General features: G+C 68.0%; 53 protein-coding genes (2 of these 53 running past the window's edge). 18 read left to right on the forward strand and 35 right to left on the reverse strand.

Features of this window, described 5'->3' with window-relative positions:
• A protein-coding gene (locus KY501_RS10930) for an ornithine cyclodeaminase family protein (protein ID WP_224362794.1) crosses the window boundary here: on the reverse strand, positions 1-869 show its 5' portion. Its footprint begins 94 nt before the window's first position; only the first 869 of its 963 coding nucleotides appear in the window; it begins with the start codon at positions 867-869; the stop codon falls past the left edge of the window.
• Positions 870-1,134: 265 nt separating this feature from the next.
• Here KY501_RS10930 and KY501_RS10935 point away from each other — a divergent pair, with 265 nt between their 5' ends.
• Positions 1,135-3,192 carry a sensor histidine kinase gene (locus KY501_RS10935; RefSeq protein ID WP_224362795.1) on the forward strand — a complete coding sequence of 686 codons (2,058 nt, stop codon included), beginning with the start codon at positions 1,135-1,137 and terminating at the stop codon, positions 3,190-3,192.
• Positions 3,193-3,210: 18 nt separating this feature from the next.
• Here KY501_RS10935 and KY501_RS10940 read toward each other — a convergent pair whose 3' ends face one another.
• Positions 3,211-4,989 (reverse strand): Sapep family Mn(2+)-dependent dipeptidase, encoded by a 1,779-nt coding sequence (locus KY501_RS10940; protein WP_224362796.1) that lies wholly within the window; start codon positions 4,987-4,989, stop codon positions 3,211-3,213.
• A gap of 118 nt (positions 4,990-5,107) precedes the next feature.
• On the opposite strand from KY501_RS10940, the gene msrA reads away from it, so the two are divergent.
• A complete protein-coding gene (gene msrA / locus KY501_RS10945; protein ID WP_224362797.1) occupies positions 5,108-5,767 on the forward strand; it encodes a peptide-methionine (S)-S-oxide reductase MsrA in 660 nt (219 codons plus the stop codon).
• 13 nt (positions 5,768-5,780) lie between these two features.
• Here the strand turns inward: msrA and KY501_RS10950 are convergent, their stop codons facing one another.
• Positions 5,781-7,385: a hypothetical protein gene (locus tag KY501_RS10950; RefSeq protein WP_224362798.1), complete on the reverse strand. Its 1,605-nt coding sequence runs from the start codon at positions 7,383-7,385 to the stop codon at positions 5,781-5,783.
• 110 nt (positions 7,386-7,495) lie between these two features.
• Positions 7,496-7,870, reverse strand: a complete 375-nt coding sequence (locus KY501_RS10955; protein WP_224362799.1) for an Mpo1-like protein — start codon at positions 7,868-7,870, stop codon at positions 7,496-7,498.
• 19 nt (positions 7,871-7,889) lie between these two features.
• Between KY501_RS10955 and KY501_RS10960 the strand changes: the two genes are divergently transcribed.
• Together KY501_RS10960 and KY501_RS10965 are read left to right on the forward strand one after the other, a co-directional pair.
• On the forward strand, positions 7,890-8,987 hold the full coding sequence (locus KY501_RS10960) for a hypothetical protein (RefSeq protein ID WP_224362800.1): 1,098 nt from the start codon (positions 7,890-7,892) through the stop codon (positions 8,985-8,987).
• A 28-nt stretch (positions 8,988-9,015) separates the two neighbouring features.
• The gene (locus KY501_RS10965; RefSeq protein ID WP_224362801.1) at positions 9,016-9,495 is read left to right on the forward strand and encodes a cupin domain-containing protein; all 480 of its coding nucleotides are present in this window, start codon (positions 9,016-9,018) and stop codon (positions 9,493-9,495) included.
• Between the two features lie 9 nt (positions 9,496-9,504).
• Here the strand turns inward: KY501_RS10965 and KY501_RS10970 are convergent, their stop codons facing one another.
• A complete protein-coding gene (locus KY501_RS10970) occupies positions 9,505-9,969 on the reverse strand; it encodes a hypothetical protein (protein WP_224362802.1) in 465 nt (154 codons plus the stop codon).
• Between the two features lie 37 nt (positions 9,970-10,006).
• A complete protein-coding gene (locus KY501_RS10975; RefSeq protein WP_224362803.1) occupies positions 10,007-11,440 on the reverse strand; it encodes an aminotransferase-like domain-containing protein in 1,434 nt (477 codons plus the stop codon).
• Positions 11,441-11,623: 183 nt separating this feature from the next.
• On the opposite strand from KY501_RS10975, the gene KY501_RS10980 reads away from it, so the two are divergent.
• The gene (locus tag KY501_RS10980) at positions 11,624-12,814 is read left to right on the forward strand and encodes an EamA family transporter (RefSeq protein WP_224362804.1); all 1,191 of its coding nucleotides are present in this window, start codon (positions 11,624-11,626) and stop codon (positions 12,812-12,814) included.
• A gap of 92 nt (positions 12,815-12,906) precedes the next feature.
• Entirely contained in the window at positions 12,907-13,146 is a 240-nt protein-coding gene (locus tag KY501_RS10985; protein ID WP_224362805.1) for a hypothetical protein, read from the forward strand.
• A 20-nt stretch (positions 13,147-13,166) separates the two neighbouring features.
• Here KY501_RS10985 and KY501_RS10990 read toward each other — a convergent pair whose 3' ends face one another.
• Positions 13,167-14,369, reverse strand: a complete 1,203-nt coding sequence (locus tag KY501_RS10990; RefSeq protein WP_224362806.1) for a DUF819 family protein — start codon at positions 14,367-14,369, stop codon at positions 13,167-13,169.
• Positions 14,366-15,391, reverse strand: a complete 1,026-nt coding sequence (locus KY501_RS10995; protein ID WP_224362807.1) for a dipeptide epimerase — start codon at positions 15,389-15,391, stop codon at positions 14,366-14,368. Before KY501_RS10995 ends, KY501_RS10990 begins: the two co-directional genes overlap by 4 nt.
• Positions 15,392-15,517: 126 nt before the next feature.
• Between KY501_RS10995 and KY501_RS11000 the strand changes: the two genes are divergently transcribed.
• The 3 genes from KY501_RS11000 to KY501_RS11010 all read left to right on the forward strand — a co-directional run bounded on the left by KY501_RS11000 (position 15,518) and on the right by KY501_RS11010 (position 19,474).
• Positions 15,518-16,606, forward strand: coding sequence for a YcjF family protein (locus KY501_RS11000; protein WP_224362808.1), 1,089 nt, complete (start codon positions 15,518-15,520; stop codon positions 16,604-16,606).
• Between the two features lie 51 nt (positions 16,607-16,657).
• Complete coding sequence (locus KY501_RS11005; protein ID WP_224362809.1) at positions 16,658-18,064, forward strand: M20/M25/M40 family metallo-hydrolase; 1,407 nt, start codon at positions 16,658-16,660, stop codon at positions 18,062-18,064.
• 273 nt (positions 18,065-18,337) lie between these two features.
• Positions 18,338-19,474, forward strand: a complete 1,137-nt coding sequence (locus KY501_RS11010; RefSeq protein WP_224362810.1) for a C39 family peptidase — start codon at positions 18,338-18,340, stop codon at positions 19,472-19,474.
• A 10-nt stretch (positions 19,475-19,484) separates the two neighbouring features.
• Here the strand turns inward: KY501_RS11010 and map are convergent, their stop codons facing one another.
• From map to KY501_RS11025, 3 genes are all read right to left on the reverse strand, one after another.
• On the reverse strand, positions 19,485-20,480 hold the full coding sequence (gene map, locus KY501_RS11015) for a type I methionyl aminopeptidase (protein WP_224362811.1): 996 nt from the start codon (positions 20,478-20,480) through the stop codon (positions 19,485-19,487).
• A gap of 98 nt (positions 20,481-20,578) precedes the next feature.
• On the reverse strand, positions 20,579-20,854 hold the full coding sequence (locus KY501_RS11020; protein ID WP_224362812.1) for a TraR/DksA family transcriptional regulator: 276 nt from the start codon (positions 20,852-20,854) through the stop codon (positions 20,579-20,581).
• 175 nt (positions 20,855-21,029) lie between these two features.
• A complete protein-coding gene (locus KY501_RS11025; RefSeq protein ID WP_224362813.1) occupies positions 21,030-21,698 on the reverse strand; it encodes an START domain-containing protein in 669 nt (222 codons plus the stop codon).
• A 200-nt stretch (positions 21,699-21,898) separates the two neighbouring features.
• Between KY501_RS11025 and KY501_RS11030 the strand changes: the two genes are divergently transcribed.
• The 3 genes from KY501_RS11030 to KY501_RS11040 all read left to right on the forward strand — a co-directional run bounded on the left by KY501_RS11030 (position 21,899) and on the right by KY501_RS11040 (position 24,508).
• Complete coding sequence (locus KY501_RS11030; RefSeq protein WP_224362814.1) at positions 21,899-23,392, forward strand: HAD-IG family 5'-nucleotidase; 1,494 nt, start codon at positions 21,899-21,901, stop codon at positions 23,390-23,392.
• A 212-nt stretch (positions 23,393-23,604) separates the two neighbouring features.
• Positions 23,605-24,099 (forward strand): hypothetical protein, encoded by a 495-nt coding sequence (locus KY501_RS11035; RefSeq protein WP_224362815.1) that lies wholly within the window; start codon positions 23,605-23,607, stop codon positions 24,097-24,099.
• A 112-nt stretch (positions 24,100-24,211) separates the two neighbouring features.
• Complete coding sequence (locus KY501_RS11040; RefSeq protein ID WP_224362816.1) at positions 24,212-24,508, forward strand: hypothetical protein; 297 nt, start codon at positions 24,212-24,214, stop codon at positions 24,506-24,508.
• 89 nt (positions 24,509-24,597) lie between these two features.
• Here the strand turns inward: KY501_RS11040 and KY501_RS11045 are convergent, their stop codons facing one another.
• The gene (locus tag KY501_RS11045) at positions 24,598-25,266 is read right to left on the reverse strand and encodes a DUF1361 domain-containing protein (protein WP_224362817.1); all 669 of its coding nucleotides are present in this window, start codon (positions 25,264-25,266) and stop codon (positions 24,598-24,600) included.
• A gap of 203 nt (positions 25,267-25,469) precedes the next feature.
• Between KY501_RS11045 and KY501_RS11050 the strand changes: the two genes are divergently transcribed.
• The gene (locus tag KY501_RS11050; protein WP_224362818.1) at positions 25,470-26,654 is read left to right on the forward strand and encodes a winged helix-turn-helix domain-containing protein; all 1,185 of its coding nucleotides are present in this window, start codon (positions 25,470-25,472) and stop codon (positions 26,652-26,654) included.
• A gap of 5 nt (positions 26,655-26,659) precedes the next feature.
• Here KY501_RS11050 and KY501_RS11055 read toward each other — a convergent pair whose 3' ends face one another.
• Positions 26,660-27,286, reverse strand: a complete 627-nt coding sequence (locus KY501_RS11055; RefSeq protein WP_224362819.1) for a DUF3575 domain-containing protein — start codon at positions 27,284-27,286, stop codon at positions 26,660-26,662.
• 298 nt (positions 27,287-27,584) lie between these two features.
• Between KY501_RS11055 and KY501_RS11060 the strand changes: the two genes are divergently transcribed.
• Positions 27,585-27,974, forward strand: a complete 390-nt coding sequence (locus KY501_RS11060; RefSeq protein WP_224362820.1) for a hypothetical protein — start codon at positions 27,585-27,587, stop codon at positions 27,972-27,974.
• Here KY501_RS11060 and KY501_RS11065 read toward each other — a convergent pair.
• The 9 genes from KY501_RS11065 to KY501_RS11105 form a co-directional block, all read right to left on the reverse strand.
• Positions 27,925-29,073, reverse strand: coding sequence for a S1 family peptidase (locus KY501_RS11065; RefSeq protein WP_224362821.1), 1,149 nt, complete (start codon positions 29,071-29,073; stop codon positions 27,925-27,927). The genes KY501_RS11060 and KY501_RS11065 overlap by 50 nt on opposite strands.
• Before the next feature lie 404 nt (positions 29,074-29,477).
• Positions 29,478-30,056, reverse strand: a complete 579-nt coding sequence (locus KY501_RS11070) for a hypothetical protein (protein ID WP_224362822.1) — start codon at positions 30,054-30,056, stop codon at positions 29,478-29,480.
• A 30-nt stretch (positions 30,057-30,086) separates the two neighbouring features.
• Complete coding sequence (locus KY501_RS11075; protein ID WP_224362823.1) at positions 30,087-30,452, reverse strand: hypothetical protein; 366 nt, start codon at positions 30,450-30,452, stop codon at positions 30,087-30,089.
• A gap of 41 nt (positions 30,453-30,493) precedes the next feature.
• Complete coding sequence (locus tag KY501_RS11080; protein ID WP_224362824.1) at positions 30,494-31,408, reverse strand: hypothetical protein; 915 nt, start codon at positions 31,406-31,408, stop codon at positions 30,494-30,496.
• A 228-nt stretch (positions 31,409-31,636) separates the two neighbouring features.
• Positions 31,637-32,065 (reverse strand): hypothetical protein, encoded by a 429-nt coding sequence (locus tag KY501_RS11085; RefSeq protein ID WP_224362825.1) that lies wholly within the window; start codon positions 32,063-32,065, stop codon positions 31,637-31,639.
• A 1-nt stretch (position 32,066) separates the two neighbouring features.
• Positions 32,067-32,690, reverse strand: a complete 624-nt coding sequence (locus KY501_RS11090; protein ID WP_224362826.1) for a hypothetical protein — start codon at positions 32,688-32,690, stop codon at positions 32,067-32,069.
• Positions 32,691-32,931: 241 nt separating this feature from the next.
• Positions 32,932-33,756: a CheR family methyltransferase gene (locus KY501_RS11095; protein WP_224362827.1), complete on the reverse strand. Its 825-nt coding sequence runs from the start codon at positions 33,754-33,756 to the stop codon at positions 32,932-32,934.
• Between the two features lie 33 nt (positions 33,757-33,789).
• Positions 33,790-35,313, reverse strand: a complete 1,524-nt coding sequence (locus KY501_RS11100; protein WP_224362828.1) for a glycosyltransferase 87 family protein — start codon at positions 35,311-35,313, stop codon at positions 33,790-33,792.
• Positions 35,314-35,358: 45 nt separating this feature from the next.
• Entirely contained in the window at positions 35,359-36,939 is a 1,581-nt protein-coding gene (locus tag KY501_RS11105; protein WP_224362829.1) for a R3H domain-containing nucleic acid-binding protein, read from the reverse strand.
• 311 nt (positions 36,940-37,250) lie between these two features.
• On the opposite strand from KY501_RS11105, the gene KY501_RS11110 reads away from it, so the two are divergent.
• From KY501_RS11110 to KY501_RS11120, 3 genes are all read left to right on the forward strand, one after another.
• Positions 37,251-38,279, forward strand: a complete 1,029-nt coding sequence (locus KY501_RS11110) for a helix-turn-helix domain-containing protein (protein ID WP_224362830.1) — start codon at positions 37,251-37,253, stop codon at positions 38,277-38,279.
• The gene (locus tag KY501_RS11115) at positions 38,269-39,123 is read left to right on the forward strand and encodes a hypothetical protein (protein ID WP_224362831.1); all 855 of its coding nucleotides are present in this window, start codon (positions 38,269-38,271) and stop codon (positions 39,121-39,123) included. The genes KY501_RS11110 and KY501_RS11115 overlap by 11 nt, the downstream gene beginning before the upstream one ends.
• Before the next feature lie 65 nt (positions 39,124-39,188).
• Complete coding sequence (locus KY501_RS11120) at positions 39,189-39,812, forward strand: CAP domain-containing protein (RefSeq protein ID WP_224362832.1); 624 nt, start codon at positions 39,189-39,191, stop codon at positions 39,810-39,812.
• 16 nt (positions 39,813-39,828) lie between these two features.
• Here KY501_RS11120 and KY501_RS11125 read toward each other — a convergent pair whose 3' ends face one another.
• On the reverse strand, positions 39,829-41,217 hold the full coding sequence (locus KY501_RS11125; protein ID WP_224362833.1) for a CapA family protein: 1,389 nt from the start codon (positions 41,215-41,217) through the stop codon (positions 39,829-39,831).
• Positions 41,214-43,982, reverse strand: a complete 2,769-nt coding sequence (locus tag KY501_RS11130; RefSeq protein WP_224362834.1) for a DUF3160 domain-containing protein — start codon at positions 43,980-43,982, stop codon at positions 41,214-41,216. Before KY501_RS11130 ends, KY501_RS11125 begins: the two co-directional genes overlap by 4 nt.
• A 222-nt stretch (positions 43,983-44,204) precedes the next feature.
• On the opposite strand from KY501_RS11130, the gene KY501_RS11135 reads away from it, so the two are divergent.
• Positions 44,205-47,690 carry a serine/threonine-protein kinase gene (locus tag KY501_RS11135; RefSeq protein ID WP_224362835.1) on the forward strand — a complete coding sequence of 1,162 codons (3,486 nt, stop codon included), beginning with the start codon at positions 44,205-44,207 and terminating at the stop codon, positions 47,688-47,690.
• A gap of 102 nt (positions 47,691-47,792) precedes the next feature.
• Here the strand turns inward: KY501_RS11135 and KY501_RS11140 are convergent, their stop codons facing one another.
• The 11 genes from KY501_RS11140 to KY501_RS11190 all read right to left on the reverse strand — a co-directional run.
• The gene (locus KY501_RS11140) at positions 47,793-48,341 is read right to left on the reverse strand and encodes a DUF4123 domain-containing protein (protein ID WP_224362836.1); all 549 of its coding nucleotides are present in this window, start codon (positions 48,339-48,341) and stop codon (positions 47,793-47,795) included.
• A gap of 15 nt (positions 48,342-48,356) precedes the next feature.
• Positions 48,357-48,782, reverse strand: coding sequence for a hypothetical protein (locus KY501_RS11145; protein ID WP_224362837.1), 426 nt, complete (start codon positions 48,780-48,782; stop codon positions 48,357-48,359).
• A gap of 76 nt (positions 48,783-48,858) precedes the next feature.
• On the reverse strand, positions 48,859-49,458 hold the full coding sequence (locus tag KY501_RS11150) for a DUF7691 family protein (RefSeq protein ID WP_224362838.1): 600 nt from the start codon (positions 49,456-49,458) through the stop codon (positions 48,859-48,861).
• 4 nt (positions 49,459-49,462) lie between these two features.
• Positions 49,463-50,236 (reverse strand): Imm49 family immunity protein, encoded by a 774-nt coding sequence (locus KY501_RS11155; RefSeq protein WP_224362839.1) that lies wholly within the window; start codon positions 50,234-50,236, stop codon positions 49,463-49,465.
• A gap of 17 nt (positions 50,237-50,253) precedes the next feature.
• Positions 50,254-50,961 carry a hypothetical protein gene (locus KY501_RS11160; protein ID WP_224362840.1) on the reverse strand — a complete coding sequence of 236 codons (708 nt, stop codon included), beginning with the start codon at positions 50,959-50,961 and terminating at the stop codon, positions 50,254-50,256.
• Entirely contained in the window at positions 50,958-51,320 is a 363-nt protein-coding gene (locus KY501_RS11165) for a hypothetical protein (RefSeq protein ID WP_224362841.1), read from the reverse strand. The genes KY501_RS11160 and KY501_RS11165 overlap by 4 nt, the downstream gene beginning before the upstream one ends.
• 200 nt (positions 51,321-51,520) lie before the next feature.
• Positions 51,521-51,985, reverse strand: coding sequence for a hypothetical protein (locus KY501_RS11170; protein ID WP_224362842.1), 465 nt, complete (start codon positions 51,983-51,985; stop codon positions 51,521-51,523).
• A gap of 196 nt (positions 51,986-52,181) precedes the next feature.
• Positions 52,182-53,027 (reverse strand): FKBP-type peptidyl-prolyl cis-trans isomerase, encoded by an 846-nt coding sequence (locus KY501_RS11175; protein ID WP_224362843.1) that lies wholly within the window; start codon positions 53,025-53,027, stop codon positions 52,182-52,184.
• Between the two features lie 142 nt (positions 53,028-53,169).
• Complete coding sequence (locus tag KY501_RS11180) at positions 53,170-53,424, reverse strand: GlsB/YeaQ/YmgE family stress response membrane protein (protein ID WP_224362844.1); 255 nt, start codon at positions 53,422-53,424, stop codon at positions 53,170-53,172.
• Between the two features lie 178 nt (positions 53,425-53,602).
• Positions 53,603-55,579: a CARDB domain-containing protein gene (locus KY501_RS11185; protein ID WP_224362845.1), complete on the reverse strand. Its 1,977-nt coding sequence runs from the start codon at positions 55,577-55,579 to the stop codon at positions 53,603-53,605.
• 195 nt (positions 55,580-55,774) lie between these two features.
• On the reverse strand, positions 55,775-56,618 hold the 3' portion of the coding sequence (locus KY501_RS11190; protein WP_224362846.1) for a kinesin. 1,433 nt of this gene lie beyond the right edge of the window; the window shows 844 of its 2,277 coding nt (coding positions 1,434-2,277); the start codon falls outside the window, past its right edge; it ends in the stop codon at positions 55,775-55,777.

Consider the following 56,618-nt stretch of genomic DNA (forward strand, 5'->3'; position numbering starts at 1 on the left):
ACCGGACAGAACACCGTGAGCTGCTCGGGCGAGGTCCGTCCCGGCTTCAGCCCGGCGATGATCTCTCCCAGCTCCGCGTGAATGGAGGCCTCAGTCAATCCGGGGCTCACCACCGCTCCGCCAGACAGCGCCAGCCCCCGGTGATCACACACGAAGGTGGCGCGCGCGAGCAGCTCCGGCGCCAGCTGCACCCGCTCCAGCTCATCCGTCCCCAACGCGGTGATGTGCATGCCCGGACGCACCAGCTCCGCAGTCAGCGATGCCGGCCCGCCCTCCCCCGTGGTCACGACGATATCGGCCTCCTCCACCGCCTCCGCCACCGAGCTCACGGCCTGCACTGGCAACGAGAGTTCCTGGTACATGCGCCGGGCCAGGGCCACCGCGCGCGCGGAGTCCGTGTCGTACACGAAGGCCTGGGACAGCGAGCGCACCAGCCGCAGTGACTTGAGCTGGAGCACGGCTCGGTTGCTTGCGCCCAGCAGGGCCACGCGGCTCGCGTCCGGGCGGGCCAGCACGTCCGTGCCCAGCGCGCCCACCACTCCCGTGCGCACCACCGTCAACTGCGCCGCGTCCATCACCGCCAGCAGCTCCCCGGTGGCCAGATCATGCAACTGCAGCACGCCCTGCAGAGGGGGGTTGGCCGCGGGAAAGCGCGCGCTCACCTTGACCGAGTAGGCGGGCACTCCCGGCAAGCTGCCCGGAAAGAGCACCATGGCCGTACCTTCAGTGTGCAGGGGTACACGCGTCCGCTGAGGTGCCACGGTCCGCGCGAGCGCATCCGCCCGGAACGCCTCGCGCATGTCCGCCAGCAAGGTGAGGGCCTGCAGGTTTCGCGACACATCCGAGCGGGTGAGGAGAAGTGTGCTCATCTTCGAAGCAACCTAGCCGAGCACGAGGGCGTTCGCCGAACATCGTCACATCCATCCTGGGGACGCTCGGTTGTTCACACACAACGCGGCACCTGTCCCCGGGGTGCGGGCGGGCAGGCATGGGAGGCATCCCACCGAGGGTCTCGGGGGTCCCAGCCACTCCGGCCCCGGTCTGCTCGCCATGGAAATCCCGGTACGGGCACGGTTGTCCCATCATGCCCAGAGTGAGGTTGGGCGTGAGCCAGAGGTCGTCCCGGAGGTCTCGATGCTGGAGCAGGAACCACGTCCCCAGGCTTTGGAGCCCACCCGCGATCCCGAGGAGCCTCACCGGCTGGCGTCCTTCCTGCGCGTGCACCGCCAGGACATCATCGCGGACTGGCAACTGTCCACCCACGCGCTGCATTCGCGCCGAGGGGCGGATTTGCCGCTGGTGGATCACATCCCCGCCCTGCTGGACGGCATCACCGAAGCACTGGCTCACGAGACGCATGGGATTCCCCTCCAGCTCCCGGGCGTCCTCTCCGACGTGCACGCCCTGGCCCGGTTGAACCAGGGCTTCGGCATTCATGAGCTCACCTATGAGTATGGGCTGCTGCGCACCAGCATCCTCCGGAGGCTGGAGGCATCGGCCGTCCACCCCGCGCCCGGCACCCTGGCCCTGTTGGACGAGCTGATTGATCAGGCGGTGACACGCTCGGTGCTGAGCTACTCGCGCCTGCGGGAGCGCACTCTGAACGCGCTGGATCGAATGATGCAAGCGGCGCTGGAGAGCCCAGACGAAGACACCCTGCTGCAGCGCCTGCTCGCCCTGCTGATGGAGTCCGCCTTGCAAGTGGACTCGGCCACCATCCTGCTGCGCGAGGATGGGACGCTGCGGGTGCGGGCCGCCACGGGCCTGGAGGCGGAGAAGACCGTGGGCCAACGGGTGCGCGTGGGCGAGGGCTTCGCGGGCCGCGTCGCCGCCGAGCGCCGGCCGCTGGCGGTGCGCTCGGCTTCAACGGATCCGCTGCTGAAGGAGGAGGCGCTGGGGCAGTTGGGCCTGCACGCGCTGTATGGCGTGCCGCTGCTGGAGGGAGACCACCTGGTCGGCGTGGCGTACATGGGCTCTCGCACCGCCTATGCCTTCTCCGAGGCGGACACCCTGCTGTTCCGCATCACGGTCAGCCGGGCCACGGCGTTGATCATCCAGGCCCAACTGCGCGCCCGGGAGCAGGCCGCGCGCGAGGAGGCTGAGCGCTCGCTGGCCATGGTCGACACGCTGCTGGCCAGCTCGCCCGTGGGCATCGCGTTCATGGATCGCGAGCTGCGCCACCTGCGCGTCAACGAGACGCTGGCCTCCATCAACCTGATGCCCGTGGAGGCGCACCTGGGCCGCACCCTGCGCGAGGTGGTGCGCCCCCCGCTGGTCGATCAGTTGGAGCCCGTCCTGCGCCGCGTCCTGGAGACAGGCGAGCCCTCGGGCCCCTTCGAGTTCACCACCGAGCCCGAGCCCAGCCGTCCCGAGGCTCGCACATGGGTGGGCAGCTACTACCCGGTTCGCACCCAGTCCGGTGAGCTGATGGGCATCGGGTGCATCCTGCTGGACATCACCTCGCACAAACAGGCGGAGCAGGCCCTCGAGCAGGCCCTCACCTTCCGCGAGCAGTTGCTGGCGGTGCTCGGGCACGATCTGCGCAACCCGCTGGGCGCCATCACCGCCTCCGCCTTCCTGCTCTCGCGCACCGAGGGCCTGGGCGAGAAGGATAGACAGGCCGTGGAGCGCATCCGCCGCAGCGGCGCGAGGATGGCCCGGCTGATCGACGACATCCTCGACTTCGCGCGCAGCCGGTTGGGCGGCGGCATCCCCGTCACGCGCCAGCGCATGAACATGGCGGAGGTGTGCCGGGTGGCGCTCGAGGAGTTACAGGTGACGTTCCCCGAGCGCCAGCTCCTCTTCGACGTCCAGGGAGACACCTGGGGCGAGTGGGATCCAGATCGGGTGGCCCAGGTGCTGAGCAACCTGGTGTTCAACGCCCTGCAGCACGGGCGCGAGGACACGCCCATCCGCACCACGCTGCGCGACGGAGGGGACCACGTGATGCTGGAGGTCTCCAACCTGGGCGATCCCATCCCGGACGAGCTGATGCCGCGCCTGTTCGATCCGTTCAAGCGCCGCCCGGAGGATCAGCGCCCCCACGAGGGCAAGAGCGGCGCGCGGAGCCTGGGCCTGGGGCTGCACATCGTCCGGCAGATCGCCCTGGCGCATGAGGGAGACGTGCAGGTGCGCTCCAACCTCCAGGAGGGCACGCGCTTCACCGTCCGCTGGCCTCGCACCACGGAGTAGGCATCCCACGCCCGGGACTCACCTCCCGAGGGGCGAGAGTGCCAGGGTGTGGATGGCCTCCGAGAGCATCTGGGTGCTGAGGCCCAGGTGCTCCAGAGAGATGGATTCGTCGGGCGCGTGGCCTGTGTACGCGCCCATCTCCTTCAGGTCCGGCCCGAAGTCCACGGCGTTGGGAAAGAGCCGGGCATAGGTGCCCCCCCGGATGGAGATGGGGGAGACCTGCTCGCGGATGTTGCGGTGACGTTTGTAGATGTCCAACAGCGTGGTGACGAGCGGCCCCGAGCTGTCCGCCACGTGCGCATCTCCCACGTAGCGGCCCGGGCCCTCGACGACTCGCCCATCCGACTCCTGGTTGATGAGGGCCACGGCATGGTCGAGCGCGGCGTGAAAGTCCTCATTGCTCTCCTCGGAGCGCGGGCGGCGCAGGTTGATGCCGAGCGACACCTTCCCGTCCTTCACGCGCAGCAGGGTGGCCGCGGAGATCACCGTCCCCATCAGCGGATCCTTCTCGGTGAACCCCAGGCGCTCGCCGCGATGGTCCCCGTCGAAGCGGCGCGCCACCGTGCGCAGCATGGCCGCGAGCCCGTTCTCCGCCAGCGGGAGCTTGTCGGCGATGGCGGCCAGGTCCCAGAGCGCGTTGCGCCCCTCCTCGGGAATGGAGGAGTGGATGGCCTTGCCCTGGGTGGCGAGGACGATCTGCGTGGAGCCCCGGGTCCCCTTGCCCGCGCCGGGCACGGGCGCCGTCTTCACCTCGGCCTTGAGCCCGGGCCGCTCCTTGCGCACAGCCTCCACGGCGGCCTTCACCGCGGCCAGCCCCTCCTCCACCGACTTGCCGGCGTACGGCAGGAGGCTCAGCGAGGCGCTGCCAGGAACCTGCGTGAGGAACTCGCCAGCGGTGGCGTCCACGGGCAGCAGGATCGCAGAGCCGCTCGTGTCCGGCGTGTCCACCGCCGCCTCCAACGACAGGGAGACGAAGCCGGACTGCGCCACCACCACCGGGTACGCGGAGTCCACGGAGATGGTGTACGTGGGCACCACCTCGGTGCGGGCGTACTCCTGCATGCCGGCCCAGGTGCCCTCCTCATCGTTGCCGATGATGACGAGCACCTTGCCCTTCTGCGGCTCAAGCCCAAGCTCCTTGGCCATCGCCAAGGAGACGAGCGCCGTGGCCAGCGGGCCCTTGTCATCCACCACGCCGCGCCCATAGAGGCGGCCATTGAGCACCTTCGGCTCGAAGGGCTTGCGCTTCCACTCCTGGGGCGGCGCGGGGACGACGTCACCGTGGAACACGAGCCCCAAGCGAGGCGAGCCCTGGCCCCAGGAGATCTCGAACACGTCATTGCGGCCCGCCACGCGAAAGCCGAAGCCACGCGCCTTCGCCCAATGCTGGAGGAACTGGCCCATGGCGAGGATGGCCGGGTTCTTCGCAGCGGGCTTGTCGTCGCCCACCGTCTTGAAGCGCACGAGCCGCTGCGTCAGGTCCACCACGTCCTCGAGCCCGCAGGCGCCGACGTACAGCGCATAGCGATCGCTGGAGGAGATGCCGGGCAGCGCCTCTTCGGAGAACTGGGCGGCGCGCTTGCTGCCCGTGAGCTTGCAGTTGGCGGGCTTGGGCTCCGCCTCCTTGCCCTTCTTCTCCTTGGCACGCTCGCCGCGCTGCTTCGCCTTTTCGGACAGGAGGCGAGCCTGGCGCTCCTGCTCGCGGAGCTGCGCGGGCGTGAGCCTCTGCGCGGTCTGGGCGAGCGCCAGCACGGGGGCGAGGACACACAGGGCAAGAGTGTAAGAACGCGAACACATGGCGCCCGAACCCTACCCTACCCGGGACAGCCCGGCACCGGCCGCCCGGAGACCAACCGGGGCCCGCTCCGCCTCAGGGGGAGATGAAAACCGGCGGCCAGGTGGCTAAACAGCAGGCATGTTCCTTCTCTCTCCGAAGAAGCTGAAGATCCCCACGCCGGACGAGGCACTCAAGGGCCGCCCGGAGCCCATGCCCGTCCCGGACAAGCACTTCGTGCTGGGCACTCCGCTGAAGGGGCCCTACCCCGCTGGCTTGCAGCAGGCCGTATTCGGCTTGGGCTGCTTCTGGGGTGCGGAGAAGAAGTTCTGGCAGGTACCCGGTGTGTACAGCACCCAGGTGGGCTACGCGGCGGGCCTGACGCCCAACCCCACCTACCGCGAGGTATGCTCGGGAATGACGGGGCACAACGAAGTGGTCCGCGTCATCTTCGATCCCGCCAAGTTGAGCTACGACGCGCTGCTGCGCGTCTTCTGGGAGAACCACGACCCGACGCAGGGCATGCGCCAGGGCAATGACGTGGGCACCCAGTACCGCTCCGGCATCTACTACTTCGACGAGGCCCAGAAGCGCGCGGCCGAGCAGAGCCGGGACTCCTACCAGAAGGCGCTCGGCACGTCCGGCTACGGCTCCATCACCACGGAGATCCTCCCGGCGCCCGAGTTCTACTTCGCCGAGGACTACCACCAGCAGTACCTGGCCAAGAATCCGGACGGGTACTGCGGGTTGGGCGGCACCGGCGTCAGCTGCCCGGTGGGCGTGGGAGTGTCCAGCCGCTAGGCTGGCGGGCGGCTCAGCGGCACTGCGGCTGGGCTGAGGCTCCGCCGCTGCTGGCCAGCAGGCTGAGGAACTCGGTCACCTGGGGCTCCTGGCCTCGCTCCCAGAGCGAGGCTTCGGCCCAACACTGCACCCAACTCACGCCCCAGTCCTCAGGCAGCGCGCTGCACTGAGCCCGGCGCGCGGAGCCTCGGGCGACGCTCTCCTTCTGCACCGCCGTGAACACCGAGGGCGCCACCTGCCGGATGAAGAGGTCCGCGTAGGCCACCGTGGGCGGAACCTCCAGCGGATCCGGCATGAGCCCGCCGGGGCTGAAGCCCACGTGCTCCTGGTCCTCGAAGCTCAGCTCTCCGGCCTGCTCCGGCGTGGGGGCAGAGCCCGGCGAGCTCGACTGCAGCGAGAAGCGGTAGGGCGACGACCAGCGGTGGGTGAGCACGGAGTACCGGAAGTCGTCGTACACCTCCTCGGTCAGCGTCTCGGGGATGCTGCCCAGGTACTGGCGGGCGTCGTCGCGCTCGCGGAGGCGGGCGTCGCGCCTGTCGGACAGCTCCCGCGCCTCATCACAGGGAGACTTCTTGTCGGTGCAGCCGGCGCAGGAGGCTTCGTGCGAGCGCTTGGACTGCTCGCAGGCCTGCTCCCTGTCTCGCCTCGCCGCCTCGACATCCCGGAGGTTGTGCTCGGCGATATCGAGGCGCTCCCGTGCCGCCCTGAACTCGGGGTTGTGGACCTGCCGCGTGCCGCTGACGTAGCGCAGGCTGCGCACGTCCTCGGTGATGCGCTCCACGGTGCGCTGGATGAGCGCGCTCACGCGAATCTCGAGCGGATCCGGCTGGCCGGGGGCGATACCCCCTTCCGCGCACCGCGCCGCGGGGGCCAGGTTTCCAGCCACGCTCTGGCACATGCGGGTGAGCTGATCGGCAATGGAGGGCGGCATCTTCCCGTCGACGCGCACGCCCACGGGAATGGCGCTCTGGCTCAGGAAGCCCTGGCGGGCCTGATCCGCGCGCGAACCCGCATCCGAGGAGGGCGCAAGGCACTGCGCCGCGGACAACAGCACGCTGGCGGCCCCCGCGGAGCCCGGCCCCTGCGCGGTGGCAGCGAGCTGCCCGAAGCGGGAGGAGAGCTGGTTGGCGCGGTCTGCGACGAGCGACTGGAAGCTGGGAACGGGGAGCTGCGCGCTTCGGGACTGGAGGCAAGCGAGTCCGGCCGACGCCGTGGTGAGCGAGCCATCCGCCTTCCACTTGGAGCAATACTCAATGTGGACTTGGCTGCCCTTCGCCAGCATCGAGTTGACCTCGGGGTGGTCCGGGATGAGCTCGCGGGCCGCCAGGAGCGGCGGGAGGCACTGGTCCAGGTCGCCTGCATCGCAGGCCGGGCGCGCGGTCACGATGGCCTGGTCCGTCGCCTTCTGCGCGAAGATGGGGGCTCGGCTACAGGCCTTCTCATCATCGGGAGAAGCGGCACAGGCGGAGCGGTAGGCATGGGCCGCGGCCATGAAGTCACCGCGGATGGCGGCGTCCTCGGCGCGGGACATGGCCTCGCGGTAGGCGGTGTTGCAGCCGGTCAACGCGAGCAGTGAGAGCAGCGGGGAGAGACGCGAGAGCTGGAATCGGGAGCGCATTCGGGCAATGGAGCGGGAGCGAGAGGGTCGGGGCAGGGACGAGCAAGCAGGCAGCTTATTCACCCCTGAGACCCAGGGACGCCGGGCATCCTATCGCCATCGCGCCTGGATCAGCGAGAGGGGGCCGGCTGCGCCGTGCCGCCACCCTCTGCCGGGCGAGCCGCCTGCGCCCGCTCCAGGTGGGGACCGAGCTGGCCCACGGCCATGAGCCCCAGCATCCGGAAGTCGGAGATCAAGGACCACAGTGGGTACTTGAAGGTAGCGGGCCGGTTCTTCTCGATGCCGAAGTGGCCGATCCACGCCAGGCCATAGGCGACGACGGGGAAGCCGAACACCCACAGCCCCCGGCCCAGGACGATGGCGGTGATGGCAATCCCCAGCCCTACAGTGGTGCCCACGAAGTGCAGCCAGCGCGTCGCGGGCCGCGAGTGTTCGCGGAGATAGAACGGCCAGAACTCGGCATAGGTGCGGATGCGCTCGGACATGGAGTAGGTATCATCGCAAATGGCAGACTGGACCCCCAAGCCCAACCTGTCGGTGGACCTCAAGCGCCTGACACTCAGCGCGGAGGAGGGGTTCGTTCTCTCGCGGCTGGATGGACATACCTCCATCCGCCAACTGCCCGCACTCACAGGGATTCCTCCTGAACGCCTGCAGGGCATCCTCTCCCGGCTCGTGGAGCAGGGCGCCCTGCAACCCTCCCCTGAGGCTCCGAGAGCTCCGGCCCGCGCCGCGCCTCCCGCGCCCCGAGCCCCCGTCCCGGAAGTCTCCGAGCCCCCCACGCTGGAGGCGCTCCCGGAGGAGCCCCAAGCCGGAGATGCCCCCTCCGAGTCTTCCGCATCCGAGGCCTCGGACTCCGAGAAGTCCGGATCCGCCGAGGAGGATGAGCCCGCCGAGGCGCTGGGCAACTATCGGCAGATCTTCGAGACGCGACTGCACCCGCTCACCGAGGACGAGCGCGCCGCTCGGGCCCACGGCGCGGCGGATCCGGAGCTGTCCGCCTTCTGTTTCGATCCGGTGCCCGCCGTCATCAAGGCCGTGATGGAGAACCCTCGCACGGGCCTGGCACACGCGCGGCTCATCGTCCGCCACCACCGCAACCCGACGGGGCTCGAGGCGGTATGCGCGCACGCGGCCTTCGCGGCGGACGGAGGCGTGCGCCGCTGGTTGGTGCGCAATCCGCAGCTGCCCTCGGGGCTGTTCCGCCGCCTGTGGAGCAGCCGCCGGCTGATGGAGCTGCACAAGCTATCGATCGATCGAGACATCCCAGAAGGCACGCGGCGCACGGCCCGAGAGCTGCTGCGCCAGCGCTTCGGCTCCGGCCCGGCAGAGGAGAAAGCGGAGCTGATCCTCAACACGGAGGGCCGCTCGCTGGTGGCGCTGTCAGGGCTGCCGGTGGATGGGAAGACGGCGTCGATCCTCTGTGGCCGCACCTACCGCTCCCCGCTGCTCATCCAGAACATCGCCCGTTGGAGCGCGGCACCACCCGCCCTGGTGGCCCACCTGCTCAAGCAGGAGGCGGTGCGGCGGCAGCCCCAGCTCCGGATGCTGCTGCAGCGCCACCCCAACGCCCCCGCGGACGCGCGCCGCGGGGAGCACTGAGGCACATCGGCGTGCTAAAGCCTGGGGCATGACGCGAACCCGGAAGATGCTGCCCCTGTTGAGCGCCGCGGTGCTGGGCATCGCCGCGCTGTCCTGGGCGGGAGAGCCCGCTGCCGCCCCTCGCTACCGAGTGCCAACGAAGGAGGCCCCGCGCTACCAGATTGCCAATGGCAAGGGCTCGGCCACGCTGCTGCTCAATGCCTCCACGGGCGCCTCGGCGGCCTCCATGACGCTGCTGGAGCTGAACCAGGGTGCCGCCGTCCCCGAGCACGTGCACGAGTCGAGCGCGGAGATCCTCTATGTCGAGGAAGGCGCCGCGGAGATGACGGTGGACGGCAAGAAGCTCCGGGTGGAGAAAGGGGACGCGGTGTACATCCCCGCGGGAGCGAAGCACTCGGCACAGGTGGTCTCCCAGGAGTCGTTCCGCGCGGTGCAGGTCTACGCGGGACCCGGGCCCGAGCAGCGCTTCAGCCAGGGTCCACGCCTGGACAAGAAGGACGGGAAGTAGGCGTCCGCCTCAGTCCCAATCGAGGGGCGCGAAGCACTCGCCACACTGGCGCTGGGCAAGATCCACCCACTCCAGCGCCTCATGCAGCACGGCGTCCGTGGGGCCACCGTGGATATCCAGCACGGCGTAGAGCAGACCGAAACGGTTGGCGACGGCCAGCCGGGCGCCGCCCGGATCCGCTCCGAACGCCTGGGCCAACTCCTGGGAGACACGGCCCTCCGAGTCGCCGAGCGCTCCAGGAGGGAGCGCCTCGCCTGGCCGGCCCGGACGCACCACGGAGTAGACCTCGATCTCCTCCCGCTGCCAGCCCGGAGCGCGGGCCTGCAAAGAGCGGTGGAGCGCATGGCAGATGTCACAGCCCGGGTGAAGCAGGGCCACCAGCATGTCGCGCCGCTGCCAGGCATCCAGGGTGCCGCGCGACGGCCCGCCCGGCACCGGGAGCTGGAACAAGGGAACCTCGGTTCGCTCCTGCATCCTCGTACCTCCTGGACTGAGGAGATAACACGCGAGTTCAGGCGAAGCTGCGAGCAAGGCTGCCCAGCGTGGACATGGCGGCCTCGATGCGAGGAGACCATGGGTGGCCGCAGTTCAGGCGGATGAAGTGGGAATAGTGCTGCCCTTGCGCGGAGAAGATGGGTCCGGGCGCGATGCTGATCCCCACCTCCAGCGCCCGCGTCTGGAGCGTCAGCGCGTCCACCTGGGAGGGCAGCTCCACCCAGAGCAGCAGGCCTCCGGTCGGACGCGTCACACGAGTGCCTTCGGGGAAGTGCTCGACGATGGCCTCGGTCATTCGCGCCACCTGCGTGGCGACCCGGCGCCGCAGCGCGCGGAGGTGCCGGTCATACCCGCCGCCCTGGAGGAAGCGCGCGATGGCGAGCTGGGGCAGTGTGGTCGTGGCACACGTTTGAGCGAACTTGAGCAGCTCCACGCGCTCGCGGTAGCGGCCAGGCGCCACCCACCCCACGCGATAGCCCGGCGCCAGGCTCTTGGAGAAGGAGCCGCACAGCAACACGTTCCCCTCGGTGTCGAACGCCTTGCACGGCCGCGGGCGCTCCTCGCCGAAGTAGAGGTCGCCGTAGATGTCATCCTCGATGAGGGCGATGTCTCGCTCGGCCAACATGCGCACGAGGCGCTGGCGGTTCTCCTCGGGCATGCAGCTGCCGAGCGGGTTGCTGAAGCTGGGCACCACCAGCACGGCGGCCACGCGCCGCTTGTTGAGCACCGCCTCCAGTGCCTCGAGCTCCATGCCATGCCGTGGGTGGCTGGGAATCTCCACGGCTTTCAGCCCCAGCGCCTCGATGGCTCGCAAGGTGCCGTAGTAGGCGGGGGACTCGACGGCGATGGTGTCCCCGGTCCGTGCCACGGCCACGAGACACAGGTGGATGGCCTCCGAGCCGCCAATGGTGGTGATGAAGTCTTCAGCGCCCAGCGCGCACCCCCACTCCAAGGCGCGGCGAGCCAGCTGCCTGCGCAGCTCCGGGCTGCCGGGAGGCATGTCGTAGGCCATCCCCTTGGCTCCCTCCTTGCGAGCCAGTGCCGCCAGCTCGCGGTTGAGGCGCTGGATGGGCAGCAGCTCCAGTGAGGGTGCCGCCGTGCCGAGCTGGACCATGCGCGGATCATTCGCGGCGCGGTACATGCGCGCCACCATGGCGCTGACGCTCACGGGGCTGGCGGTCGTCACGAGGCGGGACATCTGCGGCTCGGCGGGCAGGGGCCGCTCGCGCCGCCGCACGTAGTGGCCGGACTGAGGCCGCGTCTCGACGAGCCCCATGGACTCCAGGTGGAGGTATGCCTGGAGCACCGTCGAGATGCTCACCCGCTCGCGCGTGCTGAGCTCTCGGACGGAGGGCAGCCGCTCACCCGGCCGGAGCGTCCCCGCTGAGATGGCGTCGCCGAGCCGCTCGGCTACCTGTTCGTACAGCTTCGCCCTGTGCGCTGTGTCCATCGTGCGTGCCTTCCCCTGGGCCCTTGTGAATAGCGATGGGCGCTCACGCTGCCCAGGTACAGCCGGTCTCCAACTCGACCAGCACAGTTTCCACTCTAACAACTGTATTGGTCACAATTCCAATCAGCTGAATCTGTTCTTGTTTTCGAGCAGAGCGCATCGTTGGCCGGACTGGAGGTAACGATGATGGGGCTTCTGCTCGACTCGGGATGGCTCCGCGGCGCGGCGGCGAAGTGGCTGCCAGCGCAGTGCGTGGATGTGCATGGCGCGGTATCGCTGGCGCCCGGCTCGCTCTGGAAACACCGGGCTCACGCGGGTGAGCATGTCCTCACCTGCCACGCGGGCCAGGTGTGGCTCACGCGGGAAGGGGATGCCACGGATCACATCCTGCGGGCGGGCGAATCGCTGCGCATGGAGAAACCGGGGCTGGTGGTGGTGCAGGCGCTGCGGCCAGCGCACTTCGAGCTGTCGCGAGACACCGAGCCCGGGCCTCGGCTGGGAGAGGGACTTCTGCTGGGATTGATCGCCGTGACGGCGTTCAGCCTCACGCTTCCGGCAACCCGGGTGGCAGTGCCGGAACTGGGGGCCACGCTGGTCGGGTTGGGACGGGCTTTGGTGGCGGCCCTGCTGGCGGGAGTGCTGCTCGCCGTGCGGGGTGAACGGCTCCCGGAGCGTCGCTATTGGCCGCGCCTGGCGCTGGTGGCGGGAGGAGTGGTGGTGGGCTTTCCGCTGTTCTCGGCGTTGGCGATGCGCGCCATGCCAGCGGCGCACGGTGCTGTGCTGGTAGGCATCATGCCGGGTGCCACGGCGGTGGCGGCCGTGCTGCGCGCGCGGGAACGGCCCTCCGGAGCCTTCTGGCTCGCCTCAGCTCTGGGAGTGGTGTGCGTGCTGGCCTTCGCAACCACCCGAGGAGCGGGACGGCTGACAGCGGGAGATGGGCTGGTGCTGCTCGCGGTGGCGGCGGGAGCGCTGGGTTATGCGGAGGGCGGAGCGCTGGCGCGAGAGCTGGGCAGTTGGCGAGTCATCTGCTGGGCGCTGGTCATGGCGGCTCCCGTGCTTGCCCCGGTGGTGGCGATCTCGGTGGGAGGGCACGTACCCGAGGCCAGTGCTCGGGCGTGGTTAGGTTTCGGCTATGTCTCGCTGGTGAGCATGTTCCTGGGTTTCCTGGCCTGGTACCGGGCCATGGCGCTCGGAGGTGTCGCGCGGGTGAGCCAGCTCCAGTTGCTCCAGCCGCTCCTCACACTGCTCTGGTCCGTGCTGCTGCTCGGGGAAACGGTGGGCCGGGGAACAATCGGCGCCGCGCTGCTCGTGGTGCTGTGCGTACTCGCGGGGGTGCGAAGCCGCGTGCGCCTGATGCCTGTTCGCGGCAAGTGACGTGTCAGGGTGGGCTGGCAAGTCCCAACCTCTGTGGTAGGATGCACTCGCTCGTGAGCAAGTGAGTGGTACCAACACGGAGGAAGGGAAAGATGGCAGCGACGATGAGTGGGGATTTGGTGCTGCAGCTGCTCCAGGAATTCCGGGAGCACCAGCAAGACTACAAGCACTTCAAGTCCCAGCTGCTGGAGTTCAGACAGGACTTCGTGACGTCCCAGCAGATCCTGAGAGCGCGCATGGACGTCATGCAGCACACCCACATGGAGATCCTTGCGACCTCCAAGAATATCCTGAGGGCGCTCCAGAAGACGACGAGGGAAGAGGAGAATTAGCCGCCGACACGGGCCGCTCCTCAGTGGAGGAGCTGGTACACCTGCTCGAGCATCGCAGCGCTGAGCAACCCGCCATAGGTGCCCAGCACGTAACCCAGCACCGCCAGCAGCACACCCACCGGCGCCAGCGCGGGATGGAAGGCCGCCGCCACCACGGAGGCGGAGGCCGTCCCGCCCACGTTCGCCTGAGAGCCCACCGCCGCGAAGAAGATGGGCGCTCTCAACAGCCGCCGTACGCCCAGCGTCACCGCTGCGTGGAAGGCCATCCACAGCATGCCCACAGCCACCAACGCGGGGGCATCGAGCAAGCGACGGAACTCGGCCTGCGCTCCAATCGTGGCCACCAATAGATAGAGGAACACCGAGCCCAGGCGACTGGCTCCCGCGCCTTCGAGCCTCCGCGCCGGGGTGAACGAGAGCACCACGCCCACCGTCGTCACCAACAGCACCACCCACGTGAAGCCCGTCACCATGCTGCCCAGGTTCGGCAGCTTCGATGCGAGCACCGTGCACCCCACCGTCGTCCCCAGGGCGATGGCCAGCATCCACAGCAGATCCGCCAGGCTGGTGGTCCGTGCCGTCTCGGCCTGCAAGCGCTCCACTTCGCCTCGCACGGCATCCAACGTGCGCCGGTCCGCTCCCAGCTTTGCGTCCATCTGATGCTCCCGGTTCGCGAAGGACAGCAGGACCGCCGTCCAGATGTTGGAGACGCCCACGTCCACCACCACCATCATGCTCAGGGTGCTGTTGTGGGCTCCCACGCTCTGGCCAATGGCCACGAAGTTCGCGCTGCCGCCAATCCACGAGCCGCTCAGCGCCGCCAGTCCCTTCCAGGCCTGGTCTCCCAATTCCGGCGGCACCAGCCAGCCCAGCGCGAGGTACGCCAGCGGTCCTCCCAGGACGATGCCCACCGCCCCCGCCAGGAAGAGCACCACCGCGTTGCGCCCGAGCCGCGCAATCGTCGGCAGATCCACCGACAGCACCAACAGCACCAAGCTGGACGGCAACAGGTACACCCGGACGAAACGATACAGCTCGGACTCGAGAGGGATGATGCCCACGTTCGAGAGCAGCGTGGGCACGAAGTAGATGAAGACGAGCAGCGGCACCACGCGGAAGAACCGCTGCAACACCGGGTGCCGGTCGGCGAGGAACAGCAACCCCACCACGCCCAGCAACACGGCCAATACCGACATCGGATCCTGGATGAGTGCCGGACTCACGCGCCCGTCACCGGCTCCACGCCGAGCCCCGGCCCCTCCCCGAGCTGGATCCGCCCCTGCACCACGGGGTGTCCCCGGTACGGATCCGCGGAGATGAGCAGGTTGCCGTCCAGATCCAACCAGTCCGCCAGCGGCCCCAGGTGCGCCGCCGCCGCGATGCCCACCGACGTCTCCACCATGCAGCCGATCATCACCTTGAGCCCACAGGCCCGGGCCACGTCGATGATGCGCAGCGTCTCGTGGATGCCCCCAGCCTTCTGCAGCTTCACGTTGATGCCGTGGAAGCCTTCGGCCAGACGCGGCACGTCCGAGGCGCGAATCAGCGACTCGTCCGCCACCAGCGGCAGCGGCGAGCGGGCTCGCAACCACTTCGCGCCCTCCACGTCCGCCGCGGGCAGGGGCTGCTCCACCAACTCCACCCCCTGCGTGGCCAGCCACTCGATGTGCTGGAGCGCCTCCTCGGGACGCCAGGCCTCGTTGGCGTCCACCCGGATGACCTTGGGAGTCACGGCCCGCACCGCACCAAAGACTTCGCGCACGCGATCGGCGCCGAGCTTCACCTTGAGCACGGGGTACGGCTCGGCCTCGCGCACCTTGCGCGCGAGCGTCTCGGGTTCGTCGATTCCAATGGAGAAGGAGGTGATGGGCATGCGCGCCGGGTCGATCCCGAACAGCCGGTGCAGCGGCGCTCCGAGCGCCTTGCCCGCAAGGTCATGCACCGCGATGTCCAGCGCCGCCTTCGCCGCGCCGTTGCCCGGAAGGGCCTCCTGCACCGCCTCCGAGGCATCCCGATACCACCGCAGATCGCCGCTGAGCGCTGATTCCAACGTCCGCAGGGCCTCCAGCACCGTCTCCGCGGACTCCTGGTAGCGCACGTTGGGCGCGGCCTCTCCGAGCCCCACATGTTCACCGGAGCGCAGTTCGACGATGACGTTGCGCTTCGAGGTGCTGGTGCCTCGAGCGATGGTCCAGGCGTGGCGCAGGGGCAGCTCGACGACGCGAGAAGTCAGGGAAGGGGGCATGGGTGGCAGGGCTCTCCGGGTCGCCTGGCCCTCTAGCACGACTTTCCCTCGCTACGGACACGGCCCCGCCAATTCGGGATACTCCCCACCCTGTCCGTACCCCAGGACTCAGAGGAGAATCCGCGCATGGACTTCCATTTCGCCGACGAGGTGAGACGCCAACTGGAGGAGGCCCTCCAGAAGCGGGGCCGCGTCAACATCGTCGTCGCCGGCCGCAGCGGTGTGGGCAAGAGCACGCTCGTCAACGCCGTCTTCCAGGGAGACCTCGCCGAGACGGGCCAGGGCCGCCCCGTCACCCAGAGTGCACGCGAGTATTCGAAGGAGGGGCTGCCGCTCACCATCCTCGACACGCGGGGCCTGGAGATGGAGCAGTACGCCGAGACCACCCGCCAGCTCGAGAACGAGGTCCGCGCGCGCTCGATGGATCCCGATGCGAAACGGCACCTGCACGTAGCCTGGGTGTGCATCTCCGAGGACTCGCGCCGCGTCGAGCAGGGCGAGTCCGCCATCGCGGAGATGCTCTCGCGCTACATGCCGGTCGTCGTCGTCATCACCAAGTCCCGCTCGGACCGAGGCTTTCGCGAGGAGGTCCTCCGGCTCATCCCCTCGGCCCGCAACGCCATGCGCGTCCGGGCACTGCGCGAGGAGGATGACGAGGGCCATGTCCTCGAGCCGCGGGGGCTCAAGGAGCTCGTCGACGTAACGATGGAGCTCGTCCCGGAGGCGCAGCGAAACGCCTTCGCCGCGGCACAAAAGGTGAGCGTCGAACAGAAGAAGAACCGAGCGCACTTAGCGGTAGGGAGCGCCGCCACACTGGCCGCCGCCGTCGGCGCATCCCCTATCCCCTTCTCCGATGCGGCGCTCATCGTCCCTGTCCAGATCGGCATGCTGGCGACCATCAGCACCATCTTCGGCCTTCCGCTGAGCCAGGCGTTCCTCACCACCTTGATCAGCTCGGCGGGCGGAGGGCTCGCGGCGACGCTCGCGGGGCAGACCATCGTGTCCGGCCTGCTCAAGATGCTCCCGGGAGTGGGCACCGTCGCGGGAGCAGCCATCTCCGCCACCACTGCGGCCACCATCACCACGATCTTCGGCGAGGGCTACATCACCGTGCTCTCGAAGCTCTTCATGCGCAACCCAGGCGTCCTCCCCTCCGAGGAGGAGATCGCCAGCGCCTTCCGAGAGGAACTGCACGGACGGAAGTCGGCCGCCTGAGCCCGCTCGTGGTCAGGATAATCCAGGCTCCCTTTCTCTCCCGCTCGGCCTATGCGCTCCCTGCCTCTCTGCCTCACCTTGATTGCACTGGGTTGCAGCCACGCCGCTGGCACGGCTGCCACCGCCCGCCCCCGCAACAACGAGGAGCTGCGCACACTGCTCGCCGAACTGGTCGCGGTGGACACCTCCAATCCTCCTGGCAACGAGACGGCTGCTGCACAGGTGGCCGCTCGGTGGCTCCGAGAGGCTGGCATCGACGCGGAGATCCTCGAGCCTGCTCCCGGGCGCGGGAACCTGCTGGCCCGATTGAAGGGCTCCGGCAGCGGGCGGCCGCTCCTCGTCCTGGCGCACCTGGACACCGTCCCCGTGAAGCGCGAGGAGTGGACCACCGATCCGTGGAAGCTCACCGAGCGCGATGGCTTCCTCTATGGACGCGGCGTGCAGGACAACAAGGGCATGGCGGCTGCCAGTGTCCTGGCGCTGCGGCGACTCCAGCGTGAAGGCCACAAGCTCTCGCGCGACATCGTCCTGTACCTCGGCGCGGATGAAGAGGTGGGTTCCGGCTTCGGGCTGGAGTGGATGCTGGAGAACCGTCCGGAGCTTCGCGAGGCCGAATTCGCTCTCAACGAGGGAGGCCTCACCGAGCTGTCCGCGGACAGGAGCCGTGTGCAATTCGTAGCGCTCCAGGCCGCCGAGCGCGTCTCTCGGAATGTCGTGCTCAAGGCCACCGGCCCTGGAGGCCACTCGTCCGCGCCCCCTGCGGACCCCAACCCGCTGGTACGAGTGTCCGCGGCGGTGGCTCGCATCGGAGCGCTCACGTTCCCGGCCCGGCTGACTCCCGCCGCCCGCCTGCACATCCAGGGCCGAGCGCCGAGGACTCCCGGTGAGCTGGGCACAGCTCTCCAACGCATCGCCGCGTCACCCGATGCTCCCCCACAGGATGCCGTGGACACCGTGGCCCGGCTCGATCCGGCACTGGCCGCCGTCATGCGCTCCACGTGCGTGCCCACTGTCTTCCAGGCAGGCACTCGCCCCAACGTCATTCCCGCCACCGCCGAGGCCACCATCAACTGCCGGTTGCTCCCGGACGAGGACGCCCAGGCGCTCCATGCCCGGCTCGTCGCCGCGGTGGCGGACCCGTCCATCGAGGTCCAAATGAACACGAACCCGCCGGACTCACCCATGTCGCCCGTGGGAGACAACGCGATGTTCCGAGCCGCCAAGACCGCCGCCACCAAGATCTGGCCGGGCGTCCCCGTCATCCCCCGCCAGTCCACCGGCACCACCGAGTCCGCCATGCTGCGCCGGGCCGGCATCCACGCCTACGGAATCGATCTCTTCGCTCTCACCCCCGAGGATGCACGCACCGCGCACGCCCCCAACGAGCGCGTCCCGGTCGCCTCGCTCCAGCCTGGCGCCGAGTTCGTCTACCTGCTGCTCCGGGAGCTGGCGCGTTAGCCCCCTCCGGGCCCGGCCTCAGCCAACCTGTATGCTTGTCAGACAGGTTCGGTTCACGTCCGCCGCCCGCAGGGCACTTCCTTCAGACCCGGCCTCTCCGTCCGGGGCCGCCGCCGCTCGCAGGCGCACTGCACCCACGAGGCTTTCATGCTTTCCTCCACCCCCGTGAACGTTCGCTCGTTGCTTCTCCCCATGCTCCTCGTAGCCTCGGCTCTGGTGGCCTGCGCGGGGACTCGATCTTCTCAAGGTCCGGATTCTGCCGAGGAGGAACCCGTGGCACGGCTGTGGCGGCTCAGCGCGGAAACCCATGACTTCGAGCCCTTCTCCCGCGAGGGCACCCAGCTCGCAGGGGATGGCGCACTCGAACTGGACCCCGTGGCTCTAACCAGCACCGAGCCCTTCCCCGCCGGCAAGGAGGGAGGCCCCGCTCCCGTCACCAGCTACCGCTTCGGCAAGGCCGTCCTTGCCGAGCATTCCCTCCCCGCCGGCTTCGACAGCGCCGTGCCCTCATTGGAGGCGCTCACGCCTCCAGGAACCTGGGTCCGGGCGACGCTCGCCGCGCGCGTGGAGGGCACGTGGACCCAGGACTATGACTTCGGCCCCTGGGCCAGCGACACGAGCACCGTGTCCCGGCGCAGCGTGAATGGCCAGGCGGATGCGCTGGGTGACGTCTCCACCGACACGCTCGTCCTCAAGAAGCGCGCGGACTCCGTGCGCGTGACGGTGTGGCTCTACTCCGCCCAATCCGGCGTCACCCCTCGCGTACGGGCCCTCTCCCTGGCCCTGAGCGACGGCACACGCACTCCCGCGGACGGGCCATCGGAGCGGCTCGCCTGGGGCACCGTGCTGGACGTGCCCGGCCGCTCACAGATGATCTACCCGGGAGGTGGACCCGTGTGGTGCTCGCCCACGTCCACCACCATGCTGCTCGGCTACTGGGCCCAGAAGCTGGGCCGCCCGGAGCTCGTGGAGGCCGTGCCCACCGCCGCCGCCAACACCTACGACGAAGTCTACGCAGGCACCGGCAACTGGAGCTTCAACGTCGCCTACGCTGCCTCCCAGGGCGGTGGTGCCCTCCATGGTCTGGTGGCGCGGCTCGACTCCTTCAACCAGGTGGAGCGCCTCATCGCCGCTGGCATCCCCGTCAGCATCAGCATCGCCTATCAGGAGGGAGAGCTCTCCGGAGGCGCCTCCCGCAGATCGGACGGGCACCTCATCGTCGTGAAAGGCTTCTCGCCCCAGGGAGATGTGGTGGTCAACGACCCCGCCTTCTCCGCGGATGACAAGGTCGAGACCACCTACAAGCGCGACGAACTCTGGCGAGCCTGGCGCCACTCCGCGGGCGCCGTGTACCTGCTCTGGCCCACGGGCACCTCGCTGCCCGAGGGCGCCGTGAACACCGTGCCCTGAGGCCCGGCCGTCAGGTCACCGTGAGGATCTCCGCGCCCTGCTCGGTGACGACCAGGGTGTGCTCGAACTGGGCGCTGCGGCTGCCGTCCGCCGTGACGGCCGTCCACCCATCGTCCCACGAGCGGTGCTGCCAGTGCCCCAGGTTGATCATCGGCTCGACGGTGAACGTCATCCCCGGCTTCATGATCGTGTTGGCGTCCGCCTCGTAGTAGTGGGGGATCTGCAGCGAGGTGTGGAACCGCTCGCCAATCCCGTGGCCGCAGTAGGCCCGCACCACGCTCATTCCATTCTTCGCGGCGTGCTGCTCGATGGCCCGGCCGATGTCGCTGATGGGCCGGCCCGGCTTCACCGCCGCGATGCCCAACTCCAGGCACTCCCTCGTCACCCGCACCAGCCGCTCGGACTCCGGATCCACCTTGCCCACGAAGAACGTCGCCGAGCAGTCCCCGTGCACGCCCTCCAGGAAGATGGTGATGTCCAGGTTGACGATGTCTCCGTCCTCCAGCGCGCGGCTGTCCGGGATGCCATGGCAGATGACCTCGTTGACCGAGGTGCACAGCGACTTGGGGTAGCCGTGGTAGTTCAGCGTGCTCGGGTAGCCGCCCAGCTGGATGTAAGCCTCGTGGGCAATCACATCCAGTTCATCCGTGGTGATTCCCGGCCGTACGGCGGCACCTGTGATTTCCAACACCTTCGCGGCGGCCTTGCCCGCGCGGCGCATCCGCTCGATGACCTCCGCGCTCTGCACATCCGGCAGCGTCGGCGAGCGGGTCGGCCGCCCGGTCTCAGCGTAGTCGGGACGACGGATGTGCGCGGGGACGCTCCGGCGAGGGCTGACGATGCCGGGGCGGACGCCTCGCCGTTGGGTCTCCGGGCCCTTCTTGCGGGCCTCGACGGCGTCCGCGCCGCGGTGGCACTTCTTGTACTTGGAGCCGCTGCCGCACCAGCAGGGATCATTGGGCCCTGGGAGCACTGCGGGAGCCTGGCGCGCAAATTGGGTCGTCATCGCACCCGTCTATAACCCGTAGACGCACCGCAGCGCACGGCTCTTGCTCGGGGAGCGTACTGGAACACAGAAGCCCCCCTGCTCGCTCCCCCGCTGGCTCAGCGAACCACCAGCCCGCTGCACGTCAGACAGTACCGCGTCTCGGGGACGGCTCGCAGGCGGTGGCGCCCGATGGCTCCTCCACACCGCGCACACCTGCCGAAGTCGCCTCCCTGGATCCGCGCCAGCGCATCGTCGATGTCGCGCAGCTCCCGGTGGTCGCCCTCCGACAGTGCAAACACCGGCTCCTGCGAGGGGCCCTGTGCACCTCGTGCCCACAGACGGCTCCGCCGTTGCATCAGCGCTTCTCGCGCCTCCTGCTCCCAGACATCCATGCTGACCTCCGCGTTGCCCCGAACCCCTCCACCCTGCTCTCGGAAGGCCCTTTCAGGAAACGTGCCTCCCCCCTGAACCGGGGAGAGGCACGGGAGGTGGACCGCGGCGACGCAGGCTTTGCGCGCCTTTTGCCGCTCGCTGCACCGGGTGCGCAGAAGCCCGTGGCCTCCCGCGTCAAGGCGCCTTGGGCGCCTCCGGCTTCGCCTTCTTGCGCTCCTCGGCCAGCTTCTGGGCCCGCTCCTGCACCGCGTTGAGCGTGTCCAACACCCCGTCCTTCTGACCGAAACTCGCCAGCCATCCCGGGAGCGAGCCCGCCGGATCCACGCTGAACTTGTAGACGATGTGCGTGGAGCCCTCGCCCTTCGGGGAGATCTCCCAGGTGCCCTCGTTGTGTTTGATCCGGACGATGTCCTTGCGCTCGGGCAGCGCTCCCTCCACCGCCTTCCAGCGCTGCACGTACTCCCCCGTGCCGTCCTCGGCGAGCTTCTTCTCGTCCGTCACCAGGATGGTGTAGTCCCGATCATCCACCACCGGCAGCTTCAACCGCGCGTACGCCACGCGCGAGCCGTCCGGGTTGGTGGACACAATTCGGGACTCCTTCACGTACGGCATCCACAGCCGGAACGAGCCCGAGTCCATCAGCGCCGTCTGCACATCGATGGCGCTGGCCGCCACGTCCTTCTCCGCCCAGATCTCCTTGCCCTGGCCTCCGGCGCGGGGACGGACCTTGATGACGGCCTTCTTGCTCTCGACCGTCTCCCACTCCTCGGCGGCCTGCGCCATGCCCGCCGCCATCAGCAGGGCCACGGCTCCGCACCACCACACCCGCTTCACCTCGAACATGCTCGTCTCCTTCGAATCAGGGGCACGCCACGTTCTCCCTGCCCGGCCAGCCGGAGTGTGCGCACGCCAACGGAGCTTAACCGCAAGGCCGGACACGGCGGCAGGACTCGCCGCCGGGAGTGATGGCCGGTGGAGGATTGGCTCGCGAGAGACAGTCTCGTCGCTCGACATTTGAGCAGGGGCAGGGCAGGAAGCGGCCCATGAGTGGCTACCTCGCAGCCCCCCCGCCCGAGCGCGGCATCTTCTGCAATCGCACCCTCAACATGCGGGCCATCAAGGCCATCGGGTACGACATGGACTACACCCTGGTCCACTACCAGGTGGAGGCCTGGGAGCGTCGTGCCTACGAGCACATCCGTGAGCGGCTGGTGGAGCAGGGCTGGCCCGTGGGTCACCTCTCGTTCGATCCGGTGCTGGCCATCCGCGGCCTCATCATCGACACCGAGAAGGGCAACCTGCTCAAGGCCAACCGCTTCGGCTTCGTGAAGAAGGCGCTGCACGGCACGCGCCCCATGGACTTCGAGGCCCAGCGCACCGAGTACACCCGCACCATCGTCGACCTGGCCGAGAAGCGGTGGATGTTCCTCAACACGCTCTTCTCGCTCTCGGAGGCGTGCATCTACGCGCAGTTGGTGGACCTGTTGGATGCGGGCGAGCTGCCCGGCCCCATGGGCTACGTGGACCTGTACGCCGTGGTCCGCCGCACCCTGGATGCCGCGCACATGGCCGGCAAGCTCAAGGCGGAGATCATCGCCAATCCCGAGCGCTACCTGCTGCCGGACCCCGAGACGGCCCTGGCGCTGCTGGATCAACGCAGCGCCGGCAAGAAGCTGCTGCTCATCACCAACAGCGAGTGGGCCTACACCCTGCCCATCATGCACGCGGCGTTTGACCCCTACCTGCCCAAGGGCATGACGTGGCGGCAGCTGTTCGACGTGGTCATCGTCAGCGCGCGCAAGCCCGAGTTCTTCACCACGCGTTCGCCCCTGTTCGAGGTGGTGGAGACCCAGAGCGAGGCCCTGCTCCGGCCCCATGCGGGAGGGCCGCTCAAGGCAGGCATGCCCTACTTCGGAGGCAGCGCGCTGGAGCTGGAGCGCCACCTGGGCATGAGCGGAGATGAGATCCTCTATGTGGGCGACCACATGTTCGGCGACGTGCACGTGACGAAGAACGTGCTGCGCTGGCGCACCGCGCTCATCCTCCGCGAGCTGGAGGACGAGGTCCGCGCCATTGCCTCCTTCCGCTCCACCGAAGCGCGGCTGGCCGAGAAGATGGTCCTCAAGGAGCGCCTGGAGGCCGAGTCCTGTCATGTGCGGCTGGAGCTGCAACGGCGCCGGCTCCAGTACGGCCCCCGCTCGGAGGTGCCGGAGGACCAGTTGCTGGCGCGGGGAATCGCCCTGCGCGCGGAGCTGGAGGCGCTGGACGCGGAGCTGGGGCCCATGGCTCGCGCGGCCAGTGAGCTGTCCAACCCCCACTGGGGGCTGCTCACGCGCGCCGGCAACGACAAGAGCCACCTGGCACGGCAGGTGGAGCGCTACGCGGACATCTATACGTCACGCGTCTCCAACTTCCTGTTCGTCACGCCCTTCGTGTACCTGCGCAGCCCTCGCGGCAGCCTGCCGCACGATCCGAACGTCCCAGGCGGCACGCCGGTGTTCCCCTCCACGGACGCCACCAGCGGCTCCAATCCGTGAGGCCGGGGGGGGCGGTGAGCGCCCATTTGGCTCGGGTGCCCCCTCCCCCTCCAACCAGGCGTTCTCGCTTGGCTTACATCCGCCCACCTATACAAGCATTCAGAATCCTTCGAAGATCTCCCAGGTAGGGCGGTAGGGCGAGCCACCGGGCTGGGGCTGATCCGGGTGGCTGATCCAGGCGATGTCAGACGTCCCCAGTATGAGTTGTTCCCGTGAGCCACTCGAACACAGAGAGCGCGACGCAGGTCCTCGAGCAGCGCAACCTCCTGGGCGGAACCGACCTGGTTCCCATCCTCGGCGGTGGCAAGCGCAAGCGCGCCCGGAAGTTCCATGTCGCCTCGGACAAGCCCATCGGCTTCGCCAAGGCGCTGGCGCTCGTGGTGGAGCACGGCCGACAGAAGGCCAAGGAGCACGGCGTCACGAAGATGAGCCGCTGCCCCCGCTGCGACCACGTCGGCCCCACGGCGAAGGACTTCGGCTTCCGCGTCATCCGCGGTGAGCGCCGTCCCCAGTCCTGGTGCCGGGGTTGCCGCTCGCAGAACCTGCCGCCCGCCAACCCCTCGGCTCCGCTCAAGTGGTCCAAGGGCGCCGAGCCCGTGCCCGCTTCCACGGCTCACGGGACGGAGGACTCGGCCGACGGCTGGCTCTTCCCGCCCGAGTCGCTGCGCGCCCGCCCCCGGAACAAGGGCGGTAAGGGCTCGCGCTGAAGCTGCTCTCTCGTCTGCCCACCACGGGCCCGTACCGGGGCCCTTGGCTCGTTCCCCGCAGGGGGTTGGAAAAGCCGTGGCGTCGTCCCTACCTCTATCGAAGGAGGGCACCATGGCCGTGCGGACGAAACTGGCAGGAATCAAGAACAGACGACGGGTGGACGCGCGCTCGGCGCAGCCCAGCCAGCAGGCCAGCAAGGGGCGCAAGACGTTGCCCCGAGACGAGGCTGCGGCGCTGCGCAGGGAGAAGGCGCTCGACCGCGTGACGCTGGGTCCCGCCGCCGAGATCCACGAGCCCAAGAGTCATCGCCGCAAGACGGGGCTCCAGGGCCGCAAGAAGGCGCCCAGCCAGATGCGCGTGAAGCGCGCGGGGGGCCCGGCCAAGAGGCTGCCCATCCACGGAGGCTAGAGAGGTCTGCTGTCCCCCAGCGCTCGAGGCTGGTGTCATGCGCTCGCGAAGCTTGCGGCGCATGGCTCCGGCCTCGAGTCTTTGCGGGCTCACGCGAGGCGCCAGCGGCGCAGGTGCTCGAAGATGTAATACGAGAGCAGCACCAGTCCGGTGAAGGCCGCGGTGATGGCGAGCAGTTCCGGGTGGTCCCCCGGCCCGCGCAGGTGCGCGAGGATGGACGCGAAGAGGGGCCGGGGCTCCGTCAGCACGTCCCAGCTGTTCCACCGCTCCACCCGGCCCAGGTAGATGCCGTAGCCGCTCAGCACGGACACCAGCGCCACGCCGGCCCAGGAGCCCGCGCGCCCCACGTGCTCCTCCAGCAACTGCTTCCACACCTCCAACGAGAGCAGCCCCAGCAGCCACGCCGTGGCGGCGAAGACGGCCAGCAGCGCCACGTCGTACCAGAGCGGAATGCCCTGCCGGGGCCGCAGGTGGATGAAGTCCGTCAGCAAGTAGGGCGCGTTGGGGAAGACGAGCAGCCATGCCCCGGCCAGCGGTGCCAGGAGCCACCACCGGGCGCCTCGGGAATGGAGGAGGCTCGCCAGCAGCGCCAGGCCATAGGGCACGCACGCGAGGAAGAGGTTCCACAGCAGCCAGCGGTAGAGGGACTGCTGGCTCCAGTCGAGCCGGACCTTGAGCATGCCCACGCACACGGCGGTGCTCAGCAGCGCGGGGAGGAGTGCGTGGCAGCGCAAGAGGCGGAAGAAGGAAGAGTGCATGGCGGAGGCGTGGTTGCAGACCCGCACGCCGTGGCCAGACAGCCACGATGCTTGGGCCCTGGTGGAAAGTCTTCACGGGCTTGTGGCTTCAGAGCCCGCACCCTTCGCAAGGAGCAAGTCCGAGGCCAGCGCCGCCCACTGTCACCAGGGTTCGTACGAGACATGACGATTCCCCTGAACGCTGGCGTATGGTGCGCCCGGGCATGCCTCGCTCCGCGCTTCCCCCTGCTCAAACCCTGGACCCCGACGTGGCGCGCGAGTGGCTCGTCAGCCACCTGGGACTGGCCTCGAACCGGCTGCCTCCTGGCGCCAAGGGGACTCGCCAGCTGCTGAAGGAGCTGCGTTGCATCCAGCTGGATCCATTGGATGTCATCGGCACCAACGCGGACCTCGTGGCGCTGGCGCGCGTGGATGGGCTGGCGCGGGGAGACGTGTACCGGCACCTGATGCCGGGCCACGCCTTCGAGCACTGGGCCAAGGAGCGCTGCATCCTCCCCGCGTACGCCTTCCCGTACTACCGCGAGCACACCCGCGAAGCGCCGTGGTGGCACCTGGCCACGCGCCTGGAGCGACTGTCCGAGCGCATCTTGGATGCCGTGCTGGAGGAGGTGGCCACGCGAGGCCCCATCTCCGCCGCCGAGCTGACGGACCATGGCGCGGTGAAGCCCCTGGACTGGAGCGGATGGAAGGGCACCGGCAAGGCGACCTCCATGGCGCTCGAGGTGCTGTGGACACGGTGTCAGGTGGTCATCTGCGGCCGGGAACAAAGGGGCAAGCGCTACGACGTGCCTGAGCGCGCACTGCCAGAGATGGCTCGGGCGAAGCTCGCCAGCGGGCCGGAGGTCTTCGACCGATGGGCCGTTCTGGAGCGCGTGGAGGCTGCGGGGCTGCTCTCGCGCGCGGCGGGCCCTCACTGGTCCATGCTCTCCCGGGTGCGCACCACGGAGTTGCCGGACACGCTGGTGCGCGAGGGACTGCTGGAAGAGATGGTGCTGCCCGGCTCGCCCCGGCGCTACCTGGCTCCCGCCGGGTTCCGCGAGCGACCCCTCACCGCGCCGGACGAGCGCATGCGCATCCTCGGTCCGCTGGATCCGCTGCTGTGGGATCGCGGGTTGGTGAAGCAGGTGTTTGGCTTCGAGTACGTGTGGGAAGTGTACAAGCCCGCGCCCCAGCGCCGGTGGGGCTGGTACGTCTGTCCGCTGCTGCACCGGGGCCAGTTGGTGGGCCGGCTGGAGGCGCGCGTGGAGGACGGCGTGCTGCGTGTGGACAAGCTGTGGCGCGAGAAGGGCGTGAAGCTGGACGATGCGGCGCTGGATGAGGCGCTCGCCCGTCACGCGAAGGCGTGTGGCGCGACGCGGGTCCGCCGGCCTCGGGCCCGCGTGGGCTGAGGGGCTCAGAAGGCCCAGCCCACCACCAGCGTCGCGCGCTCGTCGATGGTCCAGACCTCCGTATCGAAGCGAGCCTCCAGGACGTTGTTCGGATTCGAGTCGTCCCGCACCGTCATCCGCCCTGATCCATAGGACGCGCCGAATCCCAGCCCGGCTTGCACCGTCAACCCTCGGGAGACGACCATGCTGTAGCCCGCGAGTGCCGCCACTCCCAGGTTCCAGTCGCGGTTGTGGGTCGTCGAGCCCGCGTTCCCCTGGGAGGGCTCATGCTCGAGCCACAGGTGTGACAGTTCGAGGTTGCTTCCGAGCCAGACCCCATCCAATGCGGTGCCCGTCAGGTAGTAGCGGAGGCCCGGCTCGAAGCCCACCTGGAAGTACCTGCTGTCGATGCCTGCAATGTCTCCGCGGGTGGCGCCCAGGCCGGCGCCGAGCCTCACGCCCAGCCGTGCCGAGAGCCTTGGGCCCAGCACCTGCTCTCCATCGAGGCCCAGCAGGCCCTGTCCCAGGGACACCGGGGCCAGTCCGACGAAGGTCCGAGGTGCTTCGCTCTCCTGAGCCTGCTCCTGCTCTGCTGCACTGGCTGCACTGGCGACCACCGCGAGCACCACTCCACACATCATTCCGCTGCGCATTGTTGAGTCCCCCTCTCAGACCCGACCGTCTGGATGCTGGAGGCGTTTGCAACCCGCGTGCACAGCCTCCGCACGCGGGGAGAAGCCCTGCGCGCCGAGGGACGGAATGGGCTCGCGCGGCTCCCAGCGTGACTTCGTGTCAACGATAGGGAATGCCGCCGTGGTCAATGTGTCAGCACTGCCGAGGCCGCGCGGCGGGATTCCGCCTGGAGCCAGACATGAATTCCGGGGCCTGCTCGGTCCGCTGCCCACTGGCACCTCCTCCGAGCCATCCCTAACTGAGTCACTGGGAGGCTCCATGCCAGAAAAGACACACGCGCTTCGCGCGAAAACCGCCAAGAAGCAGGGAACGACGCTGGCGCTCAAGGGCTCGGACATTCACGCCACCGAGGGCTTGAGTACGCACCGCGCCAAGAAGATCGGAGGCCGCGAGTTCGGGGACGTGGGGTTCGTGGACCGCAGTGTGAGCCCGCGCAGGCCACCTGGGAAAGGTCTGACGGCCAAGAGCCGCAAGCTGCCCCTGCCCGAGCTGGGTAGCAGCACCTCGCGCCGCAAGACGCTGCCGGCCGAGGCCGCCGCGGGCTATCGGAAGGAAGGGATTCGCAAGAAGACCACGGGCCGTGGGGATGTGACGCCGCTCAAGGCCGGCAAGAAGCTCGCGAAGCCGGGCCGGAAGAATCCGCGGTAGCTGCCGAGCGGCGCTGGGCTCGCGTCAGCAGGAGCACCCATGCGAGCAGCCCGAACAGGGCCGCTCCAGGTGTGCTCATGCAGCCTCCCTCGCCGGACAGAGGTGTCGAGTCACAAGGGGTGAAGCAGCGGCACGCGTCATCGCCCGCGGGCTCGAGCCGTGCGCACAGCCCCGAGGTTCCACACGCGGCGTCATCCGTGCAGGGCGCACCGTAGTCTCCTTGCTGGAGCGCGGGGAGGAGGCATCGACGCGCGGCTCCCTCGGCGGCGTCGCAGATGAGGCCCGAGGGGCAATCCGAGTCCTGCTCGCACGTGTCCCGGCAGAGGTTCTCGGGAGCAAGCGTGGGTCTGGTGGGTGCGGGAGGCGCGGAGAGGAACGGCTGGAGGAAGGTGTCTCGCAGTGCGTCCACCCGGACGTTGACGGCCTCCGTGCGGCAGGCCACGTCTCCGCTCACGGTGATGCCGGCGAGCACCTCTCGCGTGCCGTCATTCACGAGCACCGGGCCTCCGCTGTCTCCCACACAGCTCATCGCTGGCGCTGGTCCTGCGCGGAAGGAGTTCGCGGATACCTCCAGCACCGAGAGCATTCCCTGGCGGCGATGGCCCGAGGGCGCACTGGCGTCCTTTGTGTCTCCATAGCCGAGAACTCGCACCGGCGTGCCAGGAGCCAGCGACAGGCTCGCTGGATCGGCCAGAGGGAGCGGAGGCACCTCCACGGGACTCGCGAGCCGCAGAAGCGCCGCGTCGAAGGCATGGGTCTCTGGCACGTAGTCCGGATGGCGCACGGCATGGGCGACCCGGACGAAGCGCCCCTGAGCCTCCGGCACGAGTGTGGCACCCACGAAGATTTCGTATGGCCCCTCGGGACCGAAGACTTTCAGGCAGTGCGCCGCAGTCAGTACCACGTCGGGCGCGATGAGGGCCCCGGAGCACAGCAACGTCAGCGGCTCTCCGGAGCATCGCGTCCGCCGCGCCACGAGCGCCACCACCGCTTCATCTCCCGGCGCGTCCGTGCCATTCACCACGCGCTGCGACAGGATCGCAGGCGCGGGCGGTTCCTCGACGGGCACGCAACGTGCGGTCCCCAGGACGAGCAACATCCTCCCCAGCCAGGTCCCAAGAAGCCTTCTCACGACTGCCACAGCAGGTCCTGCAACCGGAGAGCGCCAGCAGATACGAATCGTCCGCCGAGGCCGGCCAGCCCCCTCCCGGCGCCTTCTGTCCGAACTGGTCTGCTGGTCATGCCAGTTCAGCAAAGGTCCTCTCACAGGGCACCTCCATGGCTGAGGCGGTTTTTGGAGCAAGGGCATCCATCAGGAGGTCCCCTCCGGCCGCGGTCCAAGCCAACTGGTATGCCTGTCATACCAGTTCGGTTCATGCCCGCTGCCCGGGGGAACTCCGTGTCACGAGGATCCTTGCCGTTCGAGGCATGTGCCTTCACCTTTCCTGAAAGGGATCGGCCTGGCGTCACAGCCGCGAGCAGCGAGCGGGAAGCAGCGCGACTTCACGGCTCGGGAGGCTCGTTCTCCGCCTGGCGTGAGAGTTGCTGAAGCTCCTCGTGCAACGTCCGCAATTGGCCCTGGTGGCGTTGGATCAGCGTGTCCAGACGTTGGCGCTCCGCTTCGTCCCCGCGAGCCCCCGCCGCATCCCGGTCCTGCTCCAGCCGCTTCACGTCCCTCGCCAGCAGCTCGGAGATGCGCTTCGTCTTGGCCAGCTTCCATCGCGCGGTCTGGGGCTTCTCGGCTGGAATGGGCTCATTCACCTGCGGCAACGGATTCGGAGACTCTGGCGAGGGAACCTCATCCCCGGGCCCCACAGGCACCACTGTGGCCTGCCCGGGAGCATCGGGCACAGGCGTGGGCGGGGATGAAGTGGGATTGGAGGTACTCGCCCCGGGTGTACGAACCGAAGCCGCAGGAGCGCGGGGCTCCGACGTCACCGGGGCCACGGAGACCGAACGAGGCGCCGGTGTCTGCGATGAGGGCGGAGCGGACGGCGAGGGCCACAGCATCACGCCGAGCACGGCCACGGCGAGCACCATGGCACCCGCGAGCGGGAGAACGAATCGGGCAGGACCATTCATGTCGGGAGCGCGCGGGAGCGTACCTCAGCCTCACAGCCGGAGCTTCCACCCTCCGTCCTGGTGCTCCACACGCAGCAAGAAGGGCTCCTGCCGGACAGCGCCATCCCGAGCCACCCGGGCTTCGACGAGCACCGCCTCCGGATTCCGCCCATCCACCTTGGCGTCGACGATGTCCACGAGCTGCATCTGGTGCTCGATCAGCTCACGCACCGTGTCCTCACAGGACTTCGCGCTGCCACCCGTGGCCAGCAACGGCCCGAGCGTCGCGCAATCCCCGGAAGGCAGCCCCGCGAAGAAGGTGCGCACGGCGGTCCGCGCGGCCTCCGTCTTCTTCGCCTCCGAGGACGAGCAAGCGAGCGTGGCGAGCGCCAGCAACACTCCGCAAGCACTCGCCACCCTCACAGCCCCCCGATGCCGTAGGGAGCGGGCCATGGCGCTCAGTAGCAGTTGGAAGCGAACAGCTCGTCATCGCTGGCGGACACGAACTGGTCGTCGCAGTAGCCACTGGCCAGCACGTGGCCGTTGCGCACGCACCCGTCGTGGTTGGTGGCATCCAACGTGTACTGGGTATCGCCGCCACAGCCACCGCCGCAGCGCCCGAAGCAGTTGCCGATCACCTTGGGACGGCTCCAGTGATCCGGCTCGCCGCACACCCACGAGCCGTTGCTCATGTAGTACTCATCTCCGTTGCATGAGGTGTGATCACCCAGCTGGGCGATCTGCTGGTTGACCGCGAGGTCGAAGCCACCCTTGTTGCAGTCGTGCTTGGCGTACGAGTACCAGTTGTAGGAACCGCCGCAGTTGCCAGTCCAGCTGCCGTTGCACTTGGCGTAGCTGCACAGCATGGTGTAGCCGCGGCCCTGCTCGCCCATCACGGTGCGCTGCATGCGAACCGTGCTCGGGTGTTCTGCCCAGAGGCCCACCGCGCGCCGCAGGTACTTCGACTCTGGAGTGGCCGCGTCACCCGAGGGCAGCTCGGCATTGAGTGCCGCATAGAGGGCGGCCGCCACGTCGCGATCCGGATCCGTCATCTGCGTGTCCTGCCCGTTGGTCTCGGCAAAGCCATCCATTGAGGAGACGCCGTTCTCCGAGTCCACCAGGCCGGTGAGCGTCATCCCGTTGTAGCGAACCTCGATGCGATACACGCCAGGCTCCACCTCGCGCGAGGAGAACTTCACCTCGGCGTCGCCCTGGCTGCGCCCAGCGAGGAAGGTACCCTGCGTGGTTCCCGGCTCCACCGAGAGAGACAGGCCCTCCGAAGGCACCTCTCCGCTCGGCTCCGAGAACGTACCGCTGGGGTTGCCACAAGCACACAGCACCACGGCCACTACTGCTCCCAGAATCTTCCGCATACGACGAGACCTCCCGGCCCAGGCTCCCTCTCTATTTGTGAGAAAGTGCGGGGAGTTCGCGTGTAGCGGACATGTCACACCTTGTTCAAGGCGAGGTGCGTCAATCCGTTGCGTCAATCATCGCACCGACGCAGGGTATTTCGCGACTCCATCGCCTGGGTATCAACTGACCTTGGCGCGGATCCAACCGGAGGCAGCACACCGGGACAAAGCCTCGATAACTCGCGTTCATAGCTCGCTGAGAATCCGGCCACGTCCGTCGATCGCATATGTAGCCCCCGCATCCACGATGGGAGTTTCCAGCTCAATACCGCATCGGGAAAACCTGGGAAGGAAGCTGACAAAATAGAGATCATCACTGGCCTTCAACACCGTGACATCATACGTATCCCGGCGTGCGAGACAGCGCGCCAGATTCTCGTCACGAGCTGTCGCCGTGATACCCGGCGGCATGAACTCATTCCTGGCCACTTCGAGCGCCGCCATCGTGGGACCATCCAGGTGGATGCCACTCTCATATGAATTCGGGAATACGACCTTCTCGGCCTCCGAGAGCGGTGCTCGCTCTGCCTTGTTGATTCTGTAGTAGCCAAAACGCGCGCACCCGCTCAGCAACGCGACACAGCCAATGCCTATCACGAAGGGGAAGATTCTCATATCAAGGCAACCAATCCTTTCCCTCCAACATTTGGATGTTGCCAGAGTCATCATAGACCTGAGCAATCTGAACCCACTGGCCTTCACGAAGCGCCGAAACGATGCGCGTGACATAGTTGTAGCCGAAGACCCTGCATATCCCGCTCCCATCCAGGTACAATAAATACAATTCGCGGTGAAACACCCGTCCTGTCTTCTTGTCTACTGCGCGAGCAGGGTTCCAGGTGCCGCTCAAATCTCCAGGTGAAAAACGTATGTTGTGCGGGTGGGTGTGATCACCTCCGATGATGATGGCATCCGGATGGCTTGGATCGTTGAGCGCCTGTGGCATCGAACAAGTCTTCGCATTCCTCGTGTCCAGCCTATCTCTGAAATCAGAGAGATAGCTGAGATAGAAGGCGCCCTCATCCGGTGAGTAATAGCTGAGCGCGCAGTACTCACTTCCATGCACGCCACCGGCTGCCCCACCCTGGCTCGTCATGATCTTGCATGCATTCGCGGCCAGTTCTTCCGTGTTCTTGAAGGGGCCAGCCAGGGGCCCGTCGACCTCGATGAGCCCGTCGGGGCGACGATGCACCCGGACATTTGGGTTGGTCCCACACCCCATGGTGATTCCCAGCACCACGAGCGCAATTCCCCGAAACGGCCTCATGAAACAGTCTTGCGCCAAGCAGGCTTCCTTCTGGTCCAGGCCGAAGCCGCGACCGTCCAAGAATAGATGGGGCCAAGTGGCAGGACAACGACCCATGTGGGGGGGCAGTAAAGATGCGGTCCTTGTCCACGAGCAGATCGATCGCGTGCTCAGCGCTGAGCGCTGACCAGCCCTGCTGGAATTGGTCAGAACGAACCCAGGTCCTGTTCTCACCTCAGTGTGAGGTTTTGCGGAAGATGGGCCGTGCTCCTGAGGCCCGCTCGAACTCAACGGCATCTTCGGGCAAGGACTCGTGCGCCCCGATGACGAGCAGTCCCTTGGGGACGAGCCGCTCCCGGATGCGTGCGAGGACCTCGCGCTGGAGTGGCGGCGCGAAGTATGTGAAGGCCACGTTGCGACAGAGCACGAGGTGGAACGGCCCCGCTGGCATCTCGGCTCGCAAGTCCTGGCACCGAAAGGTGATGGCCTCACGAAACCCGGGGGACAGGCACTGCTCTCCATCCTCCGTCATTGTGAAAGACTGCTCGGCCCACTCGCGCGGCAGCTCGCGCAGAGTGCCCGGCGGATAGCAGCCTCGCCGTGCCCGCTCGAGCAGGGCTTCGTCCGCGTCCGTGGCCAACAACTCCAACCGGAACTCTGGGAACCCCTGCGCGAGCCCGAGCCGAAAGAGCACTCCCACCGTGTACGGCTCCTCGCCTGAAGCACACCCGGCACTCCAGACACGGAACTCCTTCTCCCCTCGGGCCCGTGCTTCGCTCAAGAGCTCTGGCAGCAGTTCCTCTCTCAACGCATCGAAGACACCCTGGTCCCGGTAGAAGCGGGAGATCGTTACTCGGCAGAGCGCATCGAGCACCGCCCACTCCGCCTCATCCACCTCCAAGCGCGCGCGGTAGGCCCCAACCCCTTCCAGCCCGAGCGCCTTCACACGCCGCCCGATGCGCTTGCACACCTGCCCGCGCACCCGGCGGAACCCCTCCCAGCGCAACCGCAAGCGCGGCGCGGCCCACTGCACCAACTCCACGCACTCGCGGTCCGTCATGGCGTCCGCCTCTGGCTCAGGCCTGGAGCCCTGTCACTGCGGGTTCTGCTCCCAGAGATCCGGCCCTCCCTGCCCCGGCGCAGGGAAGCGTCGGGTGAAGCGGGCTCGGAACCACTGCTTGCTCTCCTCCGAGAGTTGCCAGTCCCCACGCCACCCCATCACCACGAACCGGCTGCGCTCCAACACCTCGCGGATCGCCTGCTGCGCGGCCGGCGTCCGCAAAGCATCGACGGTCTGGCCAAATGGCTGCCCCGTGGCCAGGGCACCCCGGAGCATCAACGCATACGAGTCCACCACCAGCGGCGCCCCCGCGATGGCGGTTGGCAACCGCCCCCCCACGATCCCCCACGCGGGCTCGAACGCGAAGAGCTGCGCACCGGGAGGCACCGACTGCCGGATATATTGTCCAAGCACCGGCAGCGACCGCTCCTTCAGCCGCAGCCCTCCGCGGATGAACCGCACGGTGGGCAGCACCACGGCAACACAAAGGGCCCCCGCCACCACTCCGGCATGCCGAGGACGCCATGCCGTGAGCCACTGGTACACCGCCGCGGCTCCCAGCCCCGCGAGGATCGACTCCGAAGCAGCCAGATAGGTGTTGTACTGGTTCCAGTAGCTGGGCGAGCTCAGGAACGCGGTGATCGTCAGGATGTAGGCCACGGCCACGAGCCGCTCCGCCGGCCGGGTCGGCTCCGCGTTCCGGAACGCCCTCACCGCCACCAGCACGAGCCCCATCAGCGCCAGCGCCATGCCCACCAGGCGGCGCTCGTGGAAGAGCTCGTGCATCCGGCCCAACTGGCTCAGCTCGCCGTCCGGCGGGAGCAGCCCATGGAAGACGAACACCTGCGAGAAGAACGCCAAGGGCGCCTGCAGCACGAAGGGCCCCACCAGCAACGCCACCACCCCCGCCGCCACGAGCACCATGCCCGCATGAGCCATCCAGCGAGGCCACGGCGGACGCGCCAGCAGCGCCGCGAAGAGCCAGATGCCTCCCAACACCTTGACGCAGACGGCCAGCCCGAAGAACACCCCGGCCAGCAGCCACCGAGGCTCCTCGCGACCCAAGCGAGGCTCCGCGAGCCATGCATTCGCCGCGGCCAGGCACGCGACGTTGAGCAGGGGCTCCAGGAACGGGCCCCGCTCGACGAACACGGCCTCGGGATACGTGGCGTACGCGAGCGCCGTCACCACTCCCGCCACCGGGCCCCACACCCGCATCGAGAGCCGGCCCGCCAGCAGCACGCTGAGCGCTCCACACACCGTGGCCATCCACCGCGAGAGCGCGAAGCCCGCGTCGAACCCCATCCAGGACCCGACCAGGGCGGACGGGCCCAACAGCCAGATCGAGCCCGGCGGGTGGACGAAGACGAAGTCCCGGTACGGCCAGTGCCCCTGGAAGAAGAGCGCCGACGCGGAGAAGTACACCCCCTCGTCGTAGTCGATGGGATAGCCGAGCGCACCGCCCGTCCTGACGAGTGGGATGAGGCGCAGCACCCCGGCGGCCACCGCCACGAGCGCCAGTACCCAGACCCCTCGTCGTTCCCAGGCTCGCTCCATCAGGGGCGACGGTACCCATGGACGCGGCAAAGGGAAAGGGTTGGCTCAGGCGTTGCCCTCGGCTTCGCTCTCGTGGAGCGCGGCCTCCACCTCGGCCCCCACCGGGTAGATGGTGAGGTGACGCGTCGGCTCGCTGCCCTGGCTCACTGTCTCGAGATGGTAACGGCTCACGAGCCGGTGCTGCAGCTTGCGCAGCCGAGGCGGACGCGGCGCCAGCGGCACGGCCACGCCCTCGCTCAGCACGCGCTGGATGGCGTGCTCGGCCTCCGCCACCGCCTCGCGCACCAGCTCCTCGTCCACCCCCCCCACCAGCATGAAGGCCCCGCGCAGCACCCGCCTCAGCTCCGCCGTGCTGTTGCGCTTCACCACCTCCACGCGCGCCCCCGTCCGCTCCACGGCTCGCCGCATCTTCGGATCGTTCGCCCGCGAGCGCAGCGTGAGGATGAGGTCCGCTGACTCCAGCCGCCCCACCACCCGTGCGTCCACCTTCAACTCGCGCAGCACCCGGTCCAGCAGGTCCCGGCTCACCGCGTGCGCGAAGAGGCGTGTGGGCCCGGTATTCGCCGGAGCTGCCGCTGGAGCCGCCTTGCTCCGAGGTGCGGGCAGCGGCGCCACCGACTCGGGCACCGGCTCCACCTTCACCTCGCCCTGGTCCAGCCGCCTCCGCTCGCCGCCCACCTCCCGGCCCGCCAGCAGCCGGTCCACCGCCTCCGCCGTGTCGAGGTGCACCAGCACCTCGTCCCGCCCCACCATCTCCACCACCATGTCGAAGGTGGGCGGGGCCTTGCGCTCACTGACCGTCTTCTGCGTGTTGCGCCGGCGTGCCTCCTCGTCGCCCAGCGTCACCGTGTGCACCCCGCCCACCAGATCCGAGAGCGTCGGGTTGAGCACCAGGTTCTCCAGCGTGTTGCCGTGCGCCGTGGCGACCAGTTGCACCCCGCGCTCGGCGATGGTGCGCGCCGCCGCCGCCTCGGCCGAGGTGCCAATCTCATCCACGATGATGGCCTCGGGCATGTGGTTCTCCACCGCCTCGATCATCACGTCATGCTGGCGATCCGGCCGGGACACCTGCATCCGGCGCGCGGAGCCGATGCCCGGGTGGGGAATGTCTCCATCGCCGCCAATCTCATTGGAGGTGTCCACCACCATCACCCGCTTGCGCAGGTCGTCCGAGAGCACGCGCGCCACCTCGCGCAGCTTCGTCGTCTTGCCCACGCCGGGCCGCCCCAGCAGCAGCACGTTGCGCCCGGTGCCAATGAGGTCCTTCAGCATGTCGATGGTGCCGAACACCGCGCGTCCCACGCGCAGCGTGAGCCCCACCACCCGGCCCTTGCGGTTACGGATGGCGGAGACGCGATGGAGCGTGCGCTCGATGCCGGCGCGGTTGTCCTCGCCCGGAGGCCCCACCTGGGCCAGCACGTGCTCCAGGTCTCCCTGGGCCACGGGCTCCTCGCGCAGCCGCCGCGAGCCCTGAAGGAGCCGGGCCTCGGGCGGGCGGCCCAGGTCCATCACCACCTCGAGAACCTCTTCGGGCGGCAGCGCGCGCACAGCATCCTGCAAGAGCGGAGGCAGCACGTTCACCAGGAGCAGGAAGTCGTCATCGGGCTCGCGGCGCGTCTGTTCCATAGGGAGAACCTCTTGGAAGATGGGGCTACGGGTGCTGAACGGCACTGCATCCAAGGGAGGCAGGCAGACAAGGGCTCCTTCCTACCTCCCATCCGGCCCCAAGCTACGACGCCGCAAGAACGTCAGAATCCACTCACATTTTCGATGAGGGACTATTTTCCTTCATGAATGAAGATCGGATACCACTGAAAAACCGCATGCAATATCCTGCTCTTGCTCACTTATGCTCCCCAGCATCAATATGGAGCAAAGCTCCCTTCTTCAGTACTGCTTGATTTTCACTCCGCATCAAAGGAGCCTTCTGGGTGAAAATGGCCGCCGAGCTCCACCTTCCTCGCCGACTGATCCGCCGAGTGACGCCCCACCCCTGGCTGCGGATCCGGAGTTCAGACGAAGCCAGCTTGCGACTCGATGGGAAGGTCTTCCGCCTTCGACTTCTGCCCATGCCCTCGGGGCTCCGTCCTGAGCAACTCCCGCTGGTCTTGCAGTCTGCCCAAGCGTGGGCATCAGCGGACGACGATCTCCCGGAGATTCCGGTGGTCATCGGGTCGTTCCTCACTCGCAGCCTCAGGGAGGCCCTGGAGAAGCAAGATGTCAGCTATCTCGACTCCAAAGGCCACCTCCACCTGGTGGCTCCAGGTGTCCTTGTCCATCTGGAAGAGGGCGCCAAGAACCCTCTGAAGGAAGCAGAGAAAAGCGGCATCGGCGTCCATGGCGTCAGAACCGTCCAAGTGCTTCTGGAACAGACGGAACCCTTTTCCGTATCGGAACTCGCTCAGCGCGCTGCCGTCTCCCTGGGTCAGGCACACAACGTGCTGACCAAGCTCGAACACGTAGGGTTGGTCAACTCCTTCGGAAGTGGTCCCAACAAGAGGCGCAGGGTGACGGAACGAACGGCCCTGCTTGATTGGCTCGAGCAGCAACCCAGTGCCACCCGGTGGGAGCCCTCGCTTCATGTCGCTCTGTATGCACGTCGCCCTGAGGAACTCTGGTCCCGGATGACCCAGAAGCTCACGCAAGCGGGCGTCGCGCATGCACTCACGGGCGCTGCAGCGGCGAGCCTCTATGGCGTGGGGCCGACGAACGTTCCCCTCTCACCTGTCCGCATTTCTCCCACGGTTTCCCTGAAGCAGGCCGCAGAGGAACTGGGCGCGGAAGTCACTGACAGGGGAGCAAACCTCGTCTTGCTACGCGACACCGGCGAGGTAGGCAGCAAGGGCGCCATGACGAAGGACGATGTCCAGGTTGCACCTCTGGTCCGCATATATCTGGATGCGCGCTCCGCGCGACGAGGAGAGGACGTAGCCCAGCAATTCCGCGAGGTGGTACTTGGCTACTGAAGGCGGACACTCCAGCGAGTACAACCCCGCTGTCCGGTCCAAGTTACTGGCGGAGGCAGCGCGCGTCGTGCGCGGATTCAGCTTCGCGGGGGCACACGTCATCATCGTGGGTGGTCTCGTTCCCTCCTTGCTGATTCCCGAGCCTGAGCCAGGCCTCGAGCCTCACATTGGTACGCAGGACCTGGACCTCTGTCTGCGGGTGGCACTCGTCGATGGCGAAGTCGGCAATTACGATCGCCTGGAGAAATGCCTCAAGGATGCAGGATTCAAGATGCTGGGTAACGCGAGTTGGCGCTGGCAGGGAGGTATTGCGCTCCCTCTGACAGTCGAGTTCTTCTGTCCACCCAGCAATGAACGCGAACCGGGAAAGCTCTATCGGCCTGGAGGGGTGGTAGGCGGAAGATTGTCAGCGATGGTCCTGGCTACCGGGGGACTCATCGACAGGGACTTTCGCGAAATAGAGGTGGACGTCACCCTGCCGGGCCAGGGAGGCAAGACCCACCAAACCCTGAAGGTGGCAGGGCCCTCGGCGTACCTCGCCGCGAAGGCCGATGCGCTCCGCGGTCGTAACAAGAACAAGGATGCCTACGACATCATCTGGCTCACAGAATCGTGGCCGGGTGGACAAGCCGCACTGGCCGTAGTCATTCGCGAAAGCTCCATCTTTCACGACCCGGTTTTTCAGGCATGTCTACGCGCCCTCGAGCAGGAGTTCGCTGACATCGACTCCGAGGGAGCAAGAAAGTATGCCCGCTTCATGATGGGTCCCGGGATGAACGCGGATCAACTCGCTCGTCATGCTGTCGGCGCCATCAAGTTCCTACTGGATGAGCTAAAAGCATGAGGGTCCCGAGACTCTCGTCGGAACGCTCCCAAACCTGAAGCTCTCACGCCAAGAGACGAATCCCCATGCGTTTCCTAGTCACTTCCCTCACCGCCCTCTGTGTAACCGCCCTCTGCCTGACCGGCTGCGACAGTGACGATGGCTCGCAAGAGCCGGATGCCGGTGAGCCCGACGGTGGCACCACGCCCGACGGTGGCACCACGCCCGACGGTGGCGGCTCCGGGGATACCCCGTTCGCGCGGGAGATGATCTCCGCGCACAACTCGGTCCGCATCAGCGCCACGCCCACGCCCAGCCCGGCCCTGCCCGTGCTCACGTGGTCCAACACCGCCGCCGCCGCGGCCCAGGCCTGGGTCGATCAGTGCAAGTGGGGACACAACCCGAACCTGGGCACTCTCAAGCTGGGCGAGAACATCTACGCCGCGGCGCCTCCCAACACCACGGCCACGGCGAGCGTCGTGCAGAGCTGGGCCTCCGAGTCAGCCTCGTACGACTACGGCAAGAACACCTGCGCCGCGGGCAAGGAGTGCGGCCACTACACCCAGATCGTCTGGCGGAACACCACCCAGGTGGGCTGCGCGACGAAGGTGTGCACCACCAACTCGCCCTTCTCCGGATTCCCCACGTGGCAGTACTGGGTGTGTGACTACTCGCCTCCTGGGAACTACTCCGGTCAGCGCCCGTATTGAGGAGGCTCCGCGCGCCTCACTCCACGGACAGGAGCGCCTCGCAGCGGCGATGGAGCTCCTCCGCATCGTCTCCTCGGAAGCCGAAGCCGGCCCAGCGGTAGGCCGCCACCCGCACCCCGGGAGCACTGGGGCGCAGCGCTACGAAGGAGTCCATCCGGTGCAGCGCGCAGAGCACCCCCGGCTCCTCCGGCAGGAGCCGGGCATCGAGCAGGGGCCACGCCAGCCCGGAGCCTCGCCAGCGCGCCACGAGCCTCTCACCACGCGCCTCGTACACGTAGGGGCGCAGGGCCGTCTCTCCGTCCAGCGGTGAGAAGTGCCGCTCCAGCGCGAACAGCCAGGGCTCGCCCGAGCGCACCACCCGCCCCGTCTCGAGCGACACGAGCGCTCCCGAGCCGACACGCGCCGTCACCCGTCCGTCCCGAACCACCTCCACCTGCGCCACGGGCAGTTCACCCTGCACCGAGCGCGCCTGGAGCCTCAGGCCTCCCACCTTCTCCGTCTCGTGCAGAGGCACCTCACAGGCCTTCAGGCTTGCCTCGGTCTCGGGGCTCGCGGAGACCTCGGGCCAGCTGCTGCCTACCGGGAACGAGGTCGCCAGTCCGCCACAGTGCAGGCTCCGCCCCACGACGCGGCAGTCTGCCGCGAGCCCCACCCGTCCGGCCGGGTACCTGTCTCGGAAGCGGAAGTTCCCCACGGAGAAGTAGACGGGCCGGCCCTCCACGCACTCCGGAGGCTGCACCACGTGCGGGTGGTGCCCGATGATCAGATCCGCTCCGTGCTTCACGAGCCACCGCGCCGCCTGCCGCTGCGTGGGGTGGGGCCAGTCGAACAGCTCCTCACCCCAGTGGACATAGACGACGACCACGTTCGACAGCCGCCGCGCCTGCCGCAGCTTCCGCGCCAACTCCACCGATGGCAGCTCGCGCACCGGCCCCGTGCCCTTCGAGACTCGCGAGAGCGAGACGAGGCCCACCGTCACCTCTCCCACCTTGAGAAACGTCGGCGAGGACTCGTAGCGCAGCGGGAACACCCCTGACTCCGACAGCACCCGCGCAGTACGCACCAGGGCCTCGGGCCCCAGGTCTCCCGCGTGGTTGTTCTCCATCCCCAGCGCTGTGAAGCCCGCTCGTGCCAGCACCCCCGCCATCGTCTCCGGCATGGCGAAGCAGGGAGACTGAGGCGTAGGCCGGACGCACGTGGACGGCTCTCCCAGCGCACCCTCCAGGTTCCCCACGACGAGCTGGGCCCCGCGCGCTTGCTCGAGCCACGAGCCACTCACCTCCGGCTCACGAGCCCCCCGCTCCGCGAGGATGTCCCCCACGAAGAGCAGGCGCGGCTCCTGGGCCTCCACCGTCCCGGAGACGGCGAGCACCAGCGCCGCAATGATGAGCCGAGAAGGACTCAAGGCTCGGCTATGAACGGAGTGACCCAGGCCGGACGCGGCGTGCGAGCCTCCACCTTCCGCCACTCCTCGTCCGTGAGCGGCTTGTCCTGGATGAGCTCGAAGTACGAGTACACCGCCCCGCGAACCACCTGCCTCCGTCCCAGGTGAGGGACGACCAGCCTCCACTCCAGCGGCGAGCCCACCGCCACGTGCAGCAGCGGCTTGGGCCCTCCATCCGCCACGTCCGCGATCTTCGAGATGGGCTGCGGATCCGAGAGCGCCAGCTGCGGGTTCCCCAGGCTCTTGAAGATCAGGAAGTTGTGCTCGAAGTGCCGGCCCACGTGGAGGATCTGATCGTACTCCTCGGGCGTGAACGCCTCGCCTCGGAGCTGCTTCTCCGCCATCGCCTTGAAGGTGCGCACGGCCTGCGCCGAGCTCGTCAGCCGCTTGAACACCCCTTCCACCACCGCCTCGCGCTCCTCCGGATCGTTGCTGGTGAACTTGCGATCCCCCAGCGAGGCGCTTGCGCGGCGGAACGCCTCGGCCGTGCCGTCGAAGAGCTGGGCGATCGCCTCGAACGTCCGGGGATCGGGCTCGACGAAGCCGCGTGGCTGCTCCGGCCAGACCTGCTCGAACTCGCCGCCACTCCCCAGCTCGGCTGCGGCGCGCTCGTTCACGAGCACCGTGGCATGCCGCAAGGTCGCCCAGCTCCCCAATCCTGTCTGGAGCCGCTTCGCCTTCCACAGCTTCGCGTCCACGCCTCGCGGAGGCGCCACTTCCTCGGACCATTGCAGCGCCAGGCCTCGCAGCCATCGATCATAGAGGCTCGCGGAAGCCTGGGCCGCCGTGTACTTCGCGAACCGCGTGCCCAGCTCGTCGAGCGCACGCCCAAGCGATGGGAACTGTGCCATCTCTGGAGCCAGCAGCTCCCGCGCCCTCCGGCTGCCCATCGCCGCCGCCACATCCAAACCCGACGGCAACAGCCGAGGCACCTGCGGCTCCGAAGCGCGCTCGGGGCACTGAGCCGTCACCGCCAGGAGCTGCGGATCCACCTTTGCGCCCGCACGCACCGGCCCCTGGATCCGCTCGGCGAGCGGCGTGGCGCAGTGGAAGACATCGGTGAACATCACCTCGTTGTCGAAGCCCCACGAGAGCGGGAACACGACAGGGCGGTCGGGCGCCCGATTCAGGTAGGGCGGCGGCTTGTACGCGCCCTGCGACCAGATCACCGGGGCACGGGCCGGAGCGATGTAGCCTTCGTAGGCGGCGATCCACGCACGGGCCTGCTCCTGCGCTCGGGGAGACAGCGATCCGAGCTTCTCGGCTCCCAGCTTCTTCGACACGGTCGTCAGGTAGCGCATCGCCTGGAAGTACCGCTTCAGGTCCGCCGAAGCCGTGTAGTGCCCACGCGCCTTCATCTCCTCGAAGTCGAACGGCTCGCCCGTCACCTGGGAGACCACAGTGCCCGCGGCCGCGAGGATGCGCTGGGCCTCGGGGTTCTTCGGTGAGGGCTCCGCGCGCAGGGACTCGAGCGCGTCGAAGACCTTCCCCCACGCCGCATCCACCTTCTTCGCACCCTGGCTCGCCTCCTGGACGAACTCCCAGAAGCGAGGCATCGCCTGATAGCGCTCGGCGAGGATGAACGAGCCCTCGTACGCAGCCGCGAACAGCTCCCAGAAGGAGTCCGTCGTCACCAGGTACGGCACGGTCTCGAAGGTGTCCTCGTGGTAGAGCTCCTCTTCGTAGAGCTGGTAGAGCTGAGCGTCCCGCCTCGGCAGAAACGCGCCCGCGTAGCGCCCGAACTTCTCCAACTGCGACTTCGTCTTCACGGCCAGCCACCCGTTGGAGACATCCGCGAGGGGAATCTCGACCGGCACGTAGACCACGGCGGGACGGTCGCCGCCCGTCACTCCCACGAGCCCCTTTCCATCCACCGTCAGCGCGGGAGGCGCCACGAAGCTCTGGGACGCCGCTAGCGGCCTCGGTGCCTTCTCCAGCGACACCTGTACCTGGGCCCCGGGCTTGCCGGACTCCCAGAGCAACAGGCCCAGGCCATTGGGCAGGAAGCCCACGGCGGTGCCGGGCGCGGACGAAGCCTTTCCCTCGGGCAGGAACCAGGGCGGGCCATAGTCCACGATGCGCACGCCTCCCTTGGCCTCGGTGAAGAGCATCTTCTTGCCGTCAGGGTGGAACGCCACTGGGAGGACGCTCGGGAGGTTGATGGGCTCGGGCACGTCGTACTCGTCCATGTCGCGCGGCTTGAGCGCCTCCGAGGCCGGGCCGATGACCAGGTACTCGCGCGTGCCCAATTCGGTGAGCGTGCGAAGGGCGAAGCCGCTCGCGTAGCGGATCCCGAAGAAGAGCCGGTACCCGCGGATCTCCTTCTTCCCATCCGAGAACATGAAGGGCCGCGGGCTCACCACCAGCCCCTTCAGCTCCCGGTCACTCGAGTAGATCTCCGAGCGCTCCAGCGCGCCGCCCTTGCCCAGCGCCAGCAGGCTGATGCCCGAGCGCTTTCCCTGGCGCGTCAGGGCGAACACCTTGCTGGTGCTCGGGTGCCACGCCACCGCCTCGACGGAGACCCCCGCCGGGGCCGGCCACGTCACCGAGGGCTTCGCCTCGCCGATCTTCCAGAGCACCACCCGGGAGCCACCATCGGGCGCGCGCACGGCCAGCGCCACCTCGGGCCCGAGCCGGGACACCGCGCTCGAGACGACTTGCACCCCTGCTTCCAGTTCCAACCGTGCCGGACCGGAGGGAGAGGGCACCACCTGCGGCTCGGGCATGTCGAAAGGTGAGCCAGCGGCTGAAACCCCGGTTAGTAGGCAGGCGATTGTCGCCAGGAGATGTTTCATAGGGCCGGGCAGGCTAGCAGTGCGGTCACCCCAACGCACAGCCCACTACTCAACGCCCGGATAGGCGAGAACCCCAGCGCGCTCCAGGCAGGTTGGGAGCACGGTGGGCATCCGGTCTAGGCTCCTCTCAGGCTCTCGAGGCTCCCTTCCGTCATGAAAGAGTCCGCCCACTCCGCTGCCCTCCGCTCCGACGCGGAGGCCTCCACCCTCCACCGCTCTCCGGGCACCGCCACACCCCTCTCGGACGAGCTCGCCACCACGCTCCACCCCAGCCAGCGCTCGCTGCCCCGGGGCGGCGTGGATCCACTCAGTTGGAACCTGCCGCTCGTCGACCGGGAGCGCTACCTGCTCGACGGCGTCGTCGCCGAGGGAGGCCACGGCCGCATCCTCCGCGCGCAGGATCTCCACCTGGAGCGCATGGTCGCCCTCAAGGAGCCCATCTCCGACGGCACCTCCACCCAGGGCCGATTCCTGCGCGAGGCCCGCATCACCGCGCGCCTGCAGCACCCCTCCATCGTCCCCGTGTACGAGGCCGGCCGCTGGCCCGGAGGCGAGCCCTTCTACGCCATGAAGCTCGTCTCGGGCCGCTCGCTGGCCCGGCTCATCGAGTCGATGAAGACGCTGGACGAGCGTCTGGCCGCGCTGCCCCACGTGCTCGCGGTGGCCGAGGCCATGGCCTACGCCCACTGTGAGCGCGTCATCCACCGGGACCTCAAGCCCTCCAACGTGCTGGTGGGCGAGTACGGTGAGACGGTCGTCATCGACTGGGGCCTGGCCAAGGAGCTGGACGCGCCGGAGATTCCCGCGGACGAGGCCCCCAGCCACGCCGGCTCGCCAGAGCCTGAACGCACCCAGTTGGGCACGGTGATGGGCACGCCGGCGTACATGCCTCCGGAGCAGGCCGCGGGGCAGCCCGTCGATGAGCGCGCGGACGTGTACTCGCTGGGCGCCATCCTCTATCACCTGCTGGCGGGCCGGGCGCCGTACATGGGCACCACCTCTCAGGAGGTGCTCCAGCACGTGCTCACCGAGGAGCCCACGCCGCTGGTCCGCCTCCACGACTGTCTGCCCCAGGAGTTGCTGGACATCGTCTCGCGGGCCATGGAGCGCGATCCGGCGCGGCGCTACCCCACCGCTCGCGAGCTCGCCGAGGACCTGCGCCGCTTCCAGGCGGGCCAGTACGTGAAGGCCCACCGGTACACGCTCTGGGAGAAGCTGGTGCGCCTGGTGCGCCAGCACCGCTCCACCTTCATCGTGGCGGCGGTGCTGCTGGCGGCGCTCCTCGCGCTGGCCACCAGCGCCCACCGCCACATCATCCGCGAGAGGGACGCGGCCCAGCAGGAGCGCGCCGAGGCCATCACCCGCAGCGACTCGCTCGTGCTGCTCCAGGCCCGTCACGCCTTCGAGGAGTCTCCAGACAAGGTGCTCTCGTACCTGGACATGCTCTCGACTTCGTTCCAGGACTGGGATCGGGCGCGCATCCTCGCGGCGGATGCCATGGCGCAGGGCCTGCCCATGCGCTTGCAAGGCCACACCGGCTCCATCAACCGGGTCGAGATGTCTCCGGATGGCCAGTGGCTGGTCAGCGCCAGTGATGACGAGAAGATCCGCCTGTGGGATCTGCGCAAGAACGAGTCCCGCGTCATCGCGAACTTCTCCGACGAAGCCTGGCGCGCCGCCTTCTCCAAGGACGGGCGCTACGTGGCCTCCAGCGGCAAGGAGGGCCTGGTGCAGCTGTGGGACAAGACCACGGACACCACGCGCGAGCTGAAGGGCCACACCGAGCCCGTGCCCTTCACGGTCTTCACTCCGGACACGCGCTACCTGCTGACGGCTGGGAACGACGGGAAGCTCTTCCGCTGGGACGTGGCCACGGGCACGAGCCTCCTGCTGGGCAGTCACACCGGCGGCGTGGCGGATCTGCGGCTGCTGCCCAATGGAAAGCACGTGGTGACCGCGGGGACGAAGGACCGGAGCGTGCAGCTGTGGGACTTGGAGACCGGCGCGAACCAGTTGCTGCTCGCCCACTCGCGCTTCCTCACCGTGATGGCCTCAGCGTCCCGAGCCGAGTCCTTCGCCGTCGCCACCGACAACGGGCAGATCCTGCTCTGGGAGTCCCAGCGAGGCCCCATGCGCACGCTGGAGCTCGGGAGCAAGTCCGTGAGCGCACTGGCCCTCTCGCCGGATGGGCGCTACCTGGCGGCCCAGGCTTCGGGGGATCCGATCCTCCTCTGGGACTTGAAGGATGGGGGCCCCCCGCGCTCGCTGCCGAGCGCCGCGAACTGGAAGTGCTCGCTCACCTTCTCCGAGGACGGGAAGTGGCTGGCCGCGGGAGGCAAGGACGCTCGGGCACGTGCGTGGGAGGTGGCCACGGGCCGGGTGCGCGTGCTGTACGGGGCCACGGCGACCGTGAGCACGGTGGCCTTCTCTCCGGACGGCAAGTGGCTGGCAGCCGGCAGCCATGATGGGACGATCCGGGTGCACGAGCTGGCGGAGCGCTACCCGCTCACCGTGACGAGCCATGAGCAGCCTCTCGCACCGGACGCTGTCTCGCTGGACTGGCATCACCTCTCGCCCTGGGAGCTGAGGAGCCTCATGCGCAGCGTCATCTCCGCCGTGGCCTTCACGCCGGATGGGCGCCACGTGCTGTCCGCCGGGAAGCGGGATGGCACAGTGCGCCTCTCGGGCCCGGACGGCGCCTCAGCCCAGGTGGTGAAGGCGCACCCGGGAGAGATGACGGCGGCCTTCGTGCTGGAGGACGGCAGCCTGATGGCCACCGCGGGGCAGGATGGGACGGTGGCTCTCTGGAATGAGCAGGCCCAGCGGCTCCGGGAGTTGAAGGGCCCCACGGGCCGCATCGACGTGCTGGCGCTCTCGGCGGATCGAACCTGGGTGGCCGCGGGACTCGCGGAGGGCGAGCTGTGGCTGTGGGACGCGGCCTCGGGCCAGGGACGCTCCCTGGGCAAGCAGGCCCAGAGCATCCGCGCCCTGGCCTTCTCACCCGACGGCCATCGGCTGGCCTCGGGCAGTGCGGACGGAGAGCTGCGGCTCTGGGATGTGGCGACCGGCCAGGGTCAGCACGTTCACTCCCATCAGTTGGAGGTGGTGGATGTGACGTTCTCTCGGGACGGCACCCTGCTGGCCTCGGGCAGCTCGGATCACACCGCCTGGATCCAGCCGTTGAACTCGGAGCCGGGCAGGACGGAATTGGCGCCGGGCCAGAAGAAGAACCTGAGCGGCACTGGAGTGATCGCGATGTCCTTCTCCGCGGATGGACGCGAGTTCCTCAGCAGCAGCATGGGCGACTCGCTCGTGATGCGCTTCGACATGCGGAAGGACGAACGCCACCCCAGCCTGATAGCCCACACCAGCTCCGTGCTGCACATGGCCGTGTCACCGGATGGCCTGCGCCTGCTCACCGCCAGTGCCGACGGCACGGCGCGCCTCTGGGATCTCTCCAGCGGCGAGAGCCGGGCCCTGCCGGGCCACGAGGGCCCCGTGCTCTGGGTGGCGTTCTCCTCGGATGGCAGGCAGATGCTGTCGGCCGGCCAGGACGGCACGGTCCAGGTGTGGCCGGATGATCTGCCGCTGGAGCCCCAGGCCCTGCGCGAGTGGGTTCACGCGCAGGCGACGCGCTGAGGCGACCGCACCGCGCCCCATGGCGAACAACGTCAGTCGTCATGCGGCGCGGCTGGGAGCGCCTCCTGTGGCTTCGGCTCTTCCCCTGGGGGGAACATGCGCTCACTGCCCTGTGCCACGCTCTTCTTCGAGAAGGACGGCTTCCCCCCGCGCGGGCCCGTCTTTCGAGTACAGGTGGTAGGCCGTCAAGGGAGGTTCCGACTCGACGAGAAAGCTCCGGATCGGGCCGTGAAACTCCTGGCGCTCATCCTCCGTGCATGCGGACAGAAAAGCCTTCAGTACCCGGGGATCGTAGTACCGGAAATACATGAGGCGGCCGTGAGGATCTTCCACGCGCAGAAACTTTCGGAGCTGTCGCCGGACCTGCTCAAGGGGCCCAGGCGCCTCCAGGAAGATGCCCCACCCCTTTCCCCAGGCATGCTCCCACAACGAGGCCGCATCCGGGTTCGCCCTGTCCAACCGGACGAGGAAAGGAGACACCGACAGCAGTCCCATGGGCTGCTCCCCTGCGTAGAGACTGGCGTGGACCAGCGTGCTGGCGGCAATCAAGGAGCGAATCCGCTCATCTCGCGCTCCATCCAGCACTGCATAGAGTTGAGAAGACTGCCCCGGCTGCTCCAAGGCCATAGCGATGCGATCAAACCGACTCATTCCCTGTCCTCGCTCTCAACCCTGCTGGCACAATTCACAGAGAGCAAGACGCTGCTCGGCGGCTTGCTGCAGAGCTTGGATCTGGCGAGCGGCATCCACGGCGGTTTGCTCCGGGGACTCGGCCTCCGCCGAGCGGGCGGAGGGCGCGGGCGGCACCGGAGCGCTCGACTTGGAGACGGGCCTGTCTCGGAGGATCTCCTGGCGGGGGATGACGCGCGCCTCCAGCTCTCCCTGCCGGAAGGCCTTCGCGAGACGCCACTTCAAGCCCTGCTCGAACTCCTCGCGCCCCACGCTCGTCATCGCCCCGAGCCTGGGTCCCCCCAGCGCTTCGGCCATCGCCTGAAGCGCCGCGAACGAAGACCTGAGCCAGCGCTCCAACTGTGCCAGCACGAGGGGCGCTGGCACCAAGCCCTGCGCCTCGCCCAGCGGGCGCTCACTCACGCGGACCTCATAATCATCCAGGTCACCACGAAGAACCCATTTTCCGTGAAAGCTGGCAGGGCGCATACCATCTACCTCACAAGTAAAGGGTCACCAGCGCCTTGCCTCGAACCTCGGCTTCGAGCAGCGCTGTCACCAACTCGTAGAGCCAGCCGTCCAGATCGCGATCCTCGAGCGAGGGGAGTTCCTCCACACTCCGGATGCGGAGCAGCTCGCGCAGCTCGCTGTGAAGCAACCACCCCCAACAGGGGTAATCGTCACGCCACATCCGGAGCAGGGGCCTGGAGAGAAGCCACTGGAGCGGGACCTCCGGATTGAAGAGGGCAGGGAAGCGCCCGGGCTCGAATAGACTTCGGAACTGCGGCCCTCCCCGGCTGGCATGGCCGATCGAGGCCACCTGGATCCCGCGCGAGCGCACCAGGGCTACCAACGCGGTGGCCTCGGGCACCGAAACCGCCTCGCGAAGCAGCCCCTCTTCCTGGCTGGAAGACAGACGCGCCCCTCGCTCCCCCAGGATCAACGCCTCCAGGGCCTCCTGCCACCGCGAGTTGTCCCTGCCCACGAACAGCCGGCCAGCCATCGCCGTGATGGACTCGAACACCTCGCGATCATCACTGCCAATCACGGCTGTCAGCGCGGCGAGATCCAGCGAATAGAACTCAAGCTGGTAGCCCACGCGTCTAACCCTCCTTCAAGAGTTCTAGCGGCAGATAGACGCTGTGGACCGACACCGCCATGCCACGTTCCCTTGCCAGCCCCGCCAGCCCTAGCGCCAGCAGGTCAAAGGCCCCCTCACTCAGGTTACGCCGACGCGGGTCTCGCAGCCGCCCCGGAGCGGCCTGACACCGTCTCGAGAGCACCTCGCTCAAGGCTGGCGAATCTTCACTGAGGATCGCTTGCAACGCCTGTAGAACCTCTTCTACCGTCTCGCGCTCCTCTCTCGACAAAGACTCGTCCGTCAGTGATTGGAAGGCGGTGTTCAAGCTCGCCTGCGCGGCATCAAAAGGGCCGGACACCGTGAGGGCCAGACACTCCGCCATCTGGGACACACACTCCGGGTACGCGACGTTTGCGTTGGCATAATCCGCCCTACGCAGTCCTGACAGGCGGCTCGTCAGTTCAGCATCCCCCAGGATAATGGCGACGCATAGCTGATTCACGTATTGATTGAGATCGTTGATCGGGAGTCTCTGCTCCAACTGCTTGCGGAACGAGCGGTTGGATTCGCGGAGGAACTCCAACACGAGCGTATCCCCCTTTTCCAAGCCATAGGCCTCTCTCGCACAGCTCAACGCGCGCCCGCTGTTCAAGTAGAGAAACCGGTCATTCTTGGTGGCCAGCAGCTCAGGGGTTAGGGCATCAGCCCGGACCAGCATCCTGGAAATGCTGGCTAGATCGCGCTCCCAGAAACCGCCATCAGGCTTGTGCGGGTAATTTCGCAAGTTCTCCTCCACGGGAGCTCGTATGGCCTTCACGACCTGACCACGAAAATATACTCAGGCCTGTATATTTCCATGTCTTTATATGCAGTACGCACTCCCATGTAAACCACTTTGGAGGGGGTCCCGCCCTGGCATTGTTGAATTGCTGTGGCAACCTTCTCCTTGTGCCCTCCCTCAGCCTTCATGACTTCCACCTCCTCATCGAAGTACTCGGAAGTCCCTTGCTTTACTTCCGTTACCTTCCCCTCCTTCATCACCTTCCGTGTGCCACACTGGCTCCCGCCCCCTTTGCCTTCCAAGACCACTACGAATTCAGGGGCCTCCAGCGATGGATAGACATACACACCATTGAAGGTGTTCTTTCCGGAGAAGACATGCATGCATTTATCGTCGTAGGGCGGCAGCCCCACCCCCGCAAGCTCCTCCTTGAGCTTGTGGATCATGCCCTGCTCCCCTAGTTTTTCGGCGAACTCTATCTTCTCCTGCTTTAACGAGTCCTTCTTGGCGAGGTTCTTTGCCGCCTTTATCCAGAAAGCCTTCTGTGTACTTGTCACACTCTGCGCAAGTGTGGACGAGACCAGGGCCATGCTCTTGATGGGGCACTGGGCCGTCGTAGGAGTAGGAGCAGGTATGAAATCTTTCAGCGCCGTCTGGGCCATCTGCTCATAGAGCAAGCGTTGCTGGCTCCTGCGAGTCATGGCTTTTGCATAATTGGCAAACAGAATGAAGCGGCTCATCTGGCCGTTTCCTCCTCCCCTTCTGGCTCCGGGAGAACCGAGTCCCAGGCGGTACTGGGGATCTGCTGAATCGCCCGGAGCACGAGTTCATTCTCATCCGGCTCACCCGAATGGAGCGCTGACGCCACCGCGGGATACCGGTCGAAATCCGGGTCGACGACCAGCAACGTCGCGATGAAGACCGCCAGGGAACTCTCCCAGTGCAGCCCATGGCTCCGCCCACGCTGAAGTGCTTCTTTGACATGTAGCCGGAGCACATCGTCGTCCAGCGCTTGGACAACGTCGGTGTACTCACGCCGCAGGTAGCTGCAGAGCCGGGCCACGAAATCCCGCTCCATCATGGCCTGGAACGCCTGCATGTGGGCCCCACGCAATCTCATGAGGGCATGCTATGGGGCGCCTCGTGGGTCGGCTGTACCACTCCAAGAGATTCACGGGCGGTGAGGTTGTCGCACCCAACCTGCGCGGCCAGTGGGCCCAGCCACACTGCGCCCATTGGTCAGCAGATTCCTCTTCAGGCAGGAGCTGGCCGGGGCTGGCTTATGAAAGGAAGGTGAGCTCAGGCCAGGGCCCGAGGCTCCAGTTCCAGCGGCATCTCGGGCTCGCCCGAGTCCGAGCCCTCCACACCCCGAGCCCGGCGGATGCGCGAGACGATGCGCAGCGCCTCCTGCTCCGTGTCGGCGAACTCCACGTCCACCCGCCACTTCCCCGTGAAGTAGAGCGCGATGACGATCGCCTTCGTGATGGCCCGCTGCAGCGCGTTGGCTCCCACATAGATGAGGCCGTGGAACCACTCCGCCCGCAGGCTTTGCGAGAAGTGCTCCCGCGCTGCCTTGTCGATGGTGGACTCGGACACATCCGAGATGACGAAGATGGGCCGCCCCGAGGACGCCTCCTGGAAGATCTGCAGGACGCTGTCCACGTCCTCCACCCGCGTGGCCCCCCGCCACGTCAGCCGCAACAGATCCGGAGCTTCCCAACGAGCACTGTGGGTCCCGAACTTCCACTCCTTGATCAGGCTCATTCCATCCCCTCCCCGTCAGTCCCAGGAATCTAGGGATGGGCCGCAATCCTCCAAGGGGTTCCCCCCAGGAGAAGTCCTCCACGGATGATCGCGTGTGGAATGGTGGAGAGTCGGGATGCTCAATGATGAACGAAGCCCCCGTGCCAGACCTGGGAACAGGTCCGACCGGGGGCCTCGAAGCGACTGCTCAGGCTGACTACTTGGTGGGCGCGCCCTCGGGCTTCTTGGCGGGCTGGCCCGGCGGCGGCGTGGCCGACTTGCCGGGGGGCGGGGTGCCCGGGGTGTTCATCGGCATGGGCGAGGTGGGAGGCGCCATGCCCGGAGTCACCTCCAACAGCTCCACCTCGAACACGAGCGTGGCACCACCCGGGATGTCCGGCGGGGCGCCGCGATCGCCGTAGGCGAGATCCGACGGGCACACCAGGCGGGCCTTGCCGCCCACCTTCATCTTCTGCACACCCTCGGTCCAGCAGCGGATGACGCCGTTGAGCGGGAAGGTGGCCGGCTCGTTGCGCTTGTACGAGCTGTCGAACTCCTTGCCGTCGGTGAGCGTGCCCCGGTAGTTCACCTTCACGATGTCCGAGGACTTGGGCTGCGCGCCGGTACCGGCCGTCAGCTCCTTGTAGATCAACCCGGACTCGGTCTTCTGGGCGCCCTCCTCCTTGGCGGCCTGCTCCAGGAAGGCCTTGCCCTTCTCCTTCTCACCGGCGGACTTGGCCGTCTGGCGGGAGGTGTGCAGCGCGGAGATCTTCGGGCCGTACTGCTCGATCTCCACCGCGGGCTTCTCGCCCTTCACCTGGGCGGTGATGCCGGCCTTCACGTACTCGAGCTCGTCGGGGGTGAGGCTGAATCCGCCGATGCTCCGGCCAATCGAGAGGCCCAACGCGTAGAGCGTCTTCTGGTCCTCGCTCTGCGGGTTGGCCGCCGAGCCCGAGCCAGCGCTCGCAGTCGAGGTCGCCGTCCCCTCGGGGGGTTTGTTGTCCGCTGGCTTGTTGCAGCCGGCCATCGCCAGCGCACCCGCCAGTACCCAGGTTTTCCGCATGTCTTCGCCTTTCCTTGCAGCAGGGGCAGCGAGGGAAGCGCTGCCAGCAGGGGGCCACTTACTACAGAACGGGGCGATGCTCGCGCTTTCCGTCCATCTTGTGTGGGCCCCCCTACCTTCCTGCTGCTCGGGAAATTCCCGGCTACCGCCGGGAGAAGAAGGCCTGGTTGAGCATCAGCAGGACGACAGCGCCGATGATGGCGCCAATCCACCCCGAGGGGGATGGATCCTTCCAGTTGCCGCCCTTGATGACCGCGGCCAGGAAGCCGCCCACGAAGGAGCCACCGACGCCCAGCAGCGTGGTGCGGATGATGCCGATGTGCTGATGGCCGGGCATGATGAAGCGGGCGACCAGCCCCACGACGAAGCCGAAGACGATCCAGCTGCACAAACCCATGACGGTGACTCCTCCCAGATGCGGGGACAGCCCGCGCGGGCCCTTCCACCCACAGCCACCGAGTCTGCCCCACTCCGCCGCGCGGCGCGAGCGTGGAGGCCCCAGTGGGAGGGGACACGCCTCCCCACTCCCCGAGTAACGGAGGAGGAGCGCGGCGATTGCGTGGCGGCCCCCGCGCTCAGCGGCGCGGAGAGAGCTCGGCGGTGAAGGAGTCGCTCGACGGGAAGCCGGCCGGCGCGTTCAGGGCCGCGAGGGTGGTGCCCACCGCGAGCGAGCCTCCCGCCCGGCTGTTGTTGTCCTTCAGCAACTCGGACTCGGCGCCATAGAGGTCGGCGATGGCTCCCAGCACCCAGGTGCCCGAAGGAAGGCGGGCCGCGCTGGAGAGGGACACCGTGGTGCACTGCCCTGCTTGGAGTGCCGGCAGGCTCGCGTCTCCCAGGAGCGTGTCCGAGGCCGTGATGGTGGCATCGGCCGACAGGAAGAGGCCGACGTGGGCGCTCTCGCCGCTGGCCCGCGTGCCCGGGTTGCACACGGTGACCTGAGCCGTGAGGGGCTGCGTGTCCTGGACGTAGGCGGGCCCGGTGACGCTGGCCACGGACAGGTCCGCGCTTTCTCCCACTCCGATGAGGTTTCCCGTGCGGAGGTTGTTGCTCTCGGACAGCTCGGCCAGGGCGTTGTCACCGTCGACGAAGGCGCCCACGTACCAGGAGCCCTCCTGCACACGGGCAGGCCCCGTCGCCTCCACGGACACGCACTCGGAGATCTGCAGCTCGGGCACCGGCGCGAAGCCCAGCAGGACATCGGCGGTGGTGATGGTCGCATCCTGCGAGAGGAAGAAGGCCACGGAGGTGGCGGCGCTGCGCGAGGTGCCCGGGTTGCACACCGTGGCGGTGGCTCGCACCGGCTGCGAGGCACCCACGCTGTCCGGTCCGCTCACAGAGGCCACGGAGAGATCCGGCGCGTGGCCCGCGGGAGTCCGCAAGCCGAACCGGGTGTTGTTGTCCTCCATCAGCTCGGGCACGGCGTTGGCGCGGTCCACCCAGGCCGCCACGTACCAGAGCCCGCTGCCCAGGCTCGCGGAGCCATGGATCTCCACCGGAGCACACTGTCCCGGCGCCAGCGTCTCGACCGGCGCGCTGCCCACGAGGATGTCCGAGGCGGTGAGGGTGGAGTCCGCCGAGAGGTACCCCTCGACGCGGGCAGCAGCCGACTCGGTGCCCATGTTGCAAACGGTGGCGGTGAGGGTGATGGGCTCGGTGGCGACGTTCGGAAGGCTGGCGGGGCCCGTCACGACGGACACGGTGAAATCCGGTCCGTCATCGACGACGAGGCGGCTGCCCACCCGGGTGTTGTTGTGCTCCTCCAACTCGGGCACGGCGTTGGCGCGGTCCACCCAGGCCGCCACGTGCCACGTGCCGCGAGGCATCTGGACCGAGGAGGAGACCACCACCGAGGCACACTGCCCCTCGCCCAGCGAGCCCGTCGCGGTGCGGCCCATCCACAGGTCCTCGTCGGTCAGCGTGGTGTCCGCGGAGAGGTACACATCCACCTCGGCCGAGGCGCTCACGGTGCCCGGATTGCACACCTGGACAGTCGCCTCGAAGGACGCGGACGGCGAGAGGCTCTCGGGAGCGCGCACCTCGGAGACCTGGAGCTCCGCGCCCGAGCCGATGGCCATCCGCGTACCCGCGCGGGCGTTGTTGGTCTCGGACACCTCGCTCACGGTGTCCGCGGGATCAATGATGGCGCCCAGGTACCAGAGGCCGTTGGAGACGCTGACCGGGCCGCGCGTCCGCACATGGAGCGGGGTGCACTGCTTCGAGCGCAGCATCCCCGTCGGCGCACTGCCCACGAGCGTGTCCGTGGCGGTGATGCTCGGATCCTGCGACAGGTAGAGCTTCACCTCCGAGTCGATGCTGCCCGCGCCCTGGTTGCACGCCGTCACCGTGACGAAGTAGCCGCTGCCCGAGGTAGCGCTCGCGGGTCCGGACACCGAGGACACCCAGAGGTCCGGCTTGCCGGACGTGGCGATCGCGCCCACCACCGAGTCCAGGAAGAGCTCCGCGGGGCCGGAGTTCCCTCGCGAGCACCCGGCCATCACCGCGCTGGCCATCAGCAGGGAAACCCACCACCCCTGTCGATGTGCTGCCTGCATGCACTGCCTCCCAGCGCGGCTCGCTCGGAACTGCACAGAGCTGCTTCACTAATCTGCTGGGGAGAAACTCTCAGTCATCCTTCCCGGAAAATCCAGCTTAATTCGGCTTCTTTGATGAGAATGCGAAGCCGATCGGGGTTTGAAAGTGCCGGGCTGTCCGATGGGAGGCAGGAGGTACAGGCGCTGATGTGTGCCTCAGGGAACCACTGGCAGTGCAGGTGAGGCGGACGGCACAGGGGCAGGCGCGGGGGTGGGGAGCGGAGCTTCGGAGGGCAGCAGCGCGCTGCACGTCTGCGCCGAGAGCCAGTGGCGTCCGCAGGCGAGCCGAGCCACCGGCGCACGCACCTGCCAGAGCACGGCACCGAGGACGATGAGCACGACGAGGAGCTTCACGAGCCCCGGCATCTTCTCCTCCTCCTCTCCCTCGGTCTCTTCGCCTCGGATGGCGGAGACGGTGGAGCGGAGCCTGTCGGTGCGATCGATGGTGGCGCCCTTGGGCAGCGGGGGCTTGCGGGTGATGAGCGAGGCGAGATCCGCGGTGAGCTTCAGCCGATCATTGAGCGCCCAGCCGGAGCCCTCCAGCAGCAGCGCGAGGTTGCGCCGCCGCAGCTTCAACCAGCCGAAGAGGCCCGACGGCAGCATGACGACAGCGGCGAGGGTGATGGCCACGGAGACGACATCCACCAGGGTGAGCGCCTTGGCCTGAGTCACGATGAAGGCCAGCGACGAGCCCACGGCCGCGAACGCGATGCCGCCCGCGGCGACGAGCCCTGCGGCGCCTCCCGGGACTGGAGCCGCGGCGGGAGCGGGCGTGGGTGCAGTGGCGGCGGTGGCGGCCACGGTGGAGGCGTGCGCATAGCCGCTCTCCAACTGGCTCTCGAAGGCCTTGTCTCCCGAGGCGGCGAAGGCCTCCGCCTTCGAGGTGATGAAGGCGCCGATGCGCTGGAAGGGGGTGATCATCGCCTCCCAGAGCGAGACGGGCTGGCGGAGGATCTCGGTGACGATGGCGTCGTACTCCTTGTCGGCCACGTCATAGAAG

Origin of the sequence: Hyalangium versicolor (assembly GCF_020103695.1) — a bacterium.
GTDB lineage: Bacteria > Myxococcota > Myxococcia > Myxococcales > Myxococcaceae > Hyalangium > Hyalangium versicolor.

Excerpts from the sequence above, each read along its gene's own strand:
- KY501_RS10960 (WP_224362800.1), top strand. The coding sequence starts at position 7,890 with ATGGCAGACTGGACCCCCAAGCCCAACCTGTCGGTGGACCTCAAGCGC.
- KY501_RS11185 (WP_224362845.1), bottom strand. The coding sequence starts at position 55,579 with ATGCAGGCAGCACATCGACAGGGGTGGTGGGTTTCCCTGCTGATGGCC.
- KY501_RS10950 (WP_224362798.1), bottom strand. The coding sequence starts at position 7,385 with ATGCGCTCCCGATTCCAGCTCTCGCGTCTCTCCCCGCTGCTCTCACTG.
- KY501_RS11105 (WP_224362829.1), bottom strand. The coding sequence starts at position 36,939 with ATGGAACAGACGCGCCGCGAGCCCGATGACGACTTCCTGCTCCTGGTG.
- KY501_RS10940 (WP_224362796.1), bottom strand. The coding sequence starts at position 4,989 with ATGTGTTCGCGTTCTTACACTCTTGCCCTGTGTGTCCTCGCCCCCGTG.
- KY501_RS10980 (WP_224362804.1), top strand. The coding sequence starts at position 11,624 with ATGATGGGGCTTCTGCTCGACTCGGGATGGCTCCGCGGCGCGGCGGCG.
- KY501_RS11000 (WP_224362808.1), top strand. The coding sequence starts at position 15,518 with ATGGACTTCCATTTCGCCGACGAGGTGAGACGCCAACTGGAGGAGGCC.
- KY501_RS11020 (WP_224362812.1), bottom strand. The coding sequence starts at position 20,854 with ATGGATGTCTGGGAGCAGGAGGCGCGAGAAGCGCTGATGCAACGGCGG.
- KY501_RS11030 (WP_224362814.1), top strand. The coding sequence starts at position 21,899 with ATGAGTGGCTACCTCGCAGCCCCCCCGCCCGAGCGCGGCATCTTCTGC.
- KY501_RS11045 (WP_224362817.1), bottom strand. The coding sequence starts at position 25,266 with ATGCACTCTTCCTTCTTCCGCCTCTTGCGCTGCCACGCACTCCTCCCC.
- KY501_RS10935 (WP_224362795.1), top strand. The coding sequence starts at position 1,135 with ATGCTGGAGCAGGAACCACGTCCCCAGGCTTTGGAGCCCACCCGCGAT.
- KY501_RS10975 (WP_224362803.1), bottom strand. The coding sequence starts at position 11,440 with ATGGACACAGCGCACAGGGCGAAGCTGTACGAACAGGTAGCCGAGCGG.
- map (WP_224362811.1), bottom strand. The coding sequence starts at position 20,480 with ATGACGACCCAATTTGCGCGCCAGGCTCCCGCAGTGCTCCCAGGGCCC.
- KY501_RS11005 (WP_224362809.1), top strand. The coding sequence starts at position 16,658 with ATGCGCTCCCTGCCTCTCTGCCTCACCTTGATTGCACTGGGTTGCAGC.
- KY501_RS11110 (WP_224362830.1), top strand. The coding sequence starts at position 37,251 with ATGGCCGCCGAGCTCCACCTTCCTCGCCGACTGATCCGCCGAGTGACG.
- KY501_RS11050 (WP_224362818.1), top strand. The coding sequence starts at position 25,470 with ATGCCTCGCTCCGCGCTTCCCCCTGCTCAAACCCTGGACCCCGACGTG.
- KY501_RS11160 (WP_224362840.1), bottom strand. The coding sequence starts at position 50,961 with ATGAGCCGCTTCATTCTGTTTGCCAATTATGCAAAAGCCATGACTCGC.
- KY501_RS11165 (WP_224362841.1), bottom strand. The coding sequence starts at position 51,320 with ATGCAGGCGTTCCAGGCCATGATGGAGCGGGATTTCGTGGCCCGGCTC.
- msrA (WP_224362797.1), top strand. The coding sequence starts at position 5,108 with ATGTTCCTTCTCTCTCCGAAGAAGCTGAAGATCCCCACGCCGGACGAG.
- KY501_RS11170 (WP_224362842.1), bottom strand. The coding sequence starts at position 51,985 with ATGAGCCTGATCAAGGAGTGGAAGTTCGGGACCCACAGTGCTCGTTGG.
- KY501_RS11140 (WP_224362836.1), bottom strand. The coding sequence starts at position 48,341 with ATGAGTCGGTTTGATCGCATCGCTATGGCCTTGGAGCAGCCGGGGCAG.
- KY501_RS10995 (WP_224362807.1), bottom strand. The coding sequence starts at position 15,391 with ATGCCCCCTTCCCTGACTTCTCGCGTCGTCGAGCTGCCCCTGCGCCAC.
- KY501_RS11070 (WP_224362822.1), bottom strand. The coding sequence starts at position 30,056 with ATGAATGGTCCTGCCCGATTCGTTCTCCCGCTCGCGGGTGCCATGGTG.
- KY501_RS11100 (WP_224362828.1), bottom strand. The coding sequence starts at position 35,313 with ATGGAGCGAGCCTGGGAACGACGAGGGGTCTGGGTACTGGCGCTCGTG.
- KY501_RS11095 (WP_224362827.1), bottom strand. The coding sequence starts at position 33,756 with ATGACGGACCGCGAGTGCGTGGAGTTGGTGCAGTGGGCCGCGCCGCGC.
- KY501_RS11175 (WP_224362843.1), bottom strand. The coding sequence starts at position 53,027 with ATGCGGAAAACCTGGGTACTGGCGGGTGCGCTGGCGATGGCCGGCTGC.
- KY501_RS11130 (WP_224362834.1), bottom strand. The coding sequence starts at position 43,982 with ATGCCCGAGCCGCAGGTGGTGCCCTCTCCCTCCGGTCCGGCACGGTTG.
- KY501_RS11065 (WP_224362821.1), bottom strand. The coding sequence starts at position 29,073 with ATGTTGCTCGTCCTGGGGACCGCACGTTGCGTGCCCGTCGAGGAACCG.
- KY501_RS11085 (WP_224362825.1), bottom strand. The coding sequence starts at position 32,065 with ATGAGAATCTTCCCCTTCGTGATAGGCATTGGCTGTGTCGCGTTGCTG.
- KY501_RS11025 (WP_224362813.1), bottom strand. The coding sequence starts at position 21,698 with ATGTTCGAGGTGAAGCGGGTGTGGTGGTGCGGAGCCGTGGCCCTGCTG.
- KY501_RS10970 (WP_224362802.1), bottom strand. The coding sequence starts at position 9,969 with ATGCAGGAGCGAACCGAGGTTCCCTTGTTCCAGCTCCCGGTGCCGGGC.
- KY501_RS11180 (WP_224362844.1), bottom strand. The coding sequence starts at position 53,424 with ATGGGTTTGTGCAGCTGGATCGTCTTCGGCTTCGTCGTGGGGCTGGTC.
- KY501_RS11040 (WP_224362816.1), top strand. The coding sequence starts at position 24,212 with ATGGCCGTGCGGACGAAACTGGCAGGAATCAAGAACAGACGACGGGTG.
- KY501_RS11080 (WP_224362824.1), bottom strand. The coding sequence starts at position 31,408 with ATGCGGAAGATTCTGGGAGCAGTAGTGGCCGTGGTGCTGTGTGCTTGT.
- KY501_RS10985 (WP_224362805.1), top strand. The coding sequence starts at position 12,907 with ATGGCAGCGACGATGAGTGGGGATTTGGTGCTGCAGCTGCTCCAGGAA.
- KY501_RS11060 (WP_224362820.1), top strand. The coding sequence starts at position 27,585 with ATGCCAGAAAAGACACACGCGCTTCGCGCGAAAACCGCCAAGAAGCAG.
- KY501_RS10965 (WP_224362801.1), top strand. The coding sequence starts at position 9,016 with ATGACGCGAACCCGGAAGATGCTGCCCCTGTTGAGCGCCGCGGTGCTG.
- KY501_RS10955 (WP_224362799.1), bottom strand. The coding sequence starts at position 7,870 with ATGTCCGAGCGCATCCGCACCTATGCCGAGTTCTGGCCGTTCTATCTC.
- KY501_RS11135 (WP_224362835.1), top strand. The coding sequence starts at position 44,205 with ATGAAAGAGTCCGCCCACTCCGCTGCCCTCCGCTCCGACGCGGAGGCC.
- KY501_RS11055 (WP_224362819.1), bottom strand. The coding sequence starts at position 27,286 with ATGCGCAGCGGAATGATGTGTGGAGTGGTGCTCGCGGTGGTCGCCAGT.
- KY501_RS11120 (WP_224362832.1), top strand. The coding sequence starts at position 39,189 with ATGCGTTTCCTAGTCACTTCCCTCACCGCCCTCTGTGTAACCGCCCTC.